This is a genomic window from Pseudoalteromonas sp. BZA4, assembly GCF_040104395.1.
Taxonomy (GTDB): domain Bacteria; phylum Pseudomonadota; class Gammaproteobacteria; order Enterobacterales; family Alteromonadaceae; genus Pseudoalteromonas.
Genome location: NZ_JBECOT010000019.1, coordinates 1 through 57,671, shown reverse-complemented (window position 1 = coordinate 57,671; position 57,671 = coordinate 1). Strand labels below are relative to the sequence as shown.

Annotated in this window: 53 protein-coding genes (1 of these 53 running past the window's edge); 21 read left to right on the top strand and 32 right to left on the bottom strand. The window is 41.6% G+C overall.

Going from position 1 to position 57,671, the window contains the following annotated elements:
* The 4 genes from betB to ABMY41_RS10200 all read right to left on the bottom strand — a co-directional run.
* On the bottom strand, nucleotides 1–827 hold the 5' portion of the coding sequence (gene betB / locus ABMY41_RS10215) for a betaine-aldehyde dehydrogenase (protein WP_349274610.1). The gene continues 637 nt to the left of window position 1, outside the view; only the first 827 of its 1,464 coding nucleotides appear in the window; the start codon lies at nucleotides 825–827; the stop codon falls past the left edge of the window.
* A gap of 1 nt (nucleotide 828) precedes the next feature.
* Nucleotides 829–1,419, bottom strand: coding sequence for a transcriptional regulator BetI (gene betI / locus ABMY41_RS10210; protein ID WP_055020667.1), 591 nt, complete (start codon nucleotides 1,417–1,419; stop codon nucleotides 829–831).
* Nucleotides 1,420–1,711: 292 nt separating this feature from the next.
* Nucleotides 1,712–2,179, bottom strand: a complete 468-nt coding sequence (locus ABMY41_RS10205; RefSeq protein ID WP_287242815.1) for a nuclear transport factor 2 family protein — start codon at nucleotides 2,177–2,179, stop codon at nucleotides 1,712–1,714.
* Nucleotides 2,180–2,267: 88 nt separating this feature from the next.
* A complete protein-coding gene (locus ABMY41_RS10200; protein WP_349274609.1) occupies nucleotides 2,268–3,449 on the bottom strand; it encodes an MFS transporter in 1,182 nt (393 codons plus the stop codon).
* 110 nt (nucleotides 3,450–3,559) lie between these two features.
* On the opposite strand from ABMY41_RS10200, the gene ABMY41_RS10195 reads away from it, so the two are divergent.
* Both ABMY41_RS10195 and ABMY41_RS10190 read left to right on the top strand, forming a co-directional pair.
* Nucleotides 3,560–4,447, top strand: a complete 888-nt coding sequence (locus ABMY41_RS10195) for a LysR family transcriptional regulator (RefSeq protein ID WP_175082306.1) — start codon at nucleotides 3,560–3,562, stop codon at nucleotides 4,445–4,447.
* 99 nt (nucleotides 4,448–4,546) lie between these two features.
* Nucleotides 4,547–5,638, top strand: a complete 1,092-nt coding sequence (locus ABMY41_RS10190) for an alkene reductase (RefSeq protein WP_349274608.1) — start codon at nucleotides 4,547–4,549, stop codon at nucleotides 5,636–5,638.
* A 4-nt stretch (nucleotides 5,639–5,642) separates the two neighbouring features.
* On the opposite strand, the gene ABMY41_RS10185 is transcribed toward ABMY41_RS10190, so the two are convergent.
* Nucleotides 5,643–6,080 carry an acyltransferase gene (locus ABMY41_RS10185; protein ID WP_349274607.1) on the bottom strand — a complete coding sequence of 146 codons (438 nt, stop codon included), beginning with the start codon at nucleotides 6,078–6,080 and terminating at the stop codon, nucleotides 5,643–5,645.
* A gap of 239 nt (nucleotides 6,081–6,319) precedes the next feature.
* Between ABMY41_RS10185 and ABMY41_RS10180 the strand changes: the two genes are divergently transcribed.
* Both ABMY41_RS10180 and ABMY41_RS10175 read left to right on the top strand, forming a co-directional pair.
* Complete coding sequence (locus ABMY41_RS10180; protein ID WP_289097878.1) at nucleotides 6,320–6,694, top strand: type II toxin-antitoxin system RelE/ParE family toxin; 375 nt, start codon at nucleotides 6,320–6,322, stop codon at nucleotides 6,692–6,694.
* Nucleotides 6,687–6,989, top strand: coding sequence for a DNA-binding transcriptional regulator (locus ABMY41_RS10175; protein WP_287242823.1), 303 nt, complete (start codon nucleotides 6,687–6,689; stop codon nucleotides 6,987–6,989). The genes ABMY41_RS10180 and ABMY41_RS10175 overlap by 8 nt, the downstream gene beginning before the upstream one ends.
* Before the next feature lie 38 nt (nucleotides 6,990–7,027).
* Here ABMY41_RS10175 and hrpB read toward each other — a convergent pair whose 3' ends face one another.
* Nucleotides 7,028–9,448: an ATP-dependent helicase HrpB gene (gene hrpB / locus ABMY41_RS10170; protein WP_349274606.1), complete on the bottom strand. Its 2,421-nt coding sequence runs from the start codon at nucleotides 9,446–9,448 to the stop codon at nucleotides 7,028–7,030.
* Nucleotides 9,449–9,617: 169 nt separating this feature from the next.
* Between hrpB and ABMY41_RS10165 the strand changes: the two genes are divergently transcribed.
* Together ABMY41_RS10165 and ABMY41_RS10160 are read left to right on the top strand one after the other, a co-directional pair.
* Complete coding sequence (locus ABMY41_RS10165) at nucleotides 9,618–10,385, top strand: transporter substrate-binding domain-containing protein (protein WP_349274605.1); 768 nt, start codon at nucleotides 9,618–9,620, stop codon at nucleotides 10,383–10,385.
* Between the two features lie 196 nt (nucleotides 10,386–10,581).
* Nucleotides 10,582–10,779, top strand: coding sequence for a CsbD family protein (locus ABMY41_RS10160; protein WP_054562286.1), 198 nt, complete (start codon nucleotides 10,582–10,584; stop codon nucleotides 10,777–10,779).
* A gap of 40 nt (nucleotides 10,780–10,819) precedes the next feature.
* Here the strand turns inward: ABMY41_RS10160 and ABMY41_RS10155 are convergent, their stop codons facing one another.
* The 4 genes from ABMY41_RS10155 to metA form a co-directional block, all read right to left on the bottom strand.
* A complete protein-coding gene (locus tag ABMY41_RS10155; protein ID WP_175080005.1) occupies nucleotides 10,820–11,860 on the bottom strand; it encodes a GGDEF domain-containing protein in 1,041 nt (346 codons plus the stop codon).
* Between the two features lie 178 nt (nucleotides 11,861–12,038).
* Nucleotides 12,039–14,669 (bottom strand): methionine synthase, encoded by a 2,631-nt coding sequence (gene metH / locus ABMY41_RS10150; RefSeq protein ID WP_349274604.1) that lies wholly within the window; start codon nucleotides 14,667–14,669, stop codon nucleotides 12,039–12,041.
* Between the two features lie 9 nt (nucleotides 14,670–14,678).
* Nucleotides 14,679–15,746, bottom strand: coding sequence for a homocysteine S-methyltransferase family protein (locus tag ABMY41_RS10145; RefSeq protein ID WP_220095033.1), 1,068 nt, complete (start codon nucleotides 15,744–15,746; stop codon nucleotides 14,679–14,681).
* Nucleotides 15,736–16,683, bottom strand: coding sequence for a homoserine O-succinyltransferase (gene metA / locus ABMY41_RS10140; RefSeq protein ID WP_274168398.1), 948 nt, complete (start codon nucleotides 16,681–16,683; stop codon nucleotides 15,736–15,738). The genes ABMY41_RS10145 and metA overlap by 11 nt, the downstream gene beginning before the upstream one ends.
* Nucleotides 16,684–16,882: 199 nt before the next feature.
* On the opposite strand from metA, the gene ettA reads away from it, so the two are divergent.
* The 3 genes from ettA to ABMY41_RS10125 all read left to right on the top strand — a co-directional run bounded on the left by ettA (nucleotide 16,883) and on the right by ABMY41_RS10125 (nucleotide 19,999).
* On the top strand, nucleotides 16,883–18,556 hold the full coding sequence (gene ettA, locus ABMY41_RS10135; protein WP_349274603.1) for an energy-dependent translational throttle protein EttA: 1,674 nt from the start codon (nucleotides 16,883–16,885) through the stop codon (nucleotides 18,554–18,556).
* Nucleotides 18,557–18,671: 115 nt separating this feature from the next.
* Nucleotides 18,672–19,037: a PilZ domain-containing protein gene (locus ABMY41_RS10130; protein ID WP_058586492.1), complete on the top strand. Its 366-nt coding sequence runs from the start codon at nucleotides 18,672–18,674 to the stop codon at nucleotides 19,035–19,037.
* A 53-nt stretch (nucleotides 19,038–19,090) separates the two neighbouring features.
* On the top strand, nucleotides 19,091–19,999 hold the full coding sequence (locus ABMY41_RS10125) for a histone deacetylase (RefSeq protein WP_349274602.1): 909 nt from the start codon (nucleotides 19,091–19,093) through the stop codon (nucleotides 19,997–19,999).
* 81 nt (nucleotides 20,000–20,080) lie between these two features.
* On the opposite strand, the gene cyoE is transcribed toward ABMY41_RS10125, so the two are convergent.
* The 6 genes from cyoE to ABMY41_RS10095 form a co-directional block, all read right to left on the bottom strand.
* Nucleotides 20,081–20,965: a heme o synthase gene (gene cyoE, locus ABMY41_RS10120; protein WP_054554292.1), complete on the bottom strand. Its 885-nt coding sequence runs from the start codon at nucleotides 20,963–20,965 to the stop codon at nucleotides 20,081–20,083.
* Nucleotides 20,966–21,106: 141 nt separating this feature from the next.
* Nucleotides 21,107–21,466, bottom strand: a complete 360-nt coding sequence (cyoD, locus tag ABMY41_RS10115; protein ID WP_054562295.1) for a cytochrome o ubiquinol oxidase subunit IV — start codon at nucleotides 21,464–21,466, stop codon at nucleotides 21,107–21,109.
* Nucleotides 21,466–22,101 (bottom strand): cytochrome o ubiquinol oxidase subunit III, encoded by a 636-nt coding sequence (cyoC, locus tag ABMY41_RS10110; protein WP_287241744.1) that lies wholly within the window; start codon nucleotides 22,099–22,101, stop codon nucleotides 21,466–21,468. The genes cyoD and cyoC overlap by 1 nt, the downstream gene beginning before the upstream one ends.
* Complete coding sequence (gene cyoB / locus ABMY41_RS10105) at nucleotides 22,098–24,086, bottom strand: cytochrome o ubiquinol oxidase subunit I (protein ID WP_054554289.1); 1,989 nt, start codon at nucleotides 24,084–24,086, stop codon at nucleotides 22,098–22,100. The genes cyoC and cyoB overlap by 4 nt, the downstream gene beginning before the upstream one ends.
* A gap of 2 nt (nucleotides 24,087–24,088) precedes the next feature.
* The gene (gene cyoA, locus ABMY41_RS10100) at nucleotides 24,089–25,003 is read right to left on the bottom strand and encodes a ubiquinol oxidase subunit II (RefSeq protein WP_054562298.1); all 915 of its coding nucleotides are present in this window, start codon (nucleotides 25,001–25,003) and stop codon (nucleotides 24,089–24,091) included.
* Between the two features lie 239 nt (nucleotides 25,004–25,242).
* Nucleotides 25,243–25,662, bottom strand: a complete 420-nt coding sequence (locus ABMY41_RS10095) for a hypothetical protein (protein WP_055197879.1) — start codon at nucleotides 25,660–25,662, stop codon at nucleotides 25,243–25,245.
* A gap of 415 nt (nucleotides 25,663–26,077) precedes the next feature.
* Here ABMY41_RS10095 and ABMY41_RS10090 point away from each other — a divergent pair, with 415 nt between their 5' ends.
* Both ABMY41_RS10090 and ABMY41_RS10085 read left to right on the top strand, forming a co-directional pair.
* Nucleotides 26,078–26,848, top strand: a complete 771-nt coding sequence (locus tag ABMY41_RS10090; protein ID WP_349274601.1) for a M14 family zinc carboxypeptidase — start codon at nucleotides 26,078–26,080, stop codon at nucleotides 26,846–26,848.
* Between the two features lie 263 nt (nucleotides 26,849–27,111).
* Nucleotides 27,112–27,432 (top strand): hypothetical protein, encoded by a 321-nt coding sequence (locus ABMY41_RS10085; protein ID WP_349274600.1) that lies wholly within the window; start codon nucleotides 27,112–27,114, stop codon nucleotides 27,430–27,432.
* 213 nt (nucleotides 27,433–27,645) lie between these two features.
* Here the strand turns inward: ABMY41_RS10085 and ABMY41_RS10080 are convergent, their stop codons facing one another.
* The 12 genes from ABMY41_RS10080 to ABMY41_RS10025 all read right to left on the bottom strand — a co-directional run bounded on the left by ABMY41_RS10080 (nucleotide 27,646) and on the right by ABMY41_RS10025 (nucleotide 39,094).
* Nucleotides 27,646–28,623 carry a transposase gene (locus tag ABMY41_RS10080; protein WP_349274599.1) on the bottom strand — a complete coding sequence of 326 codons (978 nt, stop codon included), beginning with the start codon at nucleotides 28,621–28,623 and terminating at the stop codon, nucleotides 27,646–27,648.
* 201 nt (nucleotides 28,624–28,824) lie between these two features.
* A complete protein-coding gene (gene nqrM / locus ABMY41_RS10075) occupies nucleotides 28,825–29,037 on the bottom strand; it encodes a (Na+)-NQR maturation NqrM (protein WP_036966498.1) in 213 nt (70 codons plus the stop codon).
* A 340-nt stretch (nucleotides 29,038–29,377) separates the two neighbouring features.
* On the bottom strand, nucleotides 29,378–30,409 hold the full coding sequence (locus ABMY41_RS10070; RefSeq protein ID WP_349274598.1) for an FAD:protein FMN transferase: 1,032 nt from the start codon (nucleotides 30,407–30,409) through the stop codon (nucleotides 29,378–29,380).
* Nucleotides 30,410–30,521: 112 nt separating this feature from the next.
* Nucleotides 30,522–31,748, bottom strand: coding sequence for an NADH:ubiquinone reductase (Na(+)-transporting) subunit F (gene nqrF, locus ABMY41_RS10065; RefSeq protein ID WP_054562303.1), 1,227 nt, complete (start codon nucleotides 31,746–31,748; stop codon nucleotides 30,522–30,524).
* Nucleotides 31,749–31,767: 19 nt separating this feature from the next.
* On the bottom strand, nucleotides 31,768–32,376 hold the full coding sequence (gene nqrE, locus ABMY41_RS10060) for an NADH:ubiquinone reductase (Na(+)-transporting) subunit E (RefSeq protein WP_016708692.1): 609 nt from the start codon (nucleotides 32,374–32,376) through the stop codon (nucleotides 31,768–31,770).
* Between the two features lie 10 nt (nucleotides 32,377–32,386).
* Nucleotides 32,387–33,019: an NADH:ubiquinone reductase (Na(+)-transporting) subunit D gene (locus ABMY41_RS10055; RefSeq protein WP_054554281.1), complete on the bottom strand. Its 633-nt coding sequence runs from the start codon at nucleotides 33,017–33,019 to the stop codon at nucleotides 32,387–32,389.
* Nucleotides 33,019–33,771: a Na(+)-translocating NADH-quinone reductase subunit C gene (locus ABMY41_RS10050; RefSeq protein WP_289098437.1), complete on the bottom strand. Its 753-nt coding sequence runs from the start codon at nucleotides 33,769–33,771 to the stop codon at nucleotides 33,019–33,021. Before ABMY41_RS10050 ends, ABMY41_RS10055 begins: the two co-directional genes overlap by 1 nt.
* Entirely contained in the window at nucleotides 33,764–34,966 is a 1,203-nt protein-coding gene (locus tag ABMY41_RS10045) for an NADH:ubiquinone reductase (Na(+)-transporting) subunit B (protein ID WP_054554279.1), read from the bottom strand. Before ABMY41_RS10045 ends, ABMY41_RS10050 begins: the two co-directional genes overlap by 8 nt.
* 4 nt (nucleotides 34,967–34,970) lie before the next feature.
* The gene (locus ABMY41_RS10040; RefSeq protein ID WP_054562348.1) at nucleotides 34,971–36,314 is read right to left on the bottom strand and encodes a Na(+)-translocating NADH-quinone reductase subunit A; all 1,344 of its coding nucleotides are present in this window, start codon (nucleotides 36,312–36,314) and stop codon (nucleotides 34,971–34,973) included.
* A 348-nt stretch (nucleotides 36,315–36,662) separates the two neighbouring features.
* Entirely contained in the window at nucleotides 36,663–37,856 is a 1,194-nt protein-coding gene (gene fabV, locus ABMY41_RS10035) for an enoyl-ACP reductase FabV (protein WP_349274597.1), read from the bottom strand.
* A gap of 265 nt (nucleotides 37,857–38,121) precedes the next feature.
* The gene (locus ABMY41_RS10030; RefSeq protein WP_217874802.1) at nucleotides 38,122–38,433 is read right to left on the bottom strand and encodes a BolA/IbaG family iron-sulfur metabolism protein; all 312 of its coding nucleotides are present in this window, start codon (nucleotides 38,431–38,433) and stop codon (nucleotides 38,122–38,124) included.
* 73 nt (nucleotides 38,434–38,506) lie between these two features.
* Nucleotides 38,507–39,094 carry an alpha-ketoglutarate-dependent dioxygenase AlkB gene (locus ABMY41_RS10025; protein WP_289098440.1) on the bottom strand — a complete coding sequence of 196 codons (588 nt, stop codon included), beginning with the start codon at nucleotides 39,092–39,094 and terminating at the stop codon, nucleotides 38,507–38,509.
* Nucleotides 39,095–39,135: 41 nt separating this feature from the next.
* On the opposite strand from ABMY41_RS10025, the gene ABMY41_RS10020 reads away from it, so the two are divergent.
* The 4 genes from ABMY41_RS10020 to ABMY41_RS10005 are packed head-to-tail and all read left to right on the top strand — an operon-like array spanning nucleotide 39,136 to nucleotide 42,870.
* Nucleotides 39,136–40,269 (top strand): methyltransferase, encoded by a 1,134-nt coding sequence (locus ABMY41_RS10020; RefSeq protein ID WP_349274615.1) that lies wholly within the window; start codon nucleotides 39,136–39,138, stop codon nucleotides 40,267–40,269.
* 13 nt (nucleotides 40,270–40,282) lie between these two features.
* Nucleotides 40,283–40,834 (top strand): YajG family lipoprotein, encoded by a 552-nt coding sequence (locus tag ABMY41_RS10015; RefSeq protein ID WP_252949123.1) that lies wholly within the window; start codon nucleotides 40,283–40,285, stop codon nucleotides 40,832–40,834.
* Nucleotides 40,835–40,836: 2 nt separating this feature from the next.
* Nucleotides 40,837–41,454: a peptidylprolyl isomerase gene (locus tag ABMY41_RS10010; protein WP_175080489.1), complete on the top strand. Its 618-nt coding sequence runs from the start codon at nucleotides 40,837–40,839 to the stop codon at nucleotides 41,452–41,454.
* A gap of 36 nt (nucleotides 41,455–41,490) precedes the next feature.
* Complete coding sequence (locus ABMY41_RS10005) at nucleotides 41,491–42,870, top strand: MFS transporter (protein ID WP_287243830.1); 1,380 nt, start codon at nucleotides 41,491–41,493, stop codon at nucleotides 42,868–42,870.
* A gap of 117 nt (nucleotides 42,871–42,987) precedes the next feature.
* On the opposite strand, the gene ABMY41_RS10000 is transcribed toward ABMY41_RS10005, so the two are convergent.
* The 4 genes from ABMY41_RS10000 to erpA all read right to left on the bottom strand — a co-directional run bounded on the left by ABMY41_RS10000 (nucleotide 42,988) and on the right by erpA (nucleotide 48,366).
* The gene (locus ABMY41_RS10000; protein WP_054562310.1) at nucleotides 42,988–43,227 is read right to left on the bottom strand and encodes a helix-turn-helix transcriptional regulator; all 240 of its coding nucleotides are present in this window, start codon (nucleotides 43,225–43,227) and stop codon (nucleotides 42,988–42,990) included.
* Nucleotides 43,228–43,751: 524 nt separating this feature from the next.
* Nucleotides 43,752–46,829, bottom strand: coding sequence for an efflux RND transporter permease subunit (locus ABMY41_RS09995; RefSeq protein WP_349274596.1), 3,078 nt, complete (start codon nucleotides 46,827–46,829; stop codon nucleotides 43,752–43,754).
* 2 nt (nucleotides 46,830–46,831) lie between these two features.
* Nucleotides 46,832–47,923 (bottom strand): efflux RND transporter periplasmic adaptor subunit, encoded by a 1,092-nt coding sequence (locus ABMY41_RS09990; RefSeq protein ID WP_349274595.1) that lies wholly within the window; start codon nucleotides 47,921–47,923, stop codon nucleotides 46,832–46,834.
* A 104-nt stretch (nucleotides 47,924–48,027) separates the two neighbouring features.
* Complete coding sequence (erpA, locus tag ABMY41_RS09985; protein ID WP_054562313.1) at nucleotides 48,028–48,366, bottom strand: iron-sulfur cluster insertion protein ErpA; 339 nt, start codon at nucleotides 48,364–48,366, stop codon at nucleotides 48,028–48,030.
* Nucleotides 48,367–48,546: 180 nt separating this feature from the next.
* On the opposite strand from erpA, the gene ABMY41_RS09980 reads away from it, so the two are divergent.
* The 6 genes from ABMY41_RS09980 to hemL all read left to right on the top strand — a co-directional run bounded on the left by ABMY41_RS09980 (nucleotide 48,547) and on the right by hemL (nucleotide 57,035).
* Nucleotides 48,547–50,922, top strand: a complete 2,376-nt coding sequence (locus ABMY41_RS09980; protein ID WP_289098441.1) for a diguanylate cyclase — start codon at nucleotides 48,547–48,549, stop codon at nucleotides 50,920–50,922.
* Between the two features lie 95 nt (nucleotides 50,923–51,017).
* Entirely contained in the window at nucleotides 51,018–52,325 is a 1,308-nt protein-coding gene (locus ABMY41_RS09975) for a transporter substrate-binding domain-containing protein (RefSeq protein WP_349274594.1), read from the top strand.
* A gap of 99 nt (nucleotides 52,326–52,424) precedes the next feature.
* On the top strand, nucleotides 52,425–54,107 hold the full coding sequence (locus ABMY41_RS09970) for a chloride channel protein (RefSeq protein WP_349274593.1): 1,683 nt from the start codon (nucleotides 52,425–52,427) through the stop codon (nucleotides 54,105–54,107).
* Nucleotides 54,108–54,127: 20 nt separating this feature from the next.
* On the top strand, nucleotides 54,128–54,562 hold the full coding sequence (locus ABMY41_RS09965) for a CopD family protein (RefSeq protein WP_289098445.1): 435 nt from the start codon (nucleotides 54,128–54,130) through the stop codon (nucleotides 54,560–54,562).
* Between the two features lie 104 nt (nucleotides 54,563–54,666).
* Nucleotides 54,667–55,683 carry an aspartate carbamoyltransferase gene (locus ABMY41_RS09960; RefSeq protein ID WP_055197864.1) on the top strand — a complete coding sequence of 339 codons (1,017 nt, stop codon included), beginning with the start codon at nucleotides 54,667–54,669 and terminating at the stop codon, nucleotides 55,681–55,683.
* Nucleotides 55,684–55,754: 71 nt separating this feature from the next.
* Nucleotides 55,755–57,035 (top strand): glutamate-1-semialdehyde 2,1-aminomutase, encoded by a 1,281-nt coding sequence (gene hemL / locus ABMY41_RS09955; protein ID WP_287242508.1) that lies wholly within the window; start codon nucleotides 55,755–55,757, stop codon nucleotides 57,033–57,035.
* The last annotated feature ends 636 nt before the right edge of the window (nucleotides 57,036–57,671 follow it).

The following is a 57,671-nucleotide window of genomic DNA, read 5'->3' as shown; positions in this document are numbered from 1 at the left end:
TAAAAATTACCTAACATTGCCGCACTAACAGCTTGTGATACATCGGCATCATCAAATACTAATAACGGTGACTTACCGCCAAGCTCCATGGTCACATCTTTAAGTGAACCAGCAGCGCTTGCCATTACTTTTTTGCCTGTGCCTACTTCACCAGTGAACGACACTTTTTCAATATTTGGATTTGCAGTTAACCATTGCCCGACTTCAGCAGCGCCTTGCACAACGTTGAATACGCCAGCAGGTACACCCGCTTCGATGAAAATCTCTGCAAGTTTAATTGCACCAAGTGGTGTTTCTTCAGAAGGCTTGAAAATAACCGCATTACCCGCAGCCAGTGCTGGGCCTGATTTCCAACAAGCAATTTGTAGTGGGTAGTTCCATGCACCAATACCGGCACAAATACCTAAAGGCTCTTTACGTGTGTAGTAAAAATCATTGCCAACCATTTGTTGCTGACCCACTTGCGCAGGAGCAAGACCAGCAAAATATTCGATAACATCGGCGCCAGTTTCAACATCGACACACTCGGCTTCTTGCCATGGCTTACCCGTGTCAAGTACTTCTACTTTTGCCAGTTCATCGTTACGCTCGCGTAAGATTGCCACGGCTTTTAATAAAATACGGCTACGCTCAATTGGCGTCATTGCAGACCATGCTGCAAACCCTTGTTTTGCGCTTTCGATTGCCGCGTTTTGAATAAACTCATCAGCGACTTCAACGTGATAAATCACTTCATCCGTTGCAGGGTTCTTAACTGCAAAGGTATCGCCAGTTTGATTCTTTAAAAAATGGCCATTAATAAAATTTTCGTAAACAGGTGTGGTCATTTTAGGCTCCATACTGTTTTATCAGTGAACGAATGTAGTCTTTAGCTAATCGCTCACAATTTTCGAATTGATCTTGGTCTGACTTACTTAATACGGCTCTTAGCCATAAACCATCGATCATGGCTGCACTTAGCTCAGCAGCTAAATTGGCATCGCTATCGCTCATTAACTGTTTGAATGAGCTTAATAAGTTACTAAATAAACGTTTACTATTTACGTTTTGTAAGCGATGCAACTGGGCGTCGTGCATTGAATGCGCCCAAAAGCTCAACCAAGTTTTGGTGTTGTTGCTTTGCTGCTGAATACGCGAAAAGTTTGCTTCAACGATAAACATTAATCGTTGCTCTGGACTAGTCTGTGGCGTTACTTGATTCAAAAGTGCTTGCTTTAAGCTGGTCAATAAATAACGCACAGTGGCTTCAATTAAGCCCTGCTTACCACCAAAATAATGACTGATAATGCCAGACGATAAGCCTGCCTTTTTACTAATGCTATTTATGGTGGTGCCTTGCAAACCAAGCTCTGCAACCGACTCTATTGTGGCGTCAATTAACTGCTGACGACGAACAGGTTCCATTCCAACTTTCGGCATAATTTTTTATTGATTGAACGTTCAATTAAAATAAAGGTTAAGGTAATGAGCATGGCAATTCAAGGTTGACAAATTGTAAACAACCGCAAAGCTACACACGTAAGTTAAGCTAACCCACTGTTCTTACGTTTATTATCAGAAATATAAAAAAGTTTTAAATTTATTCAAAAAAAGCCTAAAAAGTATGAATTTAAGCTGAAATGCGGAAAAAAGAGAAAATTTATTGCAGGCGTATTATTAATAAAAAAGCGCTTATAAAAGCGCTCATGTTAGGCTAAAAGTTAAGCTAAGCTCATTCGTGGTATTTACGAATAACCGCTATCTTGCCATCTTCTATTTCGAGCACATCCATAATGGTTTGCGTGTATTCAATTTCTTGCTGGTTTTGTGGGTGTATACCTTTAGCGTGATGGGTATAACGCAAGGCAATGGCTGAATCATTAAAAATAAAGGTATCGAGTAAGTTTGCTTGGTATTCGGTGTGCGCACCAAGGTAAAAAGTCATACCTTTACGCATCATTGCTTTGCCATCTGGCTCTCTTGCATCATCTGTTTGATAAGGCAAGTGTTGGTTTGCTACATCGTCAGTTAATAAAGCTAAAAAGGCTTCTAGCTCTTTGTTGGTGGCATTCGGTGCTTGTGTTGCAACCATGGTATTAAAGTACTGTTGTGCTAATGCTGTGAGCTCTGGGTTAGCTTGCTTTGCTTGGCTGCTAAATGTGCTAAATAGGCAAATAGCCAGAAAATAAAGGTGCTTCATCGTTATTCCTTGTGGTTTTAGTTATTGACTAATAATCAAACTACGAACCTAAAATAACGACAAAGCCCCGAACTATCAATATTTTAGTTTAAGCTGTTTGTGGCCTTGGGGTCTCGCGTTTATCTAAATAACCGCTGTATCGTGTTGCAATTAACGCAGCTAAACTGATGATAGCGCCAATCCAAGCAGTGTCTTGCAATGAGTAGCTTTCAACGACAAAGCCACCTAACACTGAGCCTAGCGCAATCCCGATATTAAACGCTGCAATGTTTAACCCTGAGGCCACATCGACGGCATTGGGGGTGAACTTTTCGGCAAGTTTAACCACATAGACTTGCAGCCCAGGCACATTACCAAACGCAAATGCCCCCCATACAAGTATGGTCAGTACCGCAGCGACTTTAGATTGCATGGTAAAGGTCAGCACTAACAGCACAATACTTAAAGCACTAAAGATAATAGTCAGCGCACTAATGGGGCCTTTTTTATCGGCTAACTTACCGCCGTAAATATTGCCAACAGCAACCGATACCCCATATACCAGCATGATTAAGCTAATAGTGGCTGATGCAAAACCAGTTTGCTGCTCTAAAATAGGCGCTAAATAGGTAAAGGCAGTAAATGTGCCGCCATAACCAAGTATGGTCATAAAGTACACCAGTAAAAGCCTAGGTTGCACCATTACTTTTAGCTGCTCACTCAAAGTCGCCGGTTTACTTTGCTTTAAGTTGCTCGGAATTAAAAACGCGCTACCAACCAGTGCAATCAAGCCTAGTAAAGACACTACTAAAAAGGTCGCTCGCCAACCAAAGTGCTGACCAATCCAAGTCCCTAACGGCACACCGGTTACTAATGCAACCGTTAAACCGGTAAACATAATCGCAATAGCACTGGCTTCTTTATCTTTACTGACAAGCCCTGTTGCGATGGTTGAACCAATTGAGAAAAACACCCCATGGGCAAGGCCTGTTAAAATCCTTGCAGTGATCAAGCTACCATAACTAGGTGCTTGCCAAGCCAGTAAATTACCAATTACAAATAGGCTCATTAAGCTAAGTAATACATGTTTTCGATTCCAGCGTCCGGTAAGCGCGGTTAATACTGGCGCCCCCACCGCAACACCTAATGCGTACAAGCTAACAAGTAGCCCGGCACTCGGTAACGAAACCGTTAAATCATCAGCGATGGTTGGCACTAAGCCGACAATCACAAACTCAGTGGTGCCTATGGCAAACGCACTGAGAGTTAACGCAAGTAATGCTATTGGCATCACATATCCTCTGTTTAATTTTGAAAGTGCGGCTATTGTGGCTAAAATTAAATTTGCAAAAAATAGCAGTAGTGACAAAATACTTTTGTCAAAAATGAAAAGGTAAAACCATGAGCGTGATCTCCAACACCCAAGATTTAGAAGCATTTATTAGCGTGGTTGATACCGGCGGGTTCTCAAGTGCAGCCAATGCATTAGATGAGCAAGTAGCAAAAATATCACGGGCGGTAACTCGGCTCGAAAAATCCTTAAACGTTACCTTATTCAACCGCACTACAAGACGCATTGAGCTGACCGAAGAAGGTCAGTTATTTTTAGGCTATGCTAGAGAAGCACTCAGTCAGCTCGCACAAGGCGAAGAGGCCTTAAAGCTTTTGCACTGTGCGCCATCAGGAAAATTAAGAGTCGATGCTGCAAGCCCCTTTGTGTTTCACCAATTAGCACCACATTTAAAAGCCTTTAACCAAGCTTATCCTGACATAAAACTTGAGATCACCAGCCACGACAACATTATCGATTTACTTGAGCATAAAACCGATATTGCTATTCGTATTGGCGAACTTGCTGACTCAAACTTGCATGCGCGCACTTTGGGAGTTAGTAAGTTACAGCTCGTTGCAAGCCCTGATTATTTAAAAACGGCACCGCCATTAAATGAGCTAACCGATTTAGCCTCGCACCAGCTTATTGGTTTTACCGATGCGCCGCATTTAAATCACTGGCCGCTAACCACGCCTTTAGATCTTAAATTTTCAATCAGTGCATCAAGTGGTGAAACTGTACGCCAGCTTTGTATTCAAGGTCATGGCATTACCTTGTTGTCGGAATTTATGATCAACGAAGATTTAAAAGCAGGCCGTTTAGTAAAAGTGCTTGAAGGCGAGGTACTGAGCCCTAATCGCCGCGAAAAAGTGCATGCGGTGTATTACCAAAACAGCGGTGTGTCATCACGAGTATTAGCGTTTTTAGACTTTATAGCACCAAGGTTAACGCTTTAGTTTTTTGCACTTTTAACAAAAGTGTTTTGTGATTAGTGGCATTAATTTCATAAATGATTTTCGTTATGCTGAAAGCATATTCGCTTTCAAGGAGCCGTAATGAACAAATTATTCGATACCGTACAACTTGCCGGTCATACATTAAAAAACCGCATTGTTATGCCACCGATGACCCGCTCTCGCTCATCACAACCGGGTGATATCGCCAATGAGTTAATGGCCAACTACTATGCACAGCGTGCCAGCGCTGGCTTAATTATCAGCGAAGGCACACAAATATCAGCCCTAGGTAAGGGTTATGCTTGGACACCGGGTATTTATACTGCCGAGCAAATTGCAGGTTGGAAAAAAGTAACCGACAAAGTTCATCAAGCTGGTGGCGTTATGTTCGCTCAGCTTTGGCATGTTGGCCGAGTGTCTCACCCAAGTAACACAGGTGGCGAGCAACCAATTGCGCCATCTGCTATTGCAGCGAAAGACGTTAAAGTTTTTATTGATGAAGATGACAAACCTGACTTTGTTGCCACAGCACAGCCACGTGCAATGAGTCATGACGACATCAAACATGTTATAAACGAATACCGTCAAGCTGCTCGTAATGCAGTTGATGCAGGGTTTGATGGTATTGAACTTCACGCTGCCAATGGTTATTTAATTAATCAATTTATTGATTCAGAGTCGAACCAACGTACTGATGAATACGGCGGCAGTTTAGAAAACCGCTTACGCTTTTTACAACAAGTGACACAAGTGGTATGTGATGAAATTGGCGCTGAGCGTGTTGGCGTGCGCCTTGCTCCACTCACAACCCTCAATGGTACGGTCGATGATAACCCGTTTGAAACCTATATTGGCGCAGCAAAAGTACTCAATGAACTCAACGTTGCTTACCTGCACATTGCCGAAGCTGATTGGGATGATGCGCCATTAATGGAGCAAAGTTTTAAGCAAGCGCTACGTGAAAACTATGCTGGATTAATGATTTATGCAGGCAAATACACTGGCGAGAAAGCAGAGCAAGCATTAGCCGCAGGCTGGGCTGATTTAATAGGTTTTGGCCGCCCGTTTGTTGCAAACCCAGATCTGCCAGCGCGCATTGAACAAGGCATTGAACTGGCTCAGCATGATCCAGATACCTTATTTGGAGGCGGTGCTAAAGGCTACACTGACTACCCTTTAGCAACGCAGTAACGCGCTAAAAAAGGTGGCTCGTCAACCAATAGCTCAATACAATAAAGCTGATGTTGGCGAGCGCTCTTAACAACCAAGGAGCAGAGCTAAACTGTATTTGGCTGTACTTACTTACTAATACCAAAGCGCCCATCACTGTAAACCAAGGAGTAAAAAAGAATAGTGGCTTTAACTTCACTAAACTCACAGCTAAATCGTGCAGCGCCCCACTGACGGCAAAAGTAACAGCAAGGGCACACCAAGCCGGCATAATGTCATTGCAAGGCTTCATCACATACCCAGATAAGTAATAGCTCCACACCGGATTCCAATATCGCCAAAAAAGATAAAACGAACTCGCACCCAGCGAGCGTGTCAGCATATTGCGCAACGAATCTTTATGGCCAAGAGGCACACCTGTGCGTTTTTTAACGTATTGAGCAAGGGTAATAGCTGCAGACACCGACTTTCTCTTTTTTACTAATGACTAATTCAGACTACTAAACAACCAACAAAAGAGAAACCCAAACAAGGCTTGAAATTGTAACGGTTTATTTTATTCGTATTGGTTTTGCGCAGATAGATAGCTGATAATCACCCATTACTTCTGCTATCAACATTAGAGGGACACCAATGAAAACCTCATTATCATTGATTGGCTACTGAGTGAAACATTGAAAGTGTACCCTAACGGAGTATACTATGATTTATAAAACAAAGGATTTTGTTTCGCGCACGAAAAAAGAAAGCCTATCTGATGCTGATTTAATAAACGCTTGCAAAGAGATGTCAGCAGGCCTTTACGATGCAGACCTAGGTGGTAATGTCTATAAAAAGCGCGTAGCCATAGGCAGTAAAGGAAAAAGAACTGGTTATAGAACTATCGTCGGGGCGGTAATTGGTGATAAATATTTCTTTCTCTATGCGTTTGCTAAAAACGCTAGAGCTAATATAAATGCTAAAGAAAAATTAGCATTAAAAGAGTTAGCAAAAGAGTTTATTCGATTTTCCCAAAGTGAACTTAAACAACTAGTCGATGATGGCGAACTTTTAATTGTAGGTGATGATCATGAGTGACATATTAAAGTCAGTTCACAAAACAGTGAGTGGATTAAAAAAGTCAGGAGTTATAGACAAAACGACGATGCGTAAATTTGACGCATTGTGCCTTACAAATGTTCATGAGTTTACCCCCGAACAAGTTCGTAATTTAAGACTGAAGTACAACCTCTCTCAACCGGTCTTTGCTCAATACTTAAATGTCAGTGACAAGTTAGTTAAAAAATGGGAGCAAGGTGATAGCTCACCAAGAGGAGCAGCATTGAAAATGCTCACTCTGGCAGAGCAAAAAGGGTTAGAAGTAATCGCTTAAGCCTAATCCAAAGCGCTGTAAAACTCATTTCATTAAAATCACATCTTACTTTTTACTTTATTAGTCGCTTGGCTGGTGGCAGGGCTGTCTGGCCAAAAATGTTTTGGGTAACGCCCTTTCATTTCTTTTTGCACATCGCGGTAACTTGTTTGCCAAAAGTTAGCTAAGTCTTGAGTTAACTGCAGCGGCCGCCTCGCTGGTGATAATAGCTCCATTAATAATGGCAGTTTACCTTGGGCCAGCAAAGGCGTGCTGGTCATGCCATACACTTCTTGCATGCGCACACTTAGCTTCGCAGGACCATCTAGCTGATAGGTCACTTTTACATTTGAACCACTTGGCACCGTTAATCGTAAGGGGAGCAATTCATTCAATAAACTTTGCTGCTGCCAATCAAAACAGCTTTTAATCGCTTCGCTGTAATTGAACTTTTTTAATTGCTCAAGGTTTTTAATATCATCCAAATAAGGTGCAAGCCATTGGCTATCGGCAATTAAATCATCATGATTTAAACACGGGAATGACTCTGGTAACAGCTTACTTGCCAAACTCATTCGAATAAGTAACTGCTCACTATCGGGCTGTTCATTAAATAACGAAAAGCCCCGCTTACTAAATAAATTTAACCAAGCTTTGGTGCGCTCGTTTTTATCTAGTGGCTGTTTACTTGGCTGACTCGCTATGGTGATGGCACCCAGCTTAAGCTCATCTTGATGGATAAAACGCCCTGCTTTTTCATCGTATTCGCAGCGAGTTTGCTCAGTAAATAAATGCGAAAGCTCATCTTCAAGCTCACTTGGCATAAAGGCAACAGCGGCAAAAACACGGTTTCCCTTATGGCCGCCCATATGCGCAATGGCAATATAGTCATCGTTATGCCAAAACTCCTCACTTAAATCGGCGCCTGCACCATTGGCAAGTAAATAACCATTACCGCGCTTTTTGGCTAGGCGGTCAGGAAAGGCAAGTGCCACCAGCAGCGACAAGTACTCTGTTTTAAGCTCATTAACCGGCTTGAGTTGCAAGCGCGATAGCCAATAATTTAATTGCTGCTTAAATACTGGGTGCGGTTTGCTGTGCTGACTATGCAATGCCAAATTAAGATCCGCTGGCATACTAATGCGGCTTTCAAGCAGTGCAGTTAAATACCCCGCTAATACATAAATACCAGACATGTGCTGCTCTAGTTGCTTTGCCTTAATGAGCATATGCGAGAGGCGAATATCGGCTCCATAGCTCAGCATTTGGCTGCCAAGAGGTGTCAGCTTTTCATTTTCATCAATGGCTTCGAGCATTTTTAAAAGTGCCGTTGCTTGTTTAATCTGCTGGCTACTAGGTGGGTCGAGTAAGCTAAGCTCAGCAAGTGATGCCCCCCACTGCTTTGCCTCTAATAACAACTGACTAATATCACTGGTCAAAATTTCTGGCGCATCATGGCTATTACGGCGCTCAAAAGTTTGTTTAGAACCTAATCGATACACAACCCCCGGCTCAATTCGCCCAGCACGACCAGCGCGCTGTATGGCTGAAGAACGAGAGATGCTTTGCGTAACAAGCTCTGTAACACCGGTTTTTAAATTGAAATTGGCAGCACGACGTTTGCCGCTATCTACCACAATGCGTATTCCTTCAATGGTCAAACTGGTTTCAGCGACATTGGTGGTTAATACCACTTTGCGTTTGCCATTTTTAGGAGGCGCGATAGCAGCTTGTTGCTCGTTTTTATTTTGCTCACCATACAAGCTAAATACTTCGACGCTATCACCTAAATCATTTAAAGACTGCTGAACGCGCATGATTTCACGCTGCCCTGGCAAAAATACTAAAGCACTGCCCGTTTGCTCACTAAGCGCCTGTTTTATTACTGCAGGTATGTCATCGAGCCAGCGGCTTTCGTCTTTAAGTGGAATATACACTTCATCAATGGGGTAGCTTCGTCCTTGTGATGAGATGATAGGACAGCTGAAAAACTCACTGTAACGTTCGCCGTCTAAGGTTGCCGACATCAGTAAGATTTTTAAATCATCGCGAAGTGCAGCCTGTGTTTCGAGGGCAAATGCCAAAGCCGTATCTGCGGCAATTGAGCGCTCGTGAAACTCATCAAAAATAAGTAAGTCTACATCACTAAGCTCTGGGTCATTTTGCAACATACGCGTCAGCATGCCTTCAGTGACAATTTCGAGTTTAGTTGTAGAACTTACTTTTGATTCACCACGAATGCGTAAGCCGACACTGTCACCGACTTTTTCATTTTGCTGGCTTGCCAAATACTGGGCAATATTGCGTGCGGCCAGTCGTCTTGGCTCTAACATAACAATGCGTTTAAAGTGCCCTTCGCGCATTAGGGTAAGAGGCAGCCATGTCGATTTACCCGCTCCCGGTGGCGCTTGCAATAAGGCCATTGGGTTACTCTGTAATGTGGTTAACAGGGATTGATAAATATCTTGAACTGGCAGCACGTTAGGTATCTCTTACTTTCTTTTCGCGCATTGTATCAAAAAACTAAAAATTGCGATGGCTATAGGCTTATTTTCTATCTCGGGCTTTAGAAGTGAAAACATTGCATTCTGCCAGTTTAGACTTATTCTTGATTAAACGACCAAACAAAAATCAGAATAAGGAATTAACTTGTTCAGGATTTACACCCGTATTTTAATCACCTTGCTACTTTTAGTTTTCCCGTTTCAAAAAGCGTTTAGTCAGCAAAAAATTACGGTTGCACTTGGCAATACACTACCCCCTTGGGTCATGGTTGAAGACAACACAGGCATTATTCCTGACTTACTTCGTGCAACACTCGGTGTTCACGGTTATCAAATACACTTTGTCTACGTTCCCTATGCAAGGCGGATCCCTTTGTATACTGAGAACTTTGTTGATGTTGTGTCTGATATTAATGAAAAAGTTATCGAAACCCATCAAATGAGCGGTTACTTTTCAGATATTGCTTACAGCTACGAGAACTTTGCTTTTAGTCTGGCCAAGCAAAACCTGCAGCTTAGTTCAATTGCACAATTAAAACACTTTAGTGTTCTTGCATGGCAAGGTGCAAAAGAATTACTCTCACCAGAATATCAAGCAATGGCCAGAGAAAACCCACAATACGCAGAAACCTATGATCAGCTTGCACAAGTACAGCTTTTGTATCGAGAGCGCTACGAAGTGATCCAGATGGACGGTAAAATTTTTGATTATTATCGAGCGTTAATTAATATCAATGATGAAATTGATGTCTCTAAACCTGTGCAACGATTTGCGTTATTTGGCAAAAACCCCAGTGGCTTTTTATTTCGAGACGAAGCCTTAAGAGATCTGTTTAACGAGAACTTGCGTAAACTAAAATCAACTGAAGAATACACGCGGATAATCAATCGCTATACATCTAAGAGCCACTAAGTATCTAAAAACTAGCGCAACAGAAAATATTACAGGCTGATGCTAAAAACTACGTAGTAATTGCAAACTTTTAAATTCCACTCATTATATGCAAAGACACAAAAAAACTATAAATCAATGAGTTAACAAGTTACACCAAATTGGTACAGCGATTGCTCTTACTAAGATGAATGTTTAACAAAGTAAGGAGATTATGATGAACAGCGATCGTTTAGAAGGCAATTGGAAAGAGCTTAAAGGTAAAGCACAACGTAAATGGGGTGACCTTACCGATGATGATTTAGATAAAATTGAAGGTAGCCGTAAAGAGCTGGTTGGTAAACTTCAGCAAAAATACGGTAAATCTAAGGAAGAAGCTGAGCGTGAAGTCAGCGACTTTGAAAAAAGCCATTAATTTGAGCAATCAATAAAGCCGCTAATTGCGGCTTTATTTATCAAGCAGGCTCATGCTTTGCTAAATCGACTTCAGCAACCGTTTGATTTTTACCTTGCGATTTAGCGCGGTAAAGCCGTTTATCAGCAATGTTCAAACAATGATCCATGCTCTCATCAGCAACGCGCACGTACAAGCCAATACTTAAGGTGACATTAAAACGATGCTGGCCGCTCGTAAATGGCTTTTCAGCAAGCTTCTTATGGATTTTTTCAGCGACTTTTCTGGCTCTAAGCTCATACCCTGTTGGGATCACAATTAAAAACTCTTCGCCGCCCCAACGGGAAATAACATCGTCTTCTGTGCACACGTTTTTAAATACATCAGCAAAAAATATCAGCACCTCATCGCCCACTTGATGACCGTAGGTATCGTTGATTTGCTTAAAGTTATCAACATCCATCAGCAAGAACACAGCCCCTTCGCCAAAGCGCTTATCTTGCAAGCATTCAGTTGTGTAGCGACGGTTAGCGAGTTCTGTCATTGCGTCAGTGCGAGCAAGCTTTTGATTAAGCTTAAGTTGCTCCATTAACTGCAAACTGTATTTGTTGCGGTAATATTCGTAGAAGCCAGCCAAAATACATAAAATCGAGAAACACAGCATGACACGTGTAGGAAAGTAATGACTCGGATAACTGTAATAACCAAATTGATCGGTAAAATAGAAAAGCACCGAGATAATAATGGCAAGCAAGATAAGATCGAACGCTCCGCGCTTTAAGCCACGAATAAAAAAGGTCACAGGAGATACGATAAACAGCCATAACGGCCCAGTGCCATTGCTCCCTCCTGAGACGATTAAAAAACACATCATCGAATAGAGGGCGTACAGCATAAGTACTGCGATGGTTTCGTCACGATTTTTAATAACGAAAGGTGAGGCAAACACAAAGCCGCCAATAATCAATAAATAGCTAAGGGCATGGTAACCATCTTGATAGCTAGTGATCGCCATTAAAAACGAGGTAATCGAACCAATAAATGCAAAAACACGTAAAAATCGTGCTTTATCTTTGTCACTTGCATTCACTGTATCAATCACAATTTCACCTTAGATTTCTTGATCAATCTCAATAATTTTAACACAAATATTTAAAATAGAAGGAATTTGCCAGTATTAAAACAATTAAAAAGAAAAAAGTATGATAAAAAATGAGCATAAAAAACGAGCCATTTGGGGCTCGTTTTTAATTTAAACAAAAGCTAATAACTAAAGGTTATTATTCTGGTTCATAGCCCAAATTAGGCGACAACCAACGCTCAGCGTCTGCAAGAGTCATGTTGGTACGCTTAGCGTAATCTTCAACCTGATCTTTTTGAATTTGCGCCACTGCATAGTACTTAGCTTCAGGGTGAGAAAAATACCAACCAGAAACCGCCGCCCCCGGCCACATTGCATATGAACTGGTTAGCTTCATGCCAATACGCTGTTCGGTATCAAGTAACTGCCAGATTTTCTTCTTCTCTGTATGTTCAGGACAAGCAGGATAACCTGGCGCTGGGCGAATACCTTGGTAGTTTTCACGAATAAGTTCATCGTTCGATAGGTTTTCATCTACCGCATAGCCCCAATACTCTTTACGCACTTGCTCATGTAAGTACTCTGCAAATGCTTCTGCTAAACGGTCTGCAACGGCTTTAACCATGATCTTATTATAATCATCTTGCTTAGCATCGAAGGCATCGGCAAGGTCGTCTTCTTCAAGACCACCAGTAACCGCAAAAGCACCAAAGTAATCAGGAGTGCCTTTTGGCGCAATATAATCAGCTAAACAATAGTTAGCAAAGTCGGTTTTTTCAGTTTGCTGACGTAAATGACACGATGTAGTTAAAAGCGTTGTACGCGACTCATCGGTGTAAATCTCAATGTCATCTCCTACTCGGTTTGCAGGGAATAAACCAATGACACCTAAAGGTTGCAGCGCACCTGATTGCTCAAGCTCATCAAGCATTGCGTTGGCATCAGCGAATAAGCTTTTAGCCTGTTCACCTACAATTTCATCTTCAAGAATACGTGGGTACTTACCAGCGATTGACCACGTCATGAAATAAGGTGTCCAGTCGATGTACTGTCTTAACGTCGCAATCGAAACATCTTTAAACTCAGTCACACCCAGCTTTTTCGGCACAGGTGGCGTGTAGTTATCCCAATCGAGTTTTACTGCGTTGTCGCGAGCACGCTGTAAAGTAACGGGTTTTGAGCGTGGCTTTTTACGTGCTTGTTGTTCACGTACTTTTTCATACTCACCCTTGGTTTTCTCTAAAAATGCCGGCTTTAACTCTTTCGACAATAAATTAGAAACCACACCCACAGCGCGGCTGGCGTTATTTACGTAAACCACACCTTTATCATACTGAGGCTCAATTTTAACCGCGGTATGCGCTTTAGAGGTTGTTGCACCACCAATCAGTAACGGTAATTCAAAACCACGACGAGTCATTTCTTTCGCAACATGTACCATTTCATCAAGTGATGGGGTAATCAGCCCTGATAAACCAATAATGTCGGCTTTTTCGTCTATGGCGGTTTGCAAGATTTTCTCTGCCGGCACCATCACACCAAGGTCGATAACCTCGTAGTTATTACATTGCAGTACCACGCCTACAATATTCTTACCAATGTCGTGTACGTCGCCCTTAACGGTTGCCATAACCACTTTACCATTGGTTGCGCCCTCTTCTTTTTCAGCTTCAATGAAAGGGTCAAGATAGGCAACGGCGCGCTTCATCACACGAGCTGACTTAACAACCTGAGGTAAGAACATTTTACCCGCACCGAATAAGTCACCTACTACGTTCATGCCGTCCATAAGCGGGCCTTCGATCACTTCGATAGGCTTAGCTTTGCTCTTGCGGCACTCTTCGGTATCTTCGTCGATGTACTCGGTAATGCCTTTTACTAACGCATGTTCAAGGCGCTTTTCGACAGGCCAAGTACGCCACTCTAAATCTTCTACTTTCTCTGCTTGTGCCATACCTGAGTATTTTGGTGCAAGTTCAACAAGTCGCTCACCAGCACCTGGGTCGGTATTGAGGATCACATCTTCTACAGCTTTGCGCAGCTCTTCGGGGATATCGTCGTAAACCGCTAACTGACCCGCATTAACAATGCCCATGTCCATACCCGCTTTAATCGCGTGGTATAAAAACACAGAGTGAATAGCTTCACGAACTGGGTTATTACCACGGAACGAGAACGACACATTCGATACACCGCCCGACACTTTACAGTGCGGTAAGCCTTGCTTAATTCGACGCGTACCTTCAATAAACTCAACAGCGTAGTTATCGTGCTCTTCAATGCCCGTTGCGACGGCAAAAATGTTCGGGTCAAAAATAATGTCTTCTGGCGGAAAGCCAATATCATCAACGAGTATTTTGTAACTACGCTGACAAATCTCGAACTTACGATCAGCAGTTTCAGCTTGCCCGGTTTCATCAAACGCCATTACAACCGCAGCAGCACCAAAGCGTTTAATTAGCTTAGCTTGGCGAATAAATGGCTCTTCACCTTCTTTAAGTGAAATTGAGTTAACAATGGCCTTACCTTGAATACACTTTAAGCCTGCTTCAATCACGTCCCATTTAGATGAGTCGACCATGATAGGTACTTTTGAGATATCAGGCTCTGAGGCAATTAAGTTTAAAAACTTTACCATCGCCGCTTTCGAGTCCAACATGGCTTCATCCATGTTGATATCAATTACTTGCGCGCCATTTTCTACTTGTTCACGGGCAACATCGAGAGCGGTCTCGTAATCTTCTTCCATGATCAAGCGCTTAAACTTAGCCGAGCCTGTTACATTGGTACGCTCACCGACGTTAGTAAATACAGCAATTTGGTCAGTCATGTCGGTTTCCTAGTTTAAGTTACACGCTTCAAGGCCCGATAAGCGCATACGCACTTCAAGCTCAGGTAATTGGCGAGGTTTAACACCTTCAAGGCCTTTCGCAAACGCCTTAATATGAGCCGGTGTGGTGCCACAACAACCACCTACAATATTGATAAAGCCAGACTTGCCCCAATCAATAATTTCTTGGGCCATTTCAGGAGCTTCTAAATCATATTCGCCAAACTCGTTCGGTAAACCTGCATTTGGATGCACCGAGGTAAAGGTTTCACAAACGCGCGATAACTCTTCAACATACTGGCGCAGTAAGTCAGGGCCAAGGGCGCAGTTAAGGCCGATTGATAGCGGTTTAATATGGCGAATTGAGTTATAAAATGCTTCTGTGGTTTGCCCTGATAAAGTTCGGCCAGAGGCATCGGTAATGGTGCCTGAGATCATCACAGGTAAACTACGACCAGCTAGTTCGAATGCTTCTTCCACAGCAAACGAAGCCGCTTTTGCATTAAGGGTATCAAAGATGGTTTCTATTAAAATAAGGTCAGCACCACCTTCCATTAATGCCAGTGTTGACTCAACATACGCAGCCACCAGCTTATCAAAGTTGATATTACGATAACCTGGGTCATTTACATCTGGTGAAATAGAACAGGTTTTTGACGTTGGCCCAAGCACACCGGCTACATAACGCGGTTTGCTAGGATCTTTTGCTTCAAGTTCATCACACACGCTGCGTGCAAGCTTCGCTGACTCGAGGTTGATTTCGCGGCTAAGGCTCGCCATATCGTAATCTTCCATCGAAATAGTCGTGGCATTAAAGGTATTCGTTTCGATGATATCAGCACCGGCTTCTAAGTAAGCACGGTGAATATCAGCAATGATTTTTGGCTGAGTTAGGCTTAATAAATCGTTATTGCCTTTAATAAGTACATGCCAGTCTTTAAAGCGCTCACCGCGATAATCCTGTTCTTCTAACTTATATTCTTGGATCATGGTGCCCATCGCGCCATCGAGGATTAAAATTCGCTGTTTTAGCGCCTCGGTTAATTGTTCGCGTTTATTCACTGCATTACTCGGCATAGTTGTTAGTCCTTACATCTTGGCTAACTAAGTTAATATCATACGGTGTAGTTTGGTACACATAATAGTTTAACCAATTCGAAAACAATAAAAAGGCATGGCTTTGCCACGTTTTCGACGGTTCGTTGTCTGGGTTATCGTCAGGGAAGTAATTTTCTGGCTTAGGTGCATCCGCTGATTTTTCTTGGTCGCGTAAATACTCCCCTTTTAAGGTATGAGCATCGTACTCTGGATGGCCAGTAATATACACTTGGCTACCTGATTTATTTTTAATTAAGTAGGCACCTACTCGCTCTGATCCGGCTAACACTACCAGCTCTTCGCAGGCAGTGATCTTATCGATATCAATATGACCATAACGAGAATGTGGCACTAAAAAGGTATCATCAAAGCCACGCGTTAGCGCTGCGTGGTCAAAATAGCTTTTATGGGTAAATACGCCACTGAGTTTGTTTGGTTTCAGATCACGTTTAAGGCCATAGTGATGATAAAGCCCAGCATGGGCCGCCCAACACGAAAACAGCGTAGACGTCACATGCTGCTCTGCCCAATCTAAAATAACTTTTAGTTCGTCCCAGTAAGCAACTTCGTCATATTCTAAATGAGCAAGCGGCGCGCCCGTTATGATCATGGCATCGTAGTTATTATCTTTCACTTCTGAAAAATAACGATAAAACGTATCCATGTGCTGCTCAGAGTTACTACTGGTGCGATGGGTATCTAAGCGCAACAGCTCAACATTAACTTGCAGCGGTGAGTTTGCTAACAAGCGAATAAACTGCACTTCGGTTTCAACTTTGTTTGGCATTAAGTTTAAGATGGCCAAACGCATTGGGCGGATTTCTTGCGTTTTAGCACGACTTTTTGGCATTACAAACACGTTTTCTTGACGTAACTTTGCAATGGCAGGCAATTCATCTTTTACTGTAATGGGCATAGCTGGCTCCGAGCATACTTATCTGACTGCTAATTATGAACGGATAGTTAGAAATTTCAACCTCTAGATGTTTAGATGTCCAAATGAATTTTATTTGTTTGAAAGCAAAGCCCATAAAAGCCTGTTTCGTTGACGTATACGCGACAGAGCCTCTACAATATACGCTGTTAATTTTTCTTATAAATTGAAGGCTCCTTTCATGGTGTTACCAGATAAGTTTATATTCTCGATGAGTCGAGTTTCTAAGGTTGTGCCACCTAAGCGCACTATCTTAAAAGATATTTCTTTACACTTTTTCCCAGGCGCAAAAATTGGTGTGCTAGGTCTAAACGGTGCAGGTAAATCAACGTTACTTCGCATTATGGCTGGTGTTGACCAAGACTTTGAAGGTGAAGCTCGCCCTCAACCAGGCACTAAAATCGGTTACTTACCGCAAGAACCTGTACTAGACGAAAGCAAAACAGTTCGCGAAACAGTAGAAGAAGCAGTAAGCGAAGTTAAAAATGCACTAAACCGCCTTGATGAAGTATACAACGAGTATGCAATGGACGGTGCTGACTTTGATGCACTTGCGAAAGAGCAAGGCGAACTTGAAGCTATCATCCAAGCACACGATGGTCACAATATCGACAACGTGTTAGAGCGTGCAGCTGATGCATTACGCCTTCCACCTTGGGATGCAAAAATTGAACACCTTTCGGGTGGTGAGCGTCGCCGTGTTGCGATCTGTCGTTTACTACTTGAAAAACCAGATATGCTTATTCTTGACGAACCAACCAACCACTTAGACGCTGAGTCAGTTGCTTGGTTAGAGCGCTTCTTACACGACTACGAAGGTACCGTGGTTGCTGTAACCCACGACCGTTACTTCTTAGATAACGTAGCAGGTTGGATTTTAGAGCTTGACCGTGGTGAAGGTATTCCTTGGGAAGGTAACTATTCATCGTGGCTTGAGCAAAAAGATTTACGTTTACAACAAGAACAGAAATCTGAAAAAGCACGTCAAAAATCAATCGCGCAAGAACTTGAATGGGTTCGTTCAAACCCGAAAGGCCGTCAAGCTAAGTCTAAAGCACGTATGGCACAGTTCTCTGAGCTTCAACAAAACGATTACCAAAAGCGTAACGAAACGAATGAACTATTCATTCCACCGGGTCCACGTTTAGGTGACCAAGTTATCGAAGTGAAAGGCCTGAAGAAGAGCTTTGGCGACCGTGTATTAATCGATGACTTAAACTTTGCAATGCCGAAAGGCGCTATCGTAGGTATTATCGGTGCCAATGGTGCGGGTAAATCAACGCTATTTAAAATGCTAAGTGGTGAAGAAAAGCCAGATAGCGGTGAGATCATTGTTGGTGACACTGTTGAGCTTGCAACGGTTGATCAGTTCCGTGGCGACATGGACGAAAGCAACACTGTTTTCCAAGAAATCTCTAACGGCCAAGACGTATTAAAAATTGGTAACTTTGAATTCCCAAGCCGTGCCTATGTTGGCCGCTTTAACTTCAAAGGTAATGACCAACAAAAATTCGTTAAAGACCTATCAGGTGGTGAGCGCAACCGTTTACACCTAGCTAAGTTACTAAAAGCTGGTGGTAACGTATTACTACTGGATGAGCCAACCAATGACCTAGACGTTGAAACACTACGTGCACTTGAGAACGCTATTTTAGAGTTCCCTGGCTGTGTAATGTGTATCTCGCATGACCGTTGGTTCCTTGACCGTATTGCTACACATATTCTTGATTACCGTGATGAAGGCCAAATTAACTTCTTCGATGGTAACTACACAGAATACGAAGAGTGGTTGAAGAAAACCTTAGGCGCCGAAGCAGCACAACCCAAGCGTATTAAATACAAAAAAATTGGCTAATTAGCTGATACTCAAAAAGCCCCTACCTAGGGGCTTTTTTGTTGCATTAAGCTTTACTATCACTCGCTCCATTATGATCTATACTCATTAGGTAACTAAAGTGGGGGATACAGCTATGAATGAACGCAGAGAGTTTTCGCGGGTATTATTTTCTTGCCCTGCGATCCTTCGTATCGAAGATAACGACTATCACTGTCAGTTACTTGATTTATCTTTGCAAGGTGCGCTCATTACTAAAAGTGATTCATTTTTAGTACCTATTCATAGTAAAGCTGACTTAATCTTTACCCTGCCAGAGTCAACTATCGAGATTAAAATGCAAGTGGAGCTGTGCCATGTTGAGCATCAGCATGCAGGCCTTCGCTGCGAACATATCGATATTGATAGTATTACTCACTTAAAACGATTGATTGAGCTCAATCTGGGTGATGAGGCACTATTACATCGCGAGTTAGCTCATTTAATTCACACACCAGAGTAAACATTTGTCGGTAGATTCGTTATGCTGTAGCAAATTCAGCTATTCAATGAGCTATGCAGTTAAATCCCCACTTACCCTTGGTGTATCACCCAAATTACTCGTTTAGTTTCGATCCTAACCATCGCTTTGTGATGAGTAAGTTTGCTTATTTATATGAGCATGTACAAAACCTTGGATTAATAAATGACAACCTAACTCAACCGATGCTTGGCAGCCCTGAGCCCCTTGAATTAGTGCACTGCGAAAACTATATCCACGACCTTTGGCACAACCGCTTAGATGAAAAAGCGATGCGCCGTATTGGCTTACCTTGGTCAAAAGAGCTGATGGCACGTACCTTTACCGCGCCTCTGGGCACCTTACAAACAGCACGTTTAGCCCTTAAACATGGCATTGCTTGTCACTTAGCGGGGGGCACTCATCATGCCCATACTGATTTTGGCTCAGGCTATTGCATGGTAAACGACCTCGCTTTCACCAGCGAAACCCTGATAAAAAGTGGTGAAGTAACCAATATACTTATTTTTGATTTAGATGTTCATCAAGGTGATGGTACCGCAGCAATGCTGGCTCATCAGCCCTATGCTTATACCTGCTCTATTCACTGTGAAAAGAATTTTCCGTTTCGAAAATCAGCCAGCGATTTAGACATAGGTTTAGCACAGAATGTCGCTGATAGTGAATACCTAGGCGTTGTTGACGATACGCTGAGTTATTTATTAAACACCCTAAACCCAGATTTAGTGCTTTATGATGCAGGTGTTGATGTATGGCAGCAAGATGGCTTAGGAAAACTTGATATAAGCTGGCAAGGGATAGCACAACGGGACCATTTAGTTCTCAAACGTTGCCTTGAGCACAATGTACCTGTCGCAACAGTAATTGGTGGTGGTTATGATAAAGACCATCGCCGTTTAGCGGCTCGTCATGGCATTGTGGTAGAGCAAGCTGCTCGATTTTAAAAACGAAAAAGAAAAAAGGCCCGGTGGAGAAAAAACCGGGCCTTTGCTACTGTAACATTGGGATATGTTAGCAACTTTTTTCTAAGTTAAAACAAGTAGCTGTGGAGCTACCGAATGGTAATCTAAAGCCATCGCTATGCTCAAAACCGTGATGTTTACAATTGAAAAAGCAAACACTTGGCGCGCCCAGCCGCTGACGTCAATATTGCGACGATAGCCACGAAGCGCCATTAGCAACCACCAAAAACTCGTTGTACAGGCTACAGCCATAAAGGCTAAACCTGTATAACCACTAATGGTTAATAACATCACAACCAACGCATACACGGCGATATATAAAACAATGTGATGCTTTGCCTTCTCGATCCCCTGCGCTACTGGTAACACAGGAATTCTGGCCGCTTGGTAGTCGTTATAACGAAAGATTGCAATTGCATATGAATGAGGCATTTGCCATAGACTAAACATAACCAATAAAATCACAGCACCAGCATCAAACTGCCCAGTTACGGCACAATAACCCACTACAGGTGGTACTGCGCCAGATAAGCTTCCTACAAAGGTGCCGTACACAGAACGACGTTTCATATATAAGCTGTACACACCGACGTAGATGACGTAACCAAAAGTAGCAAATAAGAGTGCCACTACGTTGGTATACACAGCTAATAACCCGAAACCAATAACACCAAGCACGATGCCATGTGCCATAGCCGCCTTTGCTGACATTTCGCCAGTCACTGTGACGCGTTTGCGAGTGCGCGCCATAGCAACATCAATATCACGATCAATTACGTTATTGATCGCGCATCCTGATGCCACTACTAAAGATAACCCTAGTAAGGTTGCGATCATTAACCATGGGTCAATATCACCGCGAGAGGCTAGCAAGAATCCCCCCGCGACAGAGATCAAATTGCCCATGATAATGCCAGGTTTAGTGACATTTAAATAACGTCGAAACACTTCCTCGACTCCTCTAATTTTCAGCACAAACGCAATATTACGAAAGAAACTAGTTAGTAACAGACTGTGAGAACTGGAGACACAACCTCAGACTAACCAGCTCCTTTCGTAAATCTTTTACCAAATACCAAGTAATTGTTATTAGTACATCATCATGGCGTTCGATTCGTAGATGATCCACACCGATAAACCAACCACCATTACAATGATTAAAGCACTAAAGATAAACGACAATGAACTTGCCTTGCCGTCTTCAGTTTTGAAGTTTAGGTGTAAGAAATATTTCAAATGCACCCAAATTTGCACAATTGCCATGCTCACGATGCACCATGCAGTGGTCGTTTTAGAAAACGAACCACTCATTACAGCCCAAAATGGAATAGCCGTTAAAACCACAGACAGTAGAAAACCAATTAAATAGTCTTTAACGCTGCCATGCGATTGTTCATTATGTGCATGAACTTCTAAGTTATTAATTACATGTGATTCACTGTGACTCATTACATTGCTCCCATTAAATAAACAACGGTAAATACACAGATCCACACCACATCTAAGAAGTGCCAGAATAAGCTTAAACAACTTAGGCGTGTCACTGTTTGTGGGTTTAAACCACGGCGCACAACTTCAATCATCAGGACAGTCATCCAAATAAGACCGGCTGTTACGTGAAGACCGTGTAAGCCCACTAAAGAGAAGAACGATGTTAAAAAGGCACTTTGCTGAGGGCCATTACCATGCGCAATTAGGTGATGGAATTCGTACACTTCCATACCAATAAACACTGCACCAAAGGCAAAGGTAACTAGCAACCAAGTTAATGTAGCCGCCTTTTTCTGCCCGTGAGCAGAAATCATCGCAAAACCAAAAGTGATACTACTGAGTAGTAGAGCTGCAGTTTCAACCGCAACAAAATCAAGTTCAAAAATGTCTTTACCCGACACACCGCCAGCAGTGTTCATGAACAATACTGCGTAGGTTGCAAAGAATGATGCAAACAACAGGCAGTCGGTCATAAGGTATAGCCAGAAACCAAATACGGTGTTACCACCTGTATCGTGGTGCTCATGGTCATGTGCATCGACATGACCGTGTGCGCCGTTTAAGGTGTCGAGTCCTGCAGAAATGGTAGTCATGCATTCACCTCCTTCGTAGCGGCTGTATTGTGAGCCGTTTCTAGTTCAACAATTTCATCTGGTTGCACGTAGTAATCAACATCGCTGGTATAACAACGCTTGATGAACACCACGATAGCCCCCAGTAAACCAAAGGCTGCAAGCCACCAAATGTGCCAGATCATGGCAAAACAGAAGGTTGTTAAAGCTGCGCTCATTAATACACCTGCCGATGTATTTTTTGGCATATGAATTGGGCTATAAGAGGCTTCTTGCTTGTAAGCTAAGCCTTTTTCTTTCATGTCTGTCCACGCATCGATGTCATCAACATGTGGGATTTTCGCAAAGTTGTAGTACTGCGGAGGTGAAGCAGACGCCCACTCAAGAGTATGACCATTCCACGGATCGCCCGTTGTATCATCAAGTTGCTCGCGGTTTTTGAAGCTCACTACAAGTTGCACAACTTGGAACAAGATACCGAACATAATGATCACCGCACCGCCAGCTGCAATGTATAACCAAATGTTCCAATCAGGGTTGTTTGTGTGGTTTAAGCGACGTGTCATACCTAAGAAACCAAGTACGTATAACGGCATAAATGCCACGAAGAAACCAATTAACCAGCACCAGAAAGATCGTCTGCCCCAGCTCTCGTCAAGTTTGAAGCCCATTGCTTTAGGGAACCAAAACGCAAAACCAGCTAAATAACCAAATACCGCACCGCCAATGATGGTGTTATGGAAGTGAGCGATTAAGAATAAGCTGTTATGTAATACGTAGTCAGCACCAGGAATAGCAAGTAACACGCCGGTCATACCACCGATAGTGAACGTCACCATAAAACCTAAAGTCCAAAGGACAGGCACAGTAATACGTAAACGACCACGATACATAGTGAATAACCAGTTAAACAACTTAACCCCGGTCGGTACCGCGATAACCATGGTCATAACACCAAAGAAGGCATTAACGTTAGCGCTTGAGCCCATAGTAAAGAAGTGGTGAAGCCAAACGATGAAACCTAAAATTGAAATTGCACCACTTGCGTAAACCATCGACTTATAACCAAACAGGCGTTTACCAGCAAACGTTGAGATAACTTCTGAGAAAATACCAAACGCAGGTAAGATCAGAATGTAAACTTCAGGGTGACCCCACGCCCAGAATAAGTTGATGTACATCATCGCGTTACCACCTAATTCATTCGTGAAGAAGTGGAAATCGAGATAACGATCAAGCGTTAACATAGCCAGTACAGCAGTTAAAATTGGGAACGATGCTGCAATTAAGATATTTGCCCACGTACATGCCCAAGTAAAAATAGGCATTTTCATTAATGTCATGCCTGGTGCACGCATTTTAAATACAGTCGCTAAGAAGTTTACCGATGTTAATAAGGTACCCAAGCCGGATATCTGCAAGGCCCATATATAATAGTCGACCCCGACACCTGGACTGAATGACAACTCTGACAACGGTGGATATGCCACCCAACCCGTTTTCGCAAACTCACCAAAGAATAATGAGATATTGATTAGGATTGCGCCGCCAGCAGTTAACCAAAAGCTAAGGTTATTTAAGAATGGGAATGCAACATCACGGGCACCAATTTGTAGCGGTAAGATGATGTTCATTAAACCAATCATAAACGGCATCGCCATAAAGATGATCATGATCACCCCGTGTGCCGTAAAGATTTGGTCATAGTGCTCTGGTGGTAAGTAACCACTTGCACCGCCGGTAGCCATTGCTAATTGCAGTCGCATCATAATGGCATCCGCGAAACCACGGAAAAGCATGATAAGCGCAAGAATGATGTACATGACACCTAAACGCTTATGGTCAATTGAGGTGATCCAGTCGTGCCAAATCACGCCCCACTTTTTATATTTTGTTACTAAGCCTGCCACTAACAGACCTAAGACAGCAACAACCGTCATGGTAACCATGATAATTGGTTCATGAAACGGGATTGCGTCTAATGTTAATTTACCTAACAACGACATGATTATTCCTCGTCCTCGCTGTGTTTCTTATGAGCTGAGTGCTCTGGCATAGCGTGTTGCATTGCACCGTGAGAGCCATGCGCTTGCATATATTTCATTACGATTGAATGGAACATATCTTTATCTACGCTGGCATAGTATTTAACTGGGTCGTATTCACTTGGTTTTGCAAGTTCAACATAGCTTTGCTTAGTCAATGCAGAACCAGTATTTTTTACTTTGTTTACCCAAGCATCGAAATCAGCTTCTGTGGCTGTTGCAATGGCATCGAACTTCATACCAGTGAAACCTGCACCACTGTAGTTAGCAGAAAAGCCTTTAAAAGTACCCGGCTCATCAGCGATTAAGTGAAGCTTTGTTTCCATACCGGCCATTGAGTAAATTTGGCTACCAAGCTGTGGAATGAAAAACGAGTTCATGGTGCTTTCTGAGGTGATCTTGTACTGCACTGGCACATTGGCAGGAAAAACAAGCTCATTCACTGTGGCGATGCCTTGCTCTGGATAAATGAATAGCCATTTCCAGTTCAAAGAAACAACCTCAACAGTAAGGTGCTTACCTTTACCCTCAAGTGGTTTATATGGGTCAAGTTGTTGCGTTGACTGCCACGTGATCACACCTAAAATCGCAACGATGATGATAGGAATGGTCCAAACTACAGCTTCAATCTTATTAGAGTGCGCCCACTTTGGAGCGTAAATTTCTTGATCTCGTCCATCACGGTATTTCCATGCAAAATAAATTGTCATGGCAATAACTGGAATCACAACAATCAGCATTAACACCGTAGCTACGATAATTAAATACTTCTCGTCGACACCAATTTGACCTTTTGGATCGAGTACCCCGCCTTTACAGCCAGACAAAGCCAGCACTAAAGACGCTAGAGCAATATTACAAAGGTTTCGAATTGACAAAGGAATATCCTACAACCTAAAAGTTAACACTTGTCGAAATAAGAACACGACGCTTTTCTGCAACAGATGCTACAGATATCCCTCGGCTGAATAACGAGCACGACAAAAAGGCACGCTAAAAAGTGAGGGATTTTATTAGGTTGGCTGACTGAAATTTGGGCGTAAAAATCCCACTAGGTGCTTAGTAAAGACAACTTAGAAAATGACTAAAATGGCTGAACTTAAGCAACAAAGCTTATTTACAGACAACCACTTACACGAGGAGGAGCACGACAGCCATGAGCGCTGTGTACTACTAAAGACTTTATCGTTTCACGCGCAGCGAAGGCCGCTTTACGTAAAATGACACCTGCACGACGCGCAGGGAAGAAATGGAAGACCAACCAGCATAAACCAATAAGTAATTGGCAAGACACCACAGGGTAAGCTAAAAAACTCAACACATTAAGCAACGGTGTTTCGTATAAAGCACCTTCGCTTAATAAGCTTCTTAGCCCTTGAGCATCTTCTAATGTACCGTTGATTAGCATGGCTGAATTAATCAGCAACAAGGCTAAAACTGACATTAGCTCTTTACCAGCAAAAAACGCACGCGCAGCCAATTGCAATCTAGCTAAGCTAGACTGTTTGACACCTTGTGACTGATTAATTGCTCGCAAAACTCACGCCTTTTTATCGCTTTTACTGCATTTTAGGTAAATGACTTACCCTATTTTTTAATGCGGTATCATGATCTTCATCAATAAAGTTTCAGTAATTACTGAAATTTCGATGTAGAGTATAACAAAGTCAACAGACGGTACAAGTAGAATTTAACAGCACACGGTTAAGTCTTATTTAGCCATTTGATAACAAACTGTAAAAAAACAAAATCATTAAAGCTAAGTAATTAAAAGTAATACTGTATTTTATATAGCGAAAAGCAATGAAGAAAAAGAAAATAGCATAAAAATAGCGATTTAAAGCATACTTAGTCAGTAGCAATCGAAGATTTAATACTGAACAAGGATTAGCCAAACCATTAAAAATATAATATTCTAAAGAATACCAAAATAAAGAATAAAAGAGATAATTATGCGTCAATATGCACTTGCCACAGCCCTTTTAGTATTAAGTAACACGACATTTGCAAGTACGATTGAAGACACCGCTGTAGCAGGCTTAGATAAACCTGCGATTTACTACGCCGATATAGAGCCCCACCTAAAAAACGCAGCAAAACACCGAAGCGTTACACTAAAACAATTAGGCACCTCTTTCCAAGGACAGGCACTTAACTCTCTTAAAATCGGCACAGGCCCAATCAAAGTGATGATGTGGAGCCAAATGCATGGCGACGAAAACACAGCTACTGCCGCACTAATGGATTTTTTAAGCTTTATAACTGCCGATGAAAACGCACAATGGCTAGAAAAATGGCAACAGAAAATAACCCTTCTCATTATCCCTATGGTGAACCCGGATGGCGCTGCTGTTCAAACCCGCCATAATGCACAAGGTATTGATTTAAATCGTGATGCAAAAGCTCTTCGCACAAAAGAAGGGCAAATACTCATGGCTGCGGCAGATGCATTCAAACCTGACTTTGGCTTTAACTTACATGATCAGAATACCTATTACGGTGCAGGTAAAATGGGAAAACAAGCCACCATTTCAGTGCTAGCACCCGCCTATAATGAAGCAAGAGAAGTAAATAAAAGTCGTGGTGAGGCTATGCAGTTTATTGCCCACTTAGCCAAAACGGTTGAATCAATGATCCCGGGGCACTTAGGCAAGTACAACGACAGTTACTCTTACCGTAGTTTTGGAGATACTTTTTCGGAAAAGGTATCCGAACTATATTAATTGAATCAGGCGCTTACCCAAACGACCCAAATCGCCAAATAGCACGTAAGGTTAACCGTGTTTTATATAAAAAGGCTATTGATTCAATAACTTCACAGGAATGGAAAAGCGCTAAAATTGCCCAGTACCACGCTATTCCATTTAATACTAAAGACAATTGGGTAGACTTACTAATAGACGATGTAACAGTAAAGAGTGAACTTGGCGATTACCAGATAGATATTGTAATAAACAACAAAGGACAGTCACCCATTATTAAAGAGTTGGGGGATATAAGCAGTATCCGCCAAGGTTACACGAGTTTAGATGCAAGCAGCCTGAACTTTAAGGTAGGTAACAGCTTTGTTTTAAATGAGTCGTTAACGCTTACCGAAAATAAATATAAAGAGCTTTTAATACAAGGGTATAGTTGCTTTTCTGGCGATATTAATATGCTAGAAAACGCCACAAATTGGCCAGTTTACGCATGCAAAAGTGTATTTACATCAATACCTTCACTTCATGCACCTGCCGCCTTTTTCTTACAAGCAAATGGCAAAAATAAGTACGCAGTTTTAGGAGCTGAGCTAATTAATTTAGATTAAACACGATTTAAAAAGACAGGCACTGTTAAAAGTGCCTGTTAAATCTCCAAATACCTTAAATTTGTTACCTAAAATAATCTTTGTGTAGGCAAACTATCCTATTAGCTTAATTTAACAATAAAAACTAAGATAAAAGATTTGGCTTTATGAGAATTAAAAGCATAAGTTAGCTGCAAGTGTTTGCAAAAAATAAAAGTCGAGAGAAAATTAAGATTAACTAGCAAGTAATAACTTACAGCTTGCTAGGTTACTTCGTCGCTTACGAGCAGTTTTACTGCAATAACGTTCAATAGCCCCCATTCGACCTACAGCCCCATGAAATAAGTTTTCAAATTGGGTTGTTACTGTTAACCATTTTTCCGGTTCGAAATTCAGCCTTTCAAGAATAGGAGGTAAATTATGCTCTATATACCCAGGCTTATCCGCGCTGATACTACGACCAGTTTGCTCTACCAGTAACAAGTATGACTTTAACTCAAAAGGTATACCCTTTGATTTATACTTACTCATGCCACCAATGAAACGAGCTAGTACCTTAGGTTGCTTTGACTCCTTCGTGCTCTGGCATCGCTTTTTAAAACTGGTATAGTCCGATTGCTCCGGCGTGCTCGCAGCTTTAGCACGAACAGGGTTTAAGTCAACATAGGCCATACATGCTAAAAGCGCTGATTCATCAAGCAATGCTTGGCTCTTAAAGCGTCCTTCCCAAAAGTGACCCGTACACTCGTCTTCTTTATTTGCACGTCTGGCAATATATTCATTAAGCGTTCGCATGAACCAACTAATGCTCGAAAGGCGTGCCCTATACTCTGCAACTTCCTTATTTAAGAAGGCTTGCTGACCATCACTTAGCGGTTCACCATGAAGGAACTTTTGACCTAAAGGCGTCATTTTACTGAGCTTAAACCAGCGTAAAAGGATAGCCTTGTCGGTTAACCTATTTGCTTTCTTATCATCAACATAAAGCACAACATGAGTATGATTGCTCATCACTGCGTAAGCACACACATCAATACAAAATACCTTTGCAAGAAAAAGTAGGCGCTCTTCAACCCATCCTCTGCGGTGTTCATATGATTTACCAGTGAGTGCGTCTTCTCCACAAAGGTAAGCGCGTCTAACACAACGGGATACGCAGTGATAATACTTAGTGTTCGACAAACAGATTTGCCGCTTCCTTGCTAAAGCCATCGTCCACTCCTTGAACTGATAATTTGAAATGCATTAGCTGTAACTAAAGTGTAGACAAAATCCGTTTTGCCGCAAGATTAAGTTAACAGATAAAAGTGACTGTCCTTGTAAAATTCACTGAAAAACAAATTTAAAATTAAAGATGACTGTCCTTGTAAAATTTAGGTATTAAAAAAGCGCCTTTGGGCGCTTTTTCTGTGGTTAAAGAATTTGATTCTCTTTCCAAGCTTGTTCTTTTGCCATGCGCTTTTTACGCTTGTCACATGGGTCGTCGCAGTCGCAGGCTTTGTCGATACCAACAGCGCCTAGGCCACCACAACTACTGGCCATAGATTTCTTTTGCACAATCATGCCGACAGCCATCGCTGCCACAATTAAAATAAGTAGACCAAATGTAAGAAGAAAAAGTGACATTGCTTTGCCCCTATCGTCAGCAATTAAATCGAGCCTAATTAATTAGGCTGCATGTATTATATACCCAAACCACCTCAAGGTGCGAGTTTCAGTTGGAATTAAAAGCGATTTAGGCAAGGCATTGATTTTAACAATAGTGGTTCTATTGTTAAAATCAATAACGCAGTATAAATCGCTTTTAAACCTACCCTTCGGGCGCTTCACAGGCACTTACTCTCATCGTTGTTACTTCTTAAAAGGGACTGCCATTGTTGCAAAGTAACGCCTTGATATTAAGCACCTATGAAACGCTGAATTCTGCATCTTGGGGTGGATTGGGTATGCACTGCTTCTTACCCTGCTACAAATAAGGTTTAAAAGCGGGGCTAGAATATGTCACTAAGCCATTGTCTGACTTACCAATTAAATACACTGGCAAATCGTGCTCTTCGGCGTATTTCTGCGCCTTTTCCATGCCCATCACAGTGATTGCCGTCGCTAAGCCATCTGCAGTCATCGCTGATGGGTGTAAAACAGTAACTGATACCAAATCATGACGGCTCGGCATACCTGTTACAGGATCAATTAAGTGGCTATAGGTAACACCATCCATTTCGTAAAAAATTCGGTAATCACCTGATGTCGCAATACCATTAGTACCCGGCTCAATTACTTTATGTACTTTACGCACGCCAGGCTCAGCATCAGGCTGCTCAATAGCTATTTTCCAAGTGATGTTGTTTGGCTTAATACCCGACACACGAAGCTCACCGCCAATCTCAACCATATAATTAGTGAAACCATGGCTTTCAATCACTTCTGCGACTTTATCAATACCATAGCCTTTTGCTGTAGCAGAAAACGACAGCTCTAAACCATCAATTGTTTTCATCAGGCCAGCATCTGTAAGTTCAAGCTTATCAACACCAATTTTGGCAACCATTGCAGCCAAAGCTTCATCGCTTGGGCGTTTAGTCGGCTTTTTATCTGGACCAAAGCCCCACAAGTCAATAAGTGGCCCCATGGTCACATCTAACGTTTTTGTTGATTCGCCAAGGCGAATTGATTCAGCTACCACGTTTCTAAAATCAGCGCTTATTGGCATTACCTGCCCTGCTTGTAACTGGTTGAACTGGTTAATTTCTGAATCGGGAATGTAAGTTGACATAGATTGATTTACATCTTTAAGCACTTGCTTAATTTCAGGATGTAAATCAACACCTGCAACCTTTGAAGACTCTGCAAACACCTTAATATGATAAGTGGTGCCCATTGTCTTACCTTCAAAATAAAGCTCTTCAGCCTTATCAGCTTGGCTGCAGCCAGCCATGAGTAAAGTCATAGTTAATAGAAAAAAGGCCATCAAGCCTTGGCGATAAAACACTCTATTCATAGCATTCACCTTGTAGATACCACAGGATTCGGTATAGAAATAAAAAAGCCTCGTAACACTAAGTGCTACGAGGCCTGTATTCTAACCAAAACTTATTGTTTTGTGTATGGTGTTAGCCACCGAAGTCATCTAATAAGATGTTTTCGTCTTCTACACCAAGATCTTTAAGCATGTTGATAACAGCCGCGTTCATCATTGGAGGACCACACATGTAGAACTCACAATCTTCTGGCGCTTCATGATCTTTCAAGTAGTTTTCATAAAGTACGTTATGGATGAAGCCTGTGTAACCTTCCCAGTTATCTTCTGGTTGTGGATCAGACAGTGCTGTGTGCCATACAAAGTTATCGTTTTCAGCTGCTAAGCCGTCGAAATCTTCTACGTAGAACATTTCACGCTTAGAACGCGCACCATACCAGAAGCTCATCTTACGCTTAGATTTTAAACGCTTAAGTTGGTCAAAGATATGTGAACGCATTGGTGCCATACCTGCACCACCACCTACGAATACCATTTCTGCATCAGTGTCTTTCGCGAAGAACTCACCGAATGGGCCAGAGATAGTTACTTTATCACCTTCTTTTAATGACCAAATGTACGAAGACATTTTACCACATGGAAGGCTTAGGTCTCTTGGCGGCGGCGTAGCGATACGCACGTTAAGCATGATGATGCCTTCTTCTTCTGGATAGTTAGCCATTGAGTATGCACGAATTGTTTCGTCGTCTACTTTAGACTCCAGATCGAAGAAACCGAAGTGGTTCCAGTCGCCACGATACTCTTCTGGAATATCGAAATCAGCGTATTTAACGTGGTGAGCTGGTGCTTCAATTTGAATATAACCACCGGCACGGAAAGGTACTGACTCGCCATCAGGAATTTGTAACTTAAGTTCCTTGATGAACGTTGCCTTGTTATCGTTAGAGATAACAGTACAGTCCCACTTCTTAACACCGAAAATTGACTCTTCAAGTTCAATTTCCATGTCGTTTTTAACATTTACCTGACACGCTAAACGGCACCCTTCACGAGCTTCACCTTTAGAGATGTGATCAAGTTCTGTTGGTAAGATATCGCCGCCACCTTCTTTGATGTGTACACGACACTGACCACAAGAGCCACCGCCACCACATGCAGATGAAACGAAGATACCTGAATCAGCTAGCGCGCCTAATAGCTTGCTACCTGCAGATGTTTTAATAGCTTTTTCTGGGTCGCCATTAATTCCGATGATGATATCGCCGCTTGCTACTAATTTAGATTTAGCACCAATGATAACTAAAACTAAAATAACAACGATAGCGATGAAAACACCAACGCCTAAGAAAATCTCATTCATGATTTATCCTCGCTACCTATTAAAGTGAAATACCAGAGAATGACATAAAGCCAAGACCCATAAGACCAACAGTGATGAAAGTGATACCTAAACCACGTAAGCCATCAGGAACGTCTGAGTACTTCATTTTTTCACGGATACCAGCAAGTAAAGTAATTGCTAGTGCCCAGCCCACACCTGAACCGATACCATAAACAACAGACTCGCCGAAGTTATAGTTACGCTCAACCATGAAAGATACCGCACCGAAGATCGCACAGTTAACTGTGATCAGTGGTAAGAAGATACCTAACGCGTTGTAAAGTGCAGGGAAGAACTTATCTAATGCCATTTCAAGAATTTGTACAAGTGCTGCAATAACACCGATGAAAGTCAAGAAACGTAAGAAGCTAAGGTCTGCTTCTGGGTAGCCAAGCCACTCTAATGCACCAGGTGCAAGAACAGCGTGATAAACCAAGTTATTTACAGGTACTGAGATACCTAGTACCACGATAACTGCCACACCTAGGCCGATTGACGTTGTTACTTTCTTTGATACCGCAAGGAAAGTACACATACCTAGGAAGAAGGCTAAAGCTAAGTTTTCAATGAAAACCGCTTTTACAAATAAACTAATATAATGTTCCACTGCTCGCCCCTTACGCTTTTGCTTCTACTTGGTCTTTCTTGAAGGTACGAAGTACCCAGATGAATAAACCAATAATGAAGAATGCACTCGGTGGTAAAATCAATAGACCCATTGGTTGATACCAGCCACCATTTTGAACTAATGGAATAATATCAACACCGAATAGTGAACCTTTACCGAATAACTCACGGATGAAACCAACAGTTAGTAGTACTACTGAGTAGCCTAAACCGTTACCGATACCGTCTAAGAAAGACATTAACGGTGGTGACTTCATTGCGTATGCTTCAGCACGACCCATTACGATACAGTTTGTAATGATTAGACCAACGAATACTGAAAGCTCTTTAGCAGTTGCATAAGAGAATGCTTGCAGTACTTGGTCAACAACGATTACAAGTGATGCGATGATCGTCATTTGTACGATGATACGTACAGATGATGGGATGTGGTTACGAATTGACGAAATAAACAAGCTAGAAAACGCAGTTACTAGTGTCAATGCGATTGACATGATTAGTGCATTTTTTAAGCTTGATGTTACCGCTAGCGCAGAACAAATACCTAGTACTTGTAATGCGATCGGGTTATTTGCGAATACCGGGCCAAATAGGACCGACTTCATTTCTTTAGTATCAGCCATTATTTCAACGCTCCTTCACGTACTTTCGCAAGGAATGGACCAAAGCCATGCTCGCCAGTCCAGAAGTCTACTGTGTGATCAACACCGTTTGAAGTTAATGTTGCACCAGAAAGACCATCGATTTGATGTTCGTTCTTCGCACCGCTCTTCATGATATTGATTGGTAACTCTTTACCTTGCCATTTAGCAGTCCATTGTGGATTTTGGATTTCACCACCTAGACCTGGCGTTTCGTTGTGCTTGAAGAAGTTGATGTTTTTAACTGTTTCACCATCGCTTTCAAGCGCTAAGAAGCCGTACATTACACCCCAAAGGCCATAACCTTGGATTGGTAGAATGATTGCGTCTGTAGAACCATCTTCTTTTTTCGAAATATATACAGGTGAATTTTTTGTCATACGCTGAATACCAGCGATGTCTTTAATTCCTTCTGCTTTCAACGCAAAGCTACGAGCTTGGTCGAATTTTGTTTTCTCGAAGTCAAATGAGTTAGGATCAGCACCTTCAACAAACTCACCTGTGTTCATGTCTACAACACGTGCTTCAATTTTTGAGTTAAAGGTCTCTGACACAGTACCTGATACTTCAATGCCTGCAGCCGCTAAGATATTACGTTGAATATCTTGTGTTTTGTTAGCTTGCTGTAAAGGACGAAGCTGAACTGAAGCAAACGATACGATGATTGCACACACTAAACATAGTGCAACAACAACGGTTAGCGTTTTGCCGATTGATTCGTTATTACTAGACATTACGTGCCAACCTCCGCTTGATATTAGCTTGCACTACAAAGTGATCGAATAATGGTGCAAATAAGTTAGCAAATAAGATTGCTAGCATCATACCTTCTGGGAATGCCGGGTTTACAACACGGATCATTACAACCATAAAGCCGATTAACGCACCGTAAGCGAACTTACCTTTGTCTGTGAATGATGCAGATACTGGGTCTGTTGCCATGAAGAACATACCAAATGCAAAACCACCAAGAACTAAGTGCCAGTGCCAAGGCATAGCAAATACAGCATTGGTTTCTGAACCAATTGTATTTAGTAAGAATGCCGTTGCAACCATACCTAGGAATACACCTAGTACGATACGCCATGAAGCGATACGCACGTAAATTAGGAATAAACCACCAATTAATAGTGCTAGTGTTGACGTCTCACCCATAGAACCTTGAATGAAACCGTAGAACGCATTCCACCATAACTCCATGTTGCTGTAATCAAGTGAACCAACAACAGCTTGGCCAAGCATAGTTGCACCAGAGAATGAATCTACTGCTGTCCATACTGTGTCACCTGAAATTTGCGCTGGGTATGCAAAGAATAAGAACGCACGACCGGCAAGAGCAGGGTTAAGGAAGTTACGACCTGTACCACCAAAGATTTCTTTAGCGATTACAACACCAAACGTAATACCTAGTGCAACTTGCCATAAAGGAATCGTCGCAGGTAGGATTAGTGCGAATAATACAGATGTTACGAAGAAACCTTCATTTACTTCGTGCTTACGCACTGAAGCAAATAGTACTTCCCAGAAACCACCCACAGCAAATGTTACTGCGTATATTGGTAGGAAGAAGCAGGCACCGTAAAACATTTTCGCGCCCCAACCAGAGTCAGCAGTTAATTCACCACCGAATAATTGGAACAGACCAACTTGCCATGTGTTTGCTAGTTCAAAACCTTGCGCTAAAGCACCAGCGGCCTGATGACCGATGTTGAACATACCAAAGAACATTGCAGGGAACGTCGCCATCCACACTAAAATCATCATACGTTTTAGGTCGATGTTATCGCGAACGTGTGTTTTGCCTTTATTTACATAACCTGGCGTGTAGAAAATAGTCGCTGCAGCTTCGTAAAGCGCATACCATTTTTCGTGTTTACCACCCGGTTCAAAATGCGGCTCAATATCTTCTAGAAATTTCTTTAAACCCATCTCTCTAGCCTTCCTTCTCGATCGTAGTCAAGCAATCGCGTAGGATTGAACCGTACTCGTATTTACCTGGACAAACGAAGGTACATAATGCTAAATCTTCTTCATCAAGCTCTAGCGCACCTAACGAAATAGCACCATCAAGATCACGTGCGATTAAATCACGTAATAATAGTGTAGGTAGGATGTCTAAAGGCATAACACGCTCATAGCTACCAATTGGAACCATTGCACGCTTCGAACCACCTGTTGAAGTCGTCATGTTAAATAGACGGCTAGGAGCAAGGTGAGATAAGAAGGTACGTGTTACTGAGAACTTGTTAGCACCTGGTGCGATCCAACCGAATAGCTCTTTTTCGCGACCTTCAAGTAATACAGATACTTGAACATGGTAACGACCTAAGAACGCGTGTGGACCTTGAGAGATAGCGCCTGATAATACAGAACCAGAAATTACACGGTTATCACCGTCTTCTAATTCACCAGCAACTAAATCATCTAAAGATGCACCTAGCTGAGTTTTCACTAAGCGTGGGTTTTTAACACGTGGACCAGCAAGAGAAACAACACGGTCTGTGAAGATTTCACCTGTTAGGAATAAATTACCAAACGCGATTACGTCTTGGTAACCTAAGTGCCAAACCTGCTTGCTTGCAGAAACTGGGTCTAAGTTATGAATGTGTGTACCAACAAGACCTGCCGGATGCTTGCCACCAAACTCATGTACTTCTACTTGAGGGATTGATGAACTAGGCACTTGGCTACCAGCTTGTTTACAAACAAATACTTTGCCGTCAGTTAAACGAGATACCACAGCTAAACCAGCTTCAAATGCTTGAGTGTTTTCAGCAATGATTACTGCAGGATCTGCAGCTAGCGGGTTAGTGTCGATAGCCGTTACAAAGATAGAGCTAGGATTTGCATCCAAAGCAGCTACTCTGCTGAATGGGCGAGCACGTAGTGCTGTCCATTGACCTGACTGAACTAGTACTTCTTTAACTTTTTCACGGTCTAAGCCCGAAAGCTCGTCGGCCTTGAAAGAGTCAAAGGTGATTTGCTCACTGCCATTAACTTCAATAACAACAGATTGCAGCACACGTTTAGCACCACGATTGATTTCTTTAACTACCCCAGAAGCTGGTGCAGTAAATAAGACGCCTGGGTTCTTTTTGTCTTCAAAAAGTACCTGGCCTTTTTTGACTTGGTCATCCACGCGAACATGCATGGTTGGACGCATACCAATATATTCTTCACCTAGCACAGCTACACGTTTGACGGCAGAACCATCGTGAATAACTTGCTGAGGTGCGCCCTCTATCGGTAAATCCAGACCTTTTTTTATGTTGATCATACGCACTTGCATTACATTAACGGAAAGAAACTGAAAAATCGTACCAACCACGTCGCCATTTGATATGCTCAAGTTAAACTCTAAGTATCAAAGAATAGCCTGTTTAACACCCCAAACAAGCAACGCAGTAAACTCCTCACATATATTGCCCGAATTTTAACATCAATCAGGGTGACTATGCGAGAGCAAATATGAAATTTATACGACAGATACGGTTATTTAGACTACAAAAACCTTTTGAATAAAATTCAATATAGACCAAAGTGCTATTGATGATGTTTTATTTTCACCCATAAACAAAAAAGTCGCTTAAAAAAGCGACTTTACAAAATCAAGTTTGTTCAGTGATTAATCGATCAGCTGTGAAATCGCAACATCAGGATTCACATCTTGCTCGTAATCTACACTGTCGATACCAAAACCGAATAAACGTAAAAATTCATTGTGGTAACCCACGTAATCCGTTAATTCGTCAATCGTATCTGTATCTACTGTATCCCAAACATGTTGTACACGAGCTTGAACATCATCTTCTAACTCTTTGTAGTTTTGGAATAAATGACCACCTTCGTCAAAACGTGGGGTTTCACCGTAAAGGTTTTCAGTAAATAGTGAGTAAATTTGCTCAATGGTACCTTCGTAAGTCCCGTCTGCTTTCATTACTTTGAATAAAGCAGAGATATATAAAGGCATAATTGGAATTGCCGAGCTTGCTTGTGTCACAACCGCATTTAATGAAGAAACATACGCTTCACCATTTAAGCCTTTTGTAGACTCTTTGATTGCTTGAGTTGCACGGTCAAGATCTTCTTTCGCTTTACCAATTGTCGCATGACCGTAAATTGGCCACGTTAACTCTTTACCGATATAAGTGTAAGCAGTCGTTTTGAAGTTATCAGCTAGCACATCCGCTTCTTTTAATGCGTCAATCCACATTTCCCAATCTTCACCGCCCATTACTTTAATTGTATTGTCGATGTCTTCTTGGCTTGCTGCTTCAACTGTTACTTCATCAATCACACGCTTTGAAGTGTTTAGGTTCTTCGTTGTGATATCTGAGCCAATAGGCTTAAGTGTTGATGAGTAAGTTTCGCCTGTATTTGGATCAGTACGACGAGGTGACGCTAGGCTGTAGATAACTAAATCAATTTTACCTAAATCAGCTTTGATAGTATCAATTGCTTTTTGCTTGATTTCGTTAGAAAACGCATCGCCATTGATATTTTTAGACCATAAACCTGCTTCTTCAGCGGCTGTTTGGAATGCTGCTGTGTTGTACCAACCTGCAGAACCCGTTTTGCGTTCGCTACCTTCTTTTTCAAAGAAAATACCTAACGTTTTAGCACCGCCACCAAATGCAGCCGTGATACGTGATGCTAGGCCGTAACCTGTAGACGCACCAATCACTAATACATTCTTAGGTGCATTGCTCAGTGGTCCTTGCGCTTTCACATAATTAATTTGTTCTTGTACGTGCTCAGCACACCCTACTGGATGCGCGTTAGTGCAGATAAATCCACGAATTTTCGGCTTAATGACCATTGATCATCCTATATCTATCACAATAAAAATTAGCGCTAGTTTAAAGGCTAATAGTTAAAATACAGGTCTGATCAGTAAAACTTTTCAGACCCACTTAAATCTTTCGAGCTTAAAACCCCAAGTGACAAGCAGTTTAGAGTGACTGTCTTTCTAACTTTGAGTGACTGTCCTGCTAACTTTAGATGACTGTCCTGCTAACTTTAGATGACTGTCCTGCTAACTTTAGGTGACTGTCTTGCTAACTTTGAGTGACTGTCCTGCTAATTTAGTCGAACTTTGAGCCACCTAAGCATTTTGGTGATTCAGGTGCCTGTCCTTGTTGTTCACTGAACTCCTCTGGAGTAAATGTGTGAATCGCTAATGCATGAATGTGGTTTGCTAATTCATCTTTTAATAGCTCATTAATTTGACGGTGACGGGCAAGCAAACGTTTACCTGCAAATTCTTCGCTCACAACCACCACTTTAAAATGCGATTCAGTTCCACGGCTATGCATATGGCTTTCATTGACAACATTCAGGTGTTTACATTCGATACCCGCAGCAAGCTTTTGCTCTATTTGTTGTTGCATTGACATGTGTCATAGACCTTTAATAAGAAAATAATTGGCAGCTACTATATCAAGGGCATGAGTCATTTTGCCAATGATTTTATATGATTGAACGAAAGGTAAGGTTAATTCGAGGGTGTTTAAGTCTTTGCTGCTTTGGCAAACTATGCTGGTAATCGCGCTGGCTAAAACCATTCATGATTAAACAGCTGCCACTTTGCAGCACAATGCTATGTTGTTCATTATTATGTTTGTGCTTTATTTTAAATATCCGTTCGGCCCCTAGTGATACAGAAGCGATTGTCGGTTGCTCCCCAAGTTCTTTCTCATCATCACTATGCCAGCCCATACAATCATGACCATCTCGATACAAATTAACTAAAAGCGCATTGAATGGTATCTGCAAAGCTCTTGATAAGCGTACACGCATGGCATCAAGCACCTCTGGCCATGGCTCAACGATTAACTGTGAACCCGAGTAACCATAACTTACGTTCTGATCAGCAATAAAGCATTGCAAACGTGGGATCACATGGCTTTTTCCGTACACTTTTATAGTTGGTTGTTGCCAATTGAGCTGCTGCTGAAGATAGTAAAATAATTCGAGGCTTTTTTGTGCACTCAATGCATTAGCTTGGTAAGAAAACCCATCTGGCAAATGATTAGGGTTGGCGTTTGGCTGTTGCATGTTAGAATTTACCTATACATTAATACATTCGTAAAATCATGATGACCACCCAAGCACAGCTCGGTGATAACACCTATACCCTAGAACGCTTTCCGTTAGATCAAAAGAATCGCAGTCTTCAAGCGTGGGACTCAGGCGATGAGTACCTTGTCAATTATGTACAAGAGCACTATCCAGATGCAAATTCAATCCTGATACTCAATGACAGTTTTGGCGCTTTAGCCTGTGCCCTTAATACGTTAACAGTTTATTCAGTTAACGACTCGTATATTGGTCATCAAGCTACCCGTTATAATTTACAAGCCAATGAGTTATCAACAGATTCTTTAACGCAACTGGACTCATTAGCCGCGTTACCTAGTCAGGTTGATTTAGTGATATTAAAAGTGCCACGCAATTTAGGCTATCTTCAGCATCAACTTGCCGCAATCAGTGCAGCTTTACCTGCCGAAATTGATGTTATTGCAGCTGGAAAAACGAAAGACATTCATAACTCAACTATAAAGGCTTTTAGTCAGTATATCGGTGAAACATCAACCAGCTTAGCGGTTAAAAAGTCCCGCTTAATTATCAGTAAAACCAGTGGCTTTAACAAAGTTGCTCCCTTCCCTGTTAACTGGCCACTTGAAGGCAGTGAATTTGAAATACAAAACCATGCCAATGTTTTTTCACGAGATTCATTAGATATTGGCGCACGTTTTTTCTTTAACTATTTGCCACAAACTAGCAAAGCTCGCAGCATCATTGATTTAGGCTGTGGTAATGGTGTTATTGGCTTAATGACTTTAAAGCGTTGCCCTAAAGCCCATGTGACCTTCGTTGATGAGTCGTTTATGGCCGTCGAATCAGCTAAATTAAATATCACTCACAATCTACCAGAGCAATTAGACCAGTGTGAGTTTGTCCAAAACGATTGCTTAACCGATTTTCAACCTAACAGTGTTGATCTTGTTTTATGTAACCCACCATTCCACCAAGCACAAGCGGTTACTGATCATATTGCTTGGCAAATGTTCAAACAAGCAAAACAAACATTAAAGCAAGGCGGTGAATTAAGAATTATTGGTAATCGCCATCTAGACTATCATGAAAAATTAAAACGCATGTTCGGCAATTGTAAGTTACTTGGGTCTAATAAAAAGTTTGTCGTACTAAGTGCTACAAAGAATAATTAATGGAGTTAACTTAATGAAAAAATTACTTCCTTTATGTTTGCTAGCCGCACTTACTGCGTGTAGCAACCAGCCAAATCAGTTAATTTTGAATCCTGTTTATCAAGGTGGCAAAATTTCAACTATTAACAGCAATGTTAGCACGAGTGTAATTGATTTACGTGGCGACAACGTGACCTTAAAAATCATTGAGTCAGATAAAATCAAAACGCTTGCCAGCCCAGGTATTGCAGATTCAGTGAAAAGTGCCTTAGACAGTGCGTTAAGCCGCAATGGTGCAAATATTTCAAATCTATCCACAACGCGTTTTGAATTAGATATTCATCAACTACAAGCAGTTGTCACAGAAAAAATGATGACCCATAGCAGCAATGCCACTATTGAGTTTGGTGTCCGTGTGGTCAAACATGCAAGCACTTTCAATAAAATTTACCAAGGTAATGCTAATCTTGAAGGGCCACTTAGCCACGACCGTGCAAAAATAGAAGGTCAGCTGAATAAGTTGACTGAACAAATAATTACCCGCATTGTATCTGACCCAGAATTAATCGCCTATTTAGAAGGTTAACTATGAAGCGTATTTTATTACTTAGTTTTATATTGTTTTTTGCTCACAGTTCATTCGCAGCGACTGAGGGTAAATTTATTCAAAAAGATAACATGTTTCCACGCGTAGAAATTGTCACTACGCTTGGCAGTATTGTGGTCGAAATGGATCGTTCACGCGCACCAATAACCGTAAATAACTTTCTAACTTACGTTGCCGACGGTAGCTATCAAGGTAGTGTGTTTCACCGTGTAGAACGTGATGAAGACAACGAACGTGATTTTGTTATTCAAGGTGGTGGTTACGATAAAGACTATGATGGTCTGTACGAAGGTGACCCTATTTTTAATGAAAGTGGCAACGGTTTAAAAAACGATATGTATAGCATCGCTATGGCATACCAAGACCGTCAACCTCACTCAGGTACTCGCCAGTTTTTCTTCAACATGGATGATAACGATCATCTTAATCCTGGTCGCGACTGGGGCTTTGCCGTATTCGGTATGGTCATGGATGGCTATGACACACTAGACAAAATCATGCGTGTCGAAACCGCTTTCAATGAAAAAATCGGTTACAGCTTTGTGCCCAAAGATCCTGTTGTTATCTTAAACGTAAAAGTGCTAGACGCTAATCAATAATAAATAGGGGCGCACGCCCCTTAAACTGGCAACACTATGACAAAACCCCTTTCTATTTCAGAGTATTTCTCGTACTTCAAAGATAAACGTTTAATCAATATTTTTATTTTTGGCATTAGCAGTGGCTTTCCTTGGGTATTGATTGGTTCTGTTATGTCGGCCTGGCTAAAAGACGAAGGCCTAAGCCGCAGCATGATAGGGTTATTTGGCATCGTGTTTGGTGCGTATAGCATTAACTTTTTATGGTCACCGCTCGTTGACCGTGTGAAGTTACCTGTTTTGTTTAACTGGCTTGGCCAGCGCCGTAGCTGGATTTTACTTTGCCAGTCAGTGATTTTTATTGGCACCTTTTCACTTGCAGGGCTCGATATTAAAGCCAACCTCTGGTTTGCTGCCGCGCTGTGTTTAGTTATTGCTATCGCTTCTGCGACTCAAGATATTGCTATTGATGCGTTTCGTATTGATACTTTAGCCGAAAATGAAAGCCACAAAGCCACCGCAGCAGCTGCAATGGCCACTTCAGGTTGGTGGAGCGGTTACGCCCTATTAGGCGCCCTGCCATTTTATATGGCCGACATCCCTTCAATTGATTGGCCACAAGTTTACTTTTTCTTATCTGTGGTAATGCTGCTATTAATGAGCAGCGTATTGTGGGCAAAAGAACCCGAATCAAACCGTGACGCTGTTCAAGCTGAGCTTGAACAAACCTATCAACAAAAGCTGGCTGGTAGTACGCAGACTCGCTTTGCTAAAGTTATTGCATGGCTTGCTGTAACCGTTTTTGACCCTTTCAGAACCTTCTTTGCCCGTAATGGCGTAAAAACAGCATTGGCATTATTGGCCTTTATTTTCTTATTTAAAATAGGTGAAGCCTTTTTAGGGCGAATGTCTATCGTGTTTTATAAAGAAGTGGGCTTTTCAAATAGTGACATAGCGACCTTCTCAAAAGTGGGTACTGCAGTGCTCACCATTGCTTTTACTTTTTTAGGAAGCTTATTCAATCAACGCTATGGCATTGTAAAAGGCTTGTTTATTAGTGGTATTGCGATGGCAGCCTCAAACCTTGCCTTCGCTTGGATCGCGATTGCAGGCCCCAAACTGAGTTTATATGCGTTTGCTATTATCGTTGATGGTTTTACTCAAGCTTGGTCACTGGTTGCCATGGTGGCGTTTATATCCATGTTATGTGATAGAGCATTTAGTGCAACCCACTATGCACTACTTGCTTCATTGGGTAATTTAGGCAGAACCTTACTGTCGAGCTACAGCGGCGTGGTTATTGATGACTGGTTAGGTGGAAACTGGGCGATGTTCTTTGTGCTAACTGCATTGATGGTGATCCCATCACTGGTATTTTTATTCTTAATTCGCCATAAGCTTTATGCGTTAGAAAACAACTATCATCAAAACAATTAACAAATTTGATACGTATGTGATTAAACAGGGGGGAAATGCAAGGGAGAGGTTTTAATAGTGCTTCCTTGCACCATTTATATTACTTAAAAGCGGCGTTTCGCTTTTGGTAATGAATAATTAAGCGTCTTTAAGTAAGTTAAGACCTTCGTATGGGTCAACTTCTAAAGCATCGCAATAACGCATGAATTCAATTACATCTAAACGACGTTCTTGGTTTTCAATTTTACCAATGAAAGAATGCGGCGTACCTAAAACCTGTGCAAGGCTACGCATTGTGTGACCTTTCTCATGACGTTTAGTTTTAAGCCATTTTGTTAGTTTCGAGTTTTCTTCAGAAGAAACTGTTTTACCCATCATAAAATACATCTCCTACTAGATGATTCAAGTTAATAATTTAAGAGTGCAATTTGCCCGTCTCACTCTTGGACACATTATATACTAATAACTTTCAGATTGAATGATTAATTATACAAATGTCCACCTTTTAGGTATGGACCGTTTTAGTATACAAGTATTAGTGTAGCTAAAATTAAAGCATGTGCTCTATAGTTAACTGGTTAACTGTACCAAAAAATTGATCAATTGGAAGTGTAACAAGATGAAAGTATCGCTTTAAATTCTGCATATTTATGCTTAAAGTGTATGTAAATACTGAAAAAGGCTAGGAAATGTTTCGTATATTATTTTTGTTGCCAATTGTACTGTGTGTAGCGTGGTACCTTTTTTTAAAACAAAATCGTGTACCAATTAAGCAAGGCAAGAAGGGGTTTGTGTATATTTTGATCGCCTCTGCGTTAGTTTTAGGCTTCTTTTTACTGATGATTAAAGTGACCCAACACTAGGGTCACTTATTTTTAATTAATCAGTAACGAATTTACCGATTACCGACGACGATCTCGCAGCATTAACAAGCAAGGCGTAAGTACCAGTGTCAATACAGTAGCAAATGTTAATCCACCCGCAACAGCCGTGGCCAATTGCACCCACCACTGAGTAGATGGAGCACCAAAATCAATATGACGGTTAAATAAGTCAATATTCACTTGTAGTACCATCGGCATTAATCCCAATATGGTGGTCACAGTCGTTAACAGTACAGGACGTAAACGCTGAGCACCAGTTCGTAAAATCGCATCTTTTGCTGCCAGACCTTGGTTACGTAAAACATTATAAGTATCAATCAGTACTATATTGTTATTAACCACAATACCGGCAAGCGAGATAACCCCAATGCCCGACATCACGATACCAAACGGTTGCTGTAATACGATTAAGCCTAAGAACACACCCACAGTTGAAAACAGTACAGCACTTAAAATCAAAAATGCCTGATAAAAACTATTAAATTGTGTCACCAAAATGATCCCCATCACAAACAGGGCAACCACAAAAGCCTGCTCAAGGAAGGCTTCTGATTCATCTTGATCTTCGGTTTCACCACGCACTTTAATTTTCACGCGCGGATCTAACTCTTGCTCCTCTATTTGCGCTTGTAAGCGTGGCAACGCTTTAGCAAGTTGTTCACCCGGTTTCATGTCTGCATTAACGGTAACAACGCGCTGAGAATCAACACGGCGAATTGTATCAACTTTAGGAGCTGCTTGACGCTCAACAAAGTGACTAATTGGCACTTGCCCGTGCATAGTTTTTACACGCAACGTTTCAAGACGTCCTAAATCTCGCTTGTCATGAGGAAAGCGTACGCGAATATCAATCTCGTCATCAACATCATCAGGGCGGTATTCCCCTAGTTTTAAACCATTAGTAATAAGCTGAACATTCGCCCCTAGCATACTGGCATCCGCACCAAAACGAGCAGCATCCGAACGATTCAATTTAAGTTGCCACTCAATGCCCGGTTTTGAAGCACTGTCATCAACATTTCGAAACGCGCCATCATTTTCGATGGCTTGCCTTACTCGTTTAGCTTCACTGTTAAGCACACCAACAAATCGAGAGCTCAGCTCAATACTCAGCGCTTTGCCTCCACCGGGGCCGTTTTCATCTTTTCGAAGTTCAATTTCGACACCGGCATAACTTGCCGTGATTTCGTTAACTTGACTGATTATATCTTCGGCAGGTGGACGCTCATCCCAATCTTTAAGATTCATTCTAAACGTGCCTACCTGATCTTTACCGCCAGTACGAGCATACAAGGTTTTAATACCTTCTACTTTTAAAATGCGTGATTCGATGTCTTTCATGATCACGTCTTTTTCAAATATAGATAAGTCACTGTAAGAACGTACTTTGATATTAACGCCATTTGGCTCTACATCAGGAAAGAACTCAACGCCTAGCTTAGAGACAGCAAATGCAAAGAATACCAAAATAGAAAACACGATTGCAGCAGCTAGGCTCCACCAAGGGCGCTCTGTTGCATAATCAAGCACGCGAATATAACGCCCAAGCACCCCTTTGATTTGCGTTAAATCGCCGGACTCTGCTAACTCTAAATCCTGTTTTTGCTGTTCAGAGAGCGGCCGTGACTTTCCTATTAATCCACCAATCGTTGGCACAAACACCAATGCCATAAGTAATGACGCAGACAAGGTGGCAATAAGCGTAATCGGCAAGTATTTCATAAACTCGCCCATCATTCCCGGCCAAAATATTAGCGGTGCAAAGGCTGCTAATGTCGTTGCCGTAGAAGCGATGATTGGCCACGCCATTCGCTCAGCAGCTAGTTTATAAGCTGTCTTGCGCGGTTTGTTGCCTTCACTCATTGCTCTGTCAGCAAACTCACTAACAACGATTGCGCCATCCACCAGCATACCGACAGCCATGATGAGTGCAAAAAGCACCACGATATTCACCGTTAAGCCAAACACAGAGATCACTAAAATCCCGGTTAAGAACGAGCCAGGAATGGCAATCCCCACTAAAAACGCAGTGCGCGCACCAAGTATCGCCACAATAACGATAACCACCAACAATACAGCAGACAGCACATTATTTTGCAGATCAGAAAGCATCATTTTCACGTCTTTTGACATGTCGCCGGTGTAATCAACTCGTATATGATCAGGCCAAATTTTCTTGGCCTCATTCACCACTTTTTTAACTTGATCGACCGTATCAATAATATTTTCGCCAGCACGTTTTTTCACTTCCAGCGAAACCGCATGGCGGCCATTAATACGTGCGATTGAGGTTGGGTCTTTATATGCTCGGCGAATTTTTGCTACGTCCATAAAACGCACCACCCTATCGCCAACAACTTTCACAGGTTGTTCCATCACATCTTGAATTGTCTCAAATACCGACGGGATTTTTACAGCAAAGCGCCCTTTACCAGTATCAAGGGTACCAGCAGCTACTAAGCGGTTGTTATTTGATAGCAGTTGAATAATGTCATTCGGTTCAAGGCCATAAGCAATCATCGCCAATGGATCGACCTCAATTTCGACCATATCTTCACGGTCACCACCTACATCAACTTCTAATACGCTAGAAATGCTTTCTAGTTCATCTTTAAGATTACGTGCAAGGGTTAGTAAACCTCGCTCTGGCGCATCGCCTGACAAGGTTAATGTAATTGTTGGCTGCTCATCTTCCATCAAGATTTCATGAACTTCTGGTTCTTCTGATTCAGAAGGCAGTTTTGCCTTAGCTAAACTAACTTTATCTCGTACATCAGCTAAGGCTTCTTTGGGGTCCATACCCGCGATAAACTCAAGGGTCACAGAGGCATGCCCTTCACTTGCCACCGCTGACATTTCTTTTACCCCTTCAATTGAGCGAAGCTCAATCTCCATCGGCCTAACTAATAGCCGCTCAGCATCTTCAGGGGAAATACCGTCATGAATAATCGACACATAAATAAAAGGAATAGTGACATCAGGATTCGCTTCTTTAGGGATGGTTTGATATGTCACCCACCCCGAGATCAGCAATAAGATGAAAATAGATAAAACTGTACGCGTGTGAGTCAACGACGCTTCAATTAAGTTTTTCATACTTAGTTGCTCGTTGCTTCAGTAAACACAGGCTCAACTTTATCACCAGCACGTACAAAGCCTTGACCAAGGGTAATAACATTCGCTTGCTCACCTAAGCCCCAAAGCCAAACGCCTTGCTCGGTGCTTTTAGCTAGATTTACCGACTTAAACTCTACAATATTGTCGTCATTCACGACTTTTACGCCGATATTACCTTGTTCATCTAGGGCCATAAAAGCCGGGCTTAATAACATGGCAGGCTCAGTTGGTAACTCAATATTAAGCTGAGTCGAAAAACCTGCTTTATATTTCATACCTGGGTTTTCAAACGCCGCTTCGATGCGAAATGTATTGGTGCTGTCATCCGCAACAGATGCAATGTAACGAATTCGACCCGGATAGGTTTTGTCATTTAAAACATGAGCAAAAGTAGCTTGCCCAACTTCTAAGCCTTGCACTTCTTTTTGAGTCGCATCGGCTCTGACGATTAACGGGTCTAAATCAGCGAGCTGTAAAATAGGGTCGCCTATGCCAACATAATCACCAATTTCGACTAAACGTTTGTTGATAACGCCATCAAAAGCAGCACGTACTTCAGTGCGCTCTAGCTTTAATTCAAGGCTTGCCAAAGTTGCTTTTGCTTGTTGCAACATAGCTTGTGCTTGCATGGTCAATACTTTGTTTTGTAAACCTTGCTGATTAAGTTTAAGCGCGCCTTCGTATTCAGTTTGATACTGGGCAACTAAGGCTTCTGCTGATGTGATCTGGGCAGCCAAATCAGATTTATCGAGGCGTAAAATAACCTGTTCTTGTTTTACAAACTGACCTTCTTCAACCAAAATTTCGAGTACTTGCCCTGCTTGTCTGGCGCTGATATTTGCGATTTTGTCAGGCTCTGATTTTCCATAAAAAGTTAGGTTTTTATTTATATTCTTTGCGACCAACGGCATCACTTGCACTTTAGGCAAGCGCTCTTGAACTTGATCATCACTTTGCAGTGCTTTTTGATCTGCTTTGCTATGCCCAGATAGCATCCACAGTACAATCACCAAAACAATGGCGATAGCTAAAACATAGGGTTTCTTTTCTATTGTTGTAGTTATATTTGGCAACGCAAAATTCCTTCTAATAATGCGTAAAATTTAGCAGGGGCGGGATATTATGATAAGTTTAAGCAATAAAAAAGCCACATCAAGTGGCTTTCATAAATAATTCATTAAACGCTGAAGCTGGCTCCGCAACCACAGGTTGTTGTTGCATTCGGGTTATTAACAAAAAAGCGTGCGCCTTCAAGCCCTTCGGTGTAATCCACGGTACCATCAACTAAATATTGAATACTCATAGGGTCAATTACTAGCGTTACACCATTTTTAACAATTTCTAAATCGCCAGGGTTAGCTTTTTCATCAAAAGTAAAACCATATTGGAAACCTGAGCAACCACCACCTGTTACATAAACACGTAGTTTAAGATCTGGATTCTCTTCTTCTTCGATTAACTGTTTAACACGAACAGCAGCTGCATCGCTGAACTTGATTGGCAACTCATCTGACATACCAAAACCCTCATAACCTATATTGGCCGCAATTATCTAATACCCGAGTGTTTTAATCAAGTATCACCAGAAGAGCATCTCAATTATGGTGAGGGTAACTGGCTAAGCCATTCGACTTGGACTAAAGTTAATTTGTACTACATTTGAGCTGGCATGAGTTTGCACTGAGGGAAGATAATTGTGATAGAGCATTTCAAGCTGCATTTTATAACTGATAATTTAAGCAGTGCGCAGGTCATTCCAGCTGAATACGATTTACTCCTTGCTTTTGCTTCAATCCTCACAGCCGTATTTGCTTCGTATATCTCATTTTTATTATCAGCTCGTATCAAACACTCTTATCTAAAGAATGAAAGTCAGATATGGACCATCATGGCATCGTGTTTTTTAGGTATAGGTATTTGGGGTATGCATTTTGTAGGTATGCTTGCCTATACCTTACCCATCCCTATTGAATACAACATTAGCATTACTTTGATATCAATATTGCCAAGTGTGTTTGCCAGTTACATCGTACTCTCACCAGCACTACAAACCAACAAAGGGCTACTTTTTAGAAGTGTGTTAATGGGTGCTGGCATTGGCTCGATGCATTTTGTTGGCATGATGGCGATGGTGATGCCCGCAAAAATGGCTTATGAGCCTTGGTTGTTCTCTTTATCTATTATCGTCGCTATTGTGCTGTCAGGTATCGCATTAAAAATTAATGATTTTCGACTTGCCAAAGGGGTTCATCAAACACGGATGAACTTGGTTGTGGCCTTGATAATGGGCAGTGCAATTTCGGGAATGCATTACATTGGCATGATTTCGATGTCGGTTTTTGAATCTGAGTACACCACCTATGTTACAACCCACGACTACTCGACGTTAGCACAACTTATTATTTTTATTCTGGTGGCATTAAGTCTGATTGTACTAGGTGCTGTTGAGCTCAGAGCAAGGAGCTTATTATCAGCAAAACTGAAAGCTGTACTTAATACCGTACAAGATGTGGTTATTAGCTTTAATAATGAAGGAAAAATTGAATTTGCAAACCCGGCTGTTATCCATGTTTTTGGCTATCAGCCTCATGATTTAATAGGCAAACATATTCGCACCCTGATCCCTGAAAGATCGTTAGAACTTGATGAAATCCTCCGGGATTCACAACTCAGCAAAAGAACGGCGGGTAAAAGTAGCAGTCGGCTCTTAAAAGGACAACGAGCCAATAAAAAACGATTTCCTATTACATTAACAATCAGCTCAATTGGTAAAAAAGAGTCAGGTCCTTATGTGGCGACAATAAAAGATCTCTCTGATATTCGAAATCAAGAAGCCTTTACACAAACTATTTTCGATAATTTACCCATCATGTTGTTTGTAAAAGAAGCTGAGCATCTAACATTTAGCCATGTAAATAAAGCGGGTGAGCAACTACTAGGTAAAAATAAAGACCAACTAATCGGTTTAAATGACTTTGATATTTTCAGTAATGAACAAGCAGTCAGTTTCGTGCAAACCGATCGCGATGTATTGAAAAGTGATGACACTCTCACTATAGAGGAAAAGCCGGTTACTATTGATGACAATACTCATTACTTAAGAACACGGAAACTCACAATTAAAGATAGTAATGGTAAAGCGCAATATTTATTGGACGTTTCTGAAGATGTTACTGAATTAAAACAAGCAAAAACCGAGCTTGAAAGCTTACACCAACGCATGTCTATGGCTGCAGATGCGGCTCATATTGGTATATGGGAGTGGAATTTTGACACTAATGAACTGATTTGGGATGACTGGATGCATACCTTATTTGAAATTCCAAAATCAGAATTTAAAGGGGACTATTCAGCATGGGCAAATAGCTTGCATCCAGATGAATATGAAGACGTAACTAACAAGCTAAAACTCGCAATTTTAAATGGCGAAGAGTTTCACGCAGAGTTTCAGATTGTTCTGCCCTCTGGCAAAACGCGCTATATCAATGCAGATGGAAGAATATACGGCAACCGCATGATTGGTGTTAATTTCGATATCACGAAACGCGTCATGGCAGAGAAGAAAATTAGGCAATTAGCACAAACAGACCACCTTACTGGTTTAGCAAATCGTAGCGCGCTTGAGCGATTCATCAAGCAAGAATTTGCCCGTGTTGAGCGCACAGGCTCTAAGGTAGGTTGCCTGTATTTTGATCTTGATAAGTTTAAGCCGATTAACGACACCCATGGCCATGCGATGGGTGATAAAGTATTGATAGAAGTTGCTAAACGCTTACAAGACACCGCTCAAAAAACCGATTGCGTTGCTCGCATTGGTGGTGATGAGTTTGTAGTTATTGTTACCGACATAGAAAATCAAGTACAAATAAACCGTGCACTATCACGATTGATCTGTGCGATTAAAGCGCCGATAAAATCAGATTCCGGTGACTTGCACGTAGAAGCGAGTGTTGGCTTTGCCTTATATCCAGATGATGCGCAATCATTTGATGAATTACTTAGCATGGCCGATAAGCGTATGTATGACCAAAAACATCACTGCTTTAGTTGTAATATTATGAACTGCAAATAAGCAAATTAATAATGCTAAAAAGTCTAATTTAGACGTATACTTATTAAACAATTAATAATGATTCTTTTTCCATGCTCACTCGCTTTTATTATTTTATGGTTCTTGTTTTCAGCTCATTGGCAGCTGCTAATACTACGTACCAAGAAACATGGAAAATCACCTCTTTAGAAGCCCCGCCGTATGCAAGTAGTACAATGGCAAATGGCGGTGATGCTATTGCACTATTAAGAGACACGCTTGCCAAAAAATCGATAAACCTCGAAGTTGAGTATTTACCTTGGCAAGATGCAATAAAAAAAGCCCGGTTAAGCGGCTACCTGGGTTATTACCCTGCTTGGCCATCTGAAATGATGCCCGGCTTTGTTGCTTCACCCACTATTTTAAATTCTCAATTAGCTGTCATTACCACGCAGTCTAATCCACAAGATTTTGAAAATCTTGAACAGCTTTTTAATGAGCACAAAGTCGGCGTTGTTGAGCCTTATATTTATCCGGGTGTGGTCGAACAAGTAATTCAATCCTATGCAGGCAACATAGTGCAAACAGCAAACGATGAAGAGCTATTCCACTTAATGCAAACTGGGCAGATTAATTTTGCGATTACTGCACCAAAGGTGCTTAACTATTTTGCTGAGCAGCAAAACTTTCCTGAGCCGAAAATAGTGACTCAGTTTACCGACTCCCCATTAGTGATTGGCATACGAAATGATGCTGAAAACAAGGCTAAAATAGCCTTACTCAATGATTTATTTGCCAGTACAAAGTCATCTGAGACAAATTACTCTCGGCCAAAAAAGGTGTTATTAACCTATATAGATATTCCCCGTATAGCGCCATTTAAAGCGTTTATGAGTGATGTCTATAATGATTTAAATATCAAGGCTCAAATGCAACCCACACCATCTCGAAGAGGTGTGTTATTACTTAATGCAGGCATTGTCGATGGCGATATCGTGCGTTCAAAAAGCAACCTAAAAAAATTCGAGAATATCATTGTCGTAGAACCAAACCTTGGCATTATTAACTTAGTGCTCCTATGTCAAAAGTCGCTGCCATGCGATAGAGATAATTTATACAACCCTAACAACCGAATTATAAGTTCGATTGGTGATATCGAAATTCTTAATGAGTTTGATATTAAAGCCGAGATCATTCATAACGAAGATTTAAGTCACACGCTTACCATGCTAAAAAAAGGGCGTGTCGATTACGCCATCTACCCTGCGCTCAATAACGATATAACTACCTTTAAAAAAGACTTTTCACTGGTGGTACTAAGGCAAATGGCTATCAACACGGTTATTCATAAAAAACATGCCCCACTGGTAGATGAAATATCTAAAGCTATTTCAGCTCGCTTGCCTGAATTAACGCAGCAAATTAATAGTGGCAGCAAAGATTAGCTAGATTTACCCAAAATGCAGATAAAATTATAAAATCCCAACGACTTAGTTAATTTGATTTGCTAAACTGCAGCTCAAAAGTGCTGTGAGGAAATATGCATGTGGCTTGAGAGACTAAGACGTCGCCTAGCAAAGCCTAAAACATCTGTGCAATTGTGCTTACTTGGTGTAAGTGCAGGGTTAATTGCGGCAGTGTTGATCATACTTTTTCGCCTCACAATCATATTTTTTCAAAGCTTATTTTTAGATAAGCCCGATGACTTCACCACTTTACCAACCTATGAGCGGATGATACTGCCAGTTGGTGCAGCCTTATTAATTGCCTTATTCGCCGCCCTAACAGGCTTTAAGCATTATCGTCTTGGCATTCCATTTGTAATTCACCGTATTAAAAAACACTATGGTCATATGCCGCTTTATAACACGGTGAACCAATTTGTTGGTGGCGCATTAGCCCTTATTAGTGGCTTTTCGGTCGGTCGAGAAGGCCCCTCAGTACATATGGGTGCAACGGGTGCCAGTTTACTGGCCGATAAACTACACCTTCCACACAATGCAATGCGTACCCTCACCGGTTGTGGTGTTGCAGCTGGTATTGCTGCTTCATTTAACACCCCACTTGCTGCCGTTATTTTTGTAATGGAGGTGGTGCTCAGGGAGTATAAGGTGCATATTTTCGTGCCCATTATGCTCGCTGCAGTTACCGGTGCATTAGCCACTCAATTTGTCTTTGGTGACGCTTCAGAGCTTGCACTTATCACCATGAACCCATTAAGTGGTTGGCATTACCCATTTTTAATCATTTTTGGTATGGCACTTGGTGCTGTTGCGTATGCATTTAACCAAAACTTGATGCTTATAATCCGCACCTTTAAACCGCTAAGTATGTTCCCTCGTCTATTACTGGCAGGTTTAATCGCGGGCTTAATTGCTTATATGGTTCCCCATGCGATGGGCTCGGGTATGAGCGCTATCACTATTGCCATTGAATCACCAGATGATGTGCAGTTTTTAACAACCATTTTGATTGCCAAATTACTCGCCACCTTATTTGCTATTGGCTTGGGTATCCCTGGCGGGATTATTGGCCCAGTCATTGGGCTTGGGGTATTAATGGGCACCTTAATGGCCTTTTTCGCGCAGTTTATTAGTCCGGGCGTTGATATCACAGGGACTTATAGCATGCTTGGCATGGCGGGATTATTGGCTGCCACATTGCACGCACCACTGGCTGCTCTCACTACAGTTATGGAATTGACCTCAAGCCCCGAGATTATTGTGCCAGCCATGCTGGTGATCTCAACGGCTTATGTTACAGCACTACAGTTTTTTGGTAACCGCTCTATTTTCATGCAACAACTCGATTTCCAAGGGCTTGAGTATCAAATATCGCCAGCTACCGAAGCATTACAAAAAGTGGGGGTGATGGATGAAATGGATGAGCAGTTCAAACTACTCTACAGTGACGACAAACAACAAATCAAAGAATCGCTCGATGCCCTTGATAGTCAAACACCGCTTATTGTCCATGATGAAGAAAATGGCTATCGCCTTGCAGAATATGATTTAAGTTTGATGTCTGACCAAAACAGTAACATCAAATATGTCAGCCTTGCCGGTCTTAGCAGCCAGGCGACTTTAGCCGATGCTTTTGATTTGCTTAAAGATAAACGCAGCGGTGCGGTGTATATTTACAACCTGCTTGATAACCAACAAATTATGGGTCTTTTGCGTTGGGACCAAATCAGACATATCCTTACCATACGCAACAGTTTGTTATAACAATTAAAATGGATGCTTAAATGACTGCGCTATTAGTTTATAAAACCTTCCACGTATTTTTTATGATTGCTTGGTTTGCCGGTATTTTTTACCTGCCACGTCTTTTTGTTTACCACGCAATGAGTGAAGAAAAAGCCTGTAACTCAATGCTGAAAGTAATGGAACGCCGCTTACTGTTTTTTGTGACACCGTTTGCTGTTTTAACATTGGTGTTTGGCGTACTGACCATTTTTGAATATGGTCGAGACTGGTTTAGATACAGCATGTGGCTGCACTACAAACTGGTGTTAGTGATTATTCTCTATATCTACCACGGCTATTGCTTTAAATTACTGGCTGACTTTAAGCATGATCGCAATGCACGTAGCGATCGCTTTTACCGTATTTTTAATGAAGTTCCGGTACTCATCCTTTTAGCTATAGTGGCACTGGCAATTATTAAACCTAACTTATAATTTGCTGCTGTGAACGCTAAAAATTTGCTATAGTACTGCGCAAATTTATGCGGCCTCCCATACCGAGTGCCAGCGCCCTATAAATGTGATTAGGAACAAACCCCATGCTAAGTTTCCAAGGTGAAAATATCCTGTCGGTCAATCAGCTTGATCGAGATTGTATTGAACGTATTTTTGCAGTTGCTAAGAAAATGGAGCCTTATGCTAAAAAGCAAAAGCGCACCAATGTTTTAGAGGGCGCAATTTTAGCGAACTTGTTCTTTGAACCAAGCACGCGTACTCGTGTAAGTTTTGGTACTGCATTTAACTTACTAGGTGGCTTAGTTCGTGAAACAACGGGTATGCAAAGCTCGGCACTTGCAAAAGGTGAATCTTTGTATGATACCGCTCGCGTGATCTCAGCGTATGCAGATGCAGTCGCAATGCGCCACCCTGACGCAGGCTCTGTTGCTGAATTTGCCACCGGGTGTGATGTTCCAGTAATCAATGGCGGTGATGGCTCAAATGAACACCCAACACAAGCCCTACTTGACTTACTAACGATTGAACGTGAGCTAGGTCGTTTCAACCAAAGTATCGACGGTATGCATATTGCCCTAGTAGGTGATTTAAAATACGGCCGTACTGTGCACTCTTTATCTAAATTACTTTGCCATTATAAAGACGTTAAATTCTCTATGGTGGCACCTGATGGCTTACAAATGCCAGACTACATTTTAGATGCTGTTGATAACGCAGGTCATAAAATTCAAGTAGTAGATAAAATGGAAGGCAACTTGGCCGCCGATATTGTTTATCAAACCCGTATCCAAGAAGAGCGCTTCCCTTCACAAGAAGAAGCTAACAAATACCGTGGTGGTTTCCGTATCAGTCAGGCAATTTACAACGCACACTGTAAACCTAACTCAGTACTGATGCACCCACTGCCTCGTGATAGCCGTTTAGAAGCAAACGAGCTAGATAACGATTTAAATAGCAACGACAACCTAGCAATTTTCCGCCAAGTACAAAATGGCGTGTTAATTCGCATGGCGTTGTTTGCTCTAACCTTAGATGTTGCCGACAAAGTTGAGCAATATGAAGTCGACGTGCCTTGGTTTAGCCGTAAACGTAATAGCTAAGCTACTTCGTTTGGGCTCTTTGAGCCCTTGCAAACCAACTCATTTAACGTGACAACCCAATAGGACTATTCATGACAATTAGCCAAGATCTTTTTAATCGCGCGCAAGAATCAATCCCAGGCGGTGTTAACTCACCAGTTCGTGCCTTCAATGGCGTTGGCGGTACTCCTTTATTCATCACTAAAGCTGAAGGCCCTTTTACCTTTGATGCTGATGGTAACCGTTATATCGATTACGTTGGTTCATGGGGACCAATGATCATGGGTCACAACCACCCAGCTATTAAGCAAGCGGTATTAGAAGCCGTAGAAAATGGCTTAAGTTATGGTGCACCAACAGAAACTGAAATCTTAATGGCCGAAAAAGTAAAAGAGCTAGTACCATCAATCGAAAAAGTACGTATGGTAAGCTCAGGTACTGAAGCAACAATGAGTGCAATTCGCTTAGCACGTGGTTTCACTGGCCGTGACAAAATCTTAAAGTTTGAAGGCTGTTACCACGGTCATGCTGACTCACTACTAGTAAAAGCAGGCTCAGGCGCACTGACTATGGGTGTACCAAACTCACCGGGTATTCCTGAAGACTTTGCTAAGCACACATTAACTGTGTCGTTTAACAACCTTGATGAAGTAAAAGCAATTTTCGCAAAATACGCTGACGAAATCGCTTGTATCATCGTTGAGCCAGTTGCTGGCAACATGAACTGTATTCCACCTGTACCAGGCTTCTTAGAAGGTTTACGTGAGGTGTGTGATGAATACAAATCTGTACTTATTTTTGATGAAGTAATGACAGGTTTCCGTGTTGCTTTAGGCGGCGCACAAGCTTACTACAACATCAAGCCAGACCTAACTTGTTTAGGTAAAGTGATCGGTGGCGGTATGCCAGTAGGTGCTTTTGGTGGTAAGAAAGAAATCATGGATTACATCGCACCTGTTGGCCCAGTTTATCAAGCAGGTACATTATCAGGTAACCCAATTGCCATGGCAGCCGGCTTAAAATCTTTAGAGCTATTAAGTGCTGAAGGCCTGCACGATGAGCTTGAAGCAAAGAGCAAAGCAATTTGTGAAGGCTTTGAAGCAGCAGCGAAAAAAGCAGGCATTGCACTTACAACAAACTACGCAGGTGGTATGTACGGTTTCTTCTTTACTGATAAAGAAAAAGTAACTAGCTACCAACAAGCGACTGAGTGTGATTTAGAGCGCTTCAAAAAGTTCTTCCACTTAATGCTAGAAGAAGGTGTTTACCTAGCTCCTTCGGCGTTTGAAGCAGGCTTTGTGTGCGCTGAACACTCTGAGAAAGAGATCAACGACACCATTGCAGCAGCAGAGCGCGCATTGGCGAAGCTTTAATCTAAAAAATAAAATAGGTCACTTTAATCGGTGGCCTATACTTCGACGCTCCAAAATATAATATAAATACATCCCCATCAAAAAATAAAAACAATAAAATATTACAATTCAAGCATCATTTATACAAAGCAAGTATTTCATTAGTGCATTTTTATTTTTACTGTAACTAAAACACACATAAAACCATCCCAACCCACTGTTTTAAAATAATTAAAATTAACATTAAAAAAACCTTAATTTAATTACATTTAATTACAATTGTTTTATTTTTGTTTATTAAAATGATTTAAACTTAAATTTAGATCGTTCCAAGGCGTTTTTATGTTATTTTATCGTATTTATAATATAAACAATTGACTAGTATGCCCCTAATGTGTTACCAATTTGTTTCACCCTTTATTTAAAGGTAAAAACCTTAGAAAAATAAATGCAAGGTGTGAAGGTTATTAACAAATAACAACAAATCTAAAATTTCACAGGGAAAGCTCAATGAAAAACAACTTTTCAAAGGCGTTGTTTCCTAAAAGTTTGAACTATCTTGCCAGCCTGTGATCAGATCATCTATATCCTACTAGCCCGTGCAACAACAATGAGCAAAATCACAAACTGGTCTCACTATAATCAAGCCCTCGTTAA

Excerpts from the sequence above, each read along its gene's own strand:
- ABMY41_RS10090 (WP_349274601.1), top strand. The coding sequence starts at position 26,078 with ATGCGTCAATATGCACTTGCCACAGCCCTTTTAGTATTAAGTAACACG.
- ABMY41_RS10080 (WP_349274599.1), bottom strand. The coding sequence starts at position 28,623 with ATGGCTTTAGCAAGGAAGCGGCAAATCTGTTTGTCGAACACTAAGTAT.
- nqrM (WP_036966498.1), bottom strand. The coding sequence starts at position 29,037 with ATGTCACTTTTTCTTCTTACATTTGGTCTACTTATTTTAATTGTGGCA.
- ABMY41_RS09960 (WP_055197864.1), top strand. The coding sequence starts at position 54,667 with ATGCTAAGTTTCCAAGGTGAAAATATCCTGTCGGTCAATCAGCTTGAT.
- metA (WP_274168398.1), bottom strand. The coding sequence starts at position 16,683 with ATGCCCATTACAGTAAAAGATGAATTGCCTGCCATTGCAAAGTTACGT.
- ABMY41_RS09995 (WP_349274596.1), bottom strand. The coding sequence starts at position 46,829 with ATGAAAAACTTAATTGAAGCGTCGTTGACTCACACGCGTACAGTTTTA.
- ABMY41_RS10005 (WP_287243830.1), top strand. The coding sequence starts at position 41,491 with ATGACAAAACCCCTTTCTATTTCAGAGTATTTCTCGTACTTCAAAGAT.
- metH (WP_349274604.1), bottom strand. The coding sequence starts at position 14,669 with ATGACTGACCAAATTGCTGTATTTACTAACGTCGGTGAGCGTACCAAT.
- ABMY41_RS10055 (WP_054554281.1), bottom strand. The coding sequence starts at position 33,019 with ATGGCTGATACTAAAGAAATGAAGTCGGTCCTATTTGGCCCGGTATTC.
- ettA (WP_349274603.1), top strand. The coding sequence starts at position 16,883 with ATGGTGTTACCAGATAAGTTTATATTCTCGATGAGTCGAGTTTCTAAG.
- ABMY41_RS10160 (WP_054562286.1), top strand. The coding sequence starts at position 10,582 with ATGAACAGCGATCGTTTAGAAGGCAATTGGAAAGAGCTTAAAGGTAAA.
- ABMY41_RS09975 (WP_349274594.1), top strand. The coding sequence starts at position 51,018 with ATGGTTCTTGTTTTCAGCTCATTGGCAGCTGCTAATACTACGTACCAA.
- ABMY41_RS09970 (WP_349274593.1), top strand. The coding sequence starts at position 52,425 with ATGTGGCTTGAGAGACTAAGACGTCGCCTAGCAAAGCCTAAAACATCT.
- ABMY41_RS10025 (WP_289098440.1), bottom strand. The coding sequence starts at position 39,094 with ATGCAACAGCCAAACGCCAACCCTAATCATTTGCCAGATGGGTTTTCT.
- ABMY41_RS10180 (WP_289097878.1), top strand. The coding sequence starts at position 6,320 with ATGATTTATAAAACAAAGGATTTTGTTTCGCGCACGAAAAAAGAAAGC.
- betI (WP_055020667.1), bottom strand. The coding sequence starts at position 1,419 with ATGCCGAAAGTTGGAATGGAACCTGTTCGTCGTCAGCAGTTAATTGAC.
- nqrF (WP_054562303.1), bottom strand. The coding sequence starts at position 31,748 with ATGAATGAGATTTTCTTAGGCGTTGGTGTTTTCATCGCTATCGTTGTT.
- ABMY41_RS10175 (WP_287242823.1), top strand. The coding sequence starts at position 6,687 with ATGAGTGACATATTAAAGTCAGTTCACAAAACAGTGAGTGGATTAAAA.
- ABMY41_RS10000 (WP_054562310.1), bottom strand. The coding sequence starts at position 43,227 with ATGATGGGTAAAACAGTTTCTTCTGAAGAAAACTCGAAACTAACAAAA.
- ABMY41_RS10020 (WP_349274615.1), top strand. The coding sequence starts at position 39,136 with ATGACCACCCAAGCACAGCTCGGTGATAACACCTATACCCTAGAACGC.
- ABMY41_RS10010 (WP_175080489.1), top strand. The coding sequence starts at position 40,837 with ATGAAGCGTATTTTATTACTTAGTTTTATATTGTTTTTTGCTCACAGT.
- ABMY41_RS10200 (WP_349274609.1), bottom strand. The coding sequence starts at position 3,449 with ATGCCAATAGCATTACTTGCGTTAACTCTCAGTGCGTTTGCCATAGGC.
- hemL (WP_287242508.1), top strand. The coding sequence starts at position 55,755 with ATGACAATTAGCCAAGATCTTTTTAATCGCGCGCAAGAATCAATCCCA.
- ABMY41_RS10190 (WP_349274608.1), top strand. The coding sequence starts at position 4,547 with ATGAACAAATTATTCGATACCGTACAACTTGCCGGTCATACATTAAAA.
- ABMY41_RS10070 (WP_349274598.1), bottom strand. The coding sequence starts at position 30,409 with ATGAATAGAGTGTTTTATCGCCAAGGCTTGATGGCCTTTTTTCTATTA.
- ABMY41_RS10130 (WP_058586492.1), top strand. The coding sequence starts at position 18,672 with ATGAATGAACGCAGAGAGTTTTCGCGGGTATTATTTTCTTGCCCTGCG.
- cyoC (WP_287241744.1), bottom strand. The coding sequence starts at position 22,101 with ATGACTACCATTTCTGCAGGACTCGACACCTTAAACGGCGCACACGGT.
- ABMY41_RS10125 (WP_349274602.1), top strand. The coding sequence starts at position 19,091 with ATGCAGTTAAATCCCCACTTACCCTTGGTGTATCACCCAAATTACTCG.
- fabV (WP_349274597.1), bottom strand. The coding sequence starts at position 37,856 with ATGGTCATTAAGCCGAAAATTCGTGGATTTATCTGCACTAACGCGCAT.
- ABMY41_RS10195 (WP_175082306.1), top strand. The coding sequence starts at position 3,560 with ATGAGCGTGATCTCCAACACCCAAGATTTAGAAGCATTTATTAGCGTG.
- ABMY41_RS10030 (WP_217874802.1), bottom strand. The coding sequence starts at position 38,433 with ATGTCAATGCAACAACAAATAGAGCAAAAGCTTGCTGCGGGTATCGAA.
- cyoD (WP_054562295.1), bottom strand. The coding sequence starts at position 21,466 with ATGAGTCACAGTGAATCACATGTAATTAATAACTTAGAAGTTCATGCA.
- ABMY41_RS09965 (WP_289098445.1), top strand. The coding sequence starts at position 54,128 with ATGACTGCGCTATTAGTTTATAAAACCTTCCACGTATTTTTTATGATT.
- ABMY41_RS10040 (WP_054562348.1), bottom strand. The coding sequence starts at position 36,314 with ATGATCAACATAAAAAAAGGTCTGGATTTACCGATAGAGGGCGCACCT.
- erpA (WP_054562313.1), bottom strand. The coding sequence starts at position 48,366 with ATGTCAGATGAGTTGCCAATCAAGTTCAGCGATGCAGCTGCTGTTCGT.
- cyoB (WP_054554289.1), bottom strand. The coding sequence starts at position 24,086 with ATGTCGTTGTTAGGTAAATTAACATTAGACGCAATCCCGTTTCATGAA.
- ABMY41_RS10205 (WP_287242815.1), bottom strand. The coding sequence starts at position 2,179 with ATGAAGCACCTTTATTTTCTGGCTATTTGCCTATTTAGCACATTTAGC.
- ABMY41_RS10045 (WP_054554279.1), bottom strand. The coding sequence starts at position 34,966 with ATGGGTTTAAAGAAATTTCTAGAAGATATTGAGCCGCATTTTGAACCG.
- ABMY41_RS10015 (WP_252949123.1), top strand. The coding sequence starts at position 40,283 with ATGAAAAAATTACTTCCTTTATGTTTGCTAGCCGCACTTACTGCGTGT.
- ABMY41_RS10145 (WP_220095033.1), bottom strand. The coding sequence starts at position 15,746 with ATGCCGAGTAATGCAGTGAATAAACGCGAACAATTAACCGAGGCGCTA.
- ABMY41_RS10050 (WP_289098437.1), bottom strand. The coding sequence starts at position 33,771 with ATGTCTAGTAATAACGAATCAATCGGCAAAACGCTAACCGTTGTTGTT.